Genomic DNA, 57,671 nt, shown 5'->3' with positions numbered 1-57,671 from the left:
TGATGCTCGCTTTCATGTGGGGCATGTACAGGAACCGCACGGCGAACGTCGCCATTCTGGCCGCCAGCGCCGTCGTGTTTGCGGTTTCGCTCTGGCTCGTTCGAAGCCAGCAGACCGTGACCGACGTCGCCTATATGGAGGCGATGATCCCGCATCATTCCATCGCGGTTCTCACCAGCGAGCGCGCGCACATCAGGGATCCCCGCGTCCGCAAGCTGGCCGACGACATCATCGAAGCCCAAGTGCGGGAGATCGGCGAGATGGAACGGTTGATCGCCGACCTCAAGGAGAAGCCCGCGCCCGCGGATGCGAAGGATCTGCCGCCGCGGCCGCCGACCTGACGGAGCGGCCCTCGTATCACTTTGCCGGGGCGGCCGGATTGGTTGAGCCCGTGGTGACGCTCGGCGCGTTGTTCGGGCTGGTGGTCGTGGTCTGGGGACCGACATCGCGTCCATTGTAGAAGAAGACCGCCGCGACGACGGCGATCACGAAGATCGCGCCGATCGCCCAGCCCACCGGGCTGTTGAGGCGTGCTCTGTCTACTCTGCGGTCGTCATCCTGATAGGTCATCGTGCTCTCCATCCTAGAGCAGGAAAAACCTTGCGCGGGCGAAGCTGTTCCTACCGTGACGCGGTTTGCAGGCCGGCGCCTATCTCGTCCCGTAGGCGCGGTCGCCGGCGTCGCCGATGCCCGGCAGGATAAAGCCGTTCTCGTCGAGACCTTCGTCGACCGCAGCCGTCCAGATCGGGACGTCCGGATGCAGTCCGCGCAGCCGTTCGAGCCCTTCGGGGGCGGCGATCAGGCAGGCGAGGCGAATGTCCTTGGCGCCGCGCTCCTTCAGCCGGTCGATTGCGGCCACAGCCGTATTGGCGGTCGCAACCACCGGCGTTACCACGATCGCCAGGCGTTCGCCGAGATCGGACGGCGATTTGAAGAAGTACTCGACCGCCGCAAAACTGTGCGGCTCACGATAGAGGCCGATATGCGCGACGCGCGCGGTCGGCACCAAATCCATCATGCCGTCGACGAAGGTCGTGCCGGCCCGCAGCATCGGCACGAAGACCAGCTTCTTGCCGGCAATCTTGGCCGAATGCATCGTCGCCAGCGGCGTGTCGATAACGGTATCGGCGAGCGGCAGATCGCGCGTCACCTCGTAGCACAGCAGCATGCCGATCTCCTTGATCAGCTCCCGAAACGATTTGGTCGAGATCGATTTGTCCCGCACCAGGGTCAGCTTGTGCTGCACCAGCGGATGATCGACGATCGTGACGCCTTGCATGACGGGATGCTCTTGCTTTTGCCCTTCTCCCCTTGTGGGCGAAGGTGGCGCGAAGCGCCGGATGAGGGGTCTGTTTCCGCGAACTCGAACGAGAGACTAGAACACCGTGCCGTCGCTGATCACCTTGAGCGGCGGCGAACCGTCGGGCCGGCGCGCGAAGGCGATGGCGCGGCCCGCGGCCCAGGTGCCGCCTTCCAGAATGCTGGCGAGCGGCAATGTCTCAGGCGTGCGGCCGAGTTTTGCGCGGACCAGTTCGGCCAGGCGATCGAGCAGCGCCACGGTCAGCGCGCGCCACTCGACGACAAGCAGGGAGTCCACCGCATGCGCACGTTCGGCGTCGGCGGCGTCGCGCAGGCGCAGCACCTCGTGATCGACGAACAGGCCGCCATTGCGATACTCGGCAAGCCCGGTCAGGCCGTCGATGTCGGTCACGTCAATTCCGGCGCGCTGGAGCGGTTCGATCAGCGAATAGCTCAGCCATTGCGACAGCTTGTGCAGGGGCACGAGGCCCGAGGTCGCATCGCTGGCCTTGATCGCCGGATGGCGCCAGCAATCGCCGAGCGGAATTCCGGCAAGCTCCAGTCGAGACGGCCAGATCGGTCCGAGCTGGTTCAGCACTGCGGATAGGATCGCGGGCGCGGGAACCGCGCCGCCATTCGCCTGTGCCGCGATGTGATCGAACAGGCCGCCCGGCCGCGGCGTGTCGTGCGAGCCGAACACGTCGGCGCGCTCCGCCACCAGCTTGCCCAAGCGCCGCAGCAGATCGGTCCGCCCCTCGAGCCCGAGCAGCGGATTGGTGTCGCTCACTTGAAACGCCGAGCTGAGCGCGGCGAGCGGCAGTTGCGCGAGCACGTCGGCATCGGCCCTGAAGGGCGCGCGGGCATCGCGGGAGAAAAGACCGCTCGCATACATGTCGAGACTTGCAATCGCGAGTCCCTCCGACCGGCCGATCTCTTGTCGCGTCACAGCGTCGCGGTATCGCCACGCCGCACCCGCGCCGGCATCGAGCAGCACGCTGACGATGGCAAGGTCGAACTCCGCGCGCGCCCGCGCCGCGCGATCGGGCCACGACGCCGCGTCTGCAAGCCGCGCCCAACGGTCGACGCCGCCAAGCACAAAATGGCGCCACCGCGCATGGAACGGAATCTCCAGCGTCGGATAGGCCTTTCGCGTCACCGCGAGCACGGCATCAGCAACGCCGTCCATGCGATCGAGATCAACAGTGAAATGGGTGAGTCCGCCGGCAAGGCCGATGTCAAGTATCTCCCCGGCACGCGCGCGAACCGCTGCTGCGCTGAGCAGCGAACGGGCCTGCAATTCCAAAGCGTCTGCCATCAATCGATCAGTATTTTTCCAGCGAACGCCCGACAACGCCGTCGACGTCCTTCTCCGGCGCGATGTCGGTGGAGTAATAGCCGGCGGCCTTCTTCGCGGCGATCTCGACATAGGCGTCGGCGGGAATGAGCTCGGGCGGGATCGGCACGCGCTCGACGATGTCGATGCCCTGCGATGTCAGCGCGTCGTGCTTCATGTCGCTCATCGAGAGGAAGCGGTCGATGCGCTTCAGGCCGAGCCAGTGGATGGTATCGGGCATCAATTGTTGGAAGCGGGCATCCTGGACGCCGGCGACGCATTCGGTGCGCTCGAAATAGGCGGCGGCCGCATCGCCGTCCTCCTGGCGCTTGCGCGCATTGTAGACCAGGAATTTCGTGACCTCGCCGAGCGCGCGGCCTTCCTTGCGGTTGTAGATCACGAGCCCGAGCCCGCCCTCCTGCGCGCCGCGCGCGGATTCCTCGATGCCGTGGATGAGGTAGGGACGGCAGGTGCAGATGTCGGAGCCGAACACGTCGGAGCCGTTGCACTCGTCATGCACCCGGCAGGTGATCTTGGTGCGATGGTCCGGCAGCTTTGTCACATCGCCGAACATGTACACTGTGGTGCCCCCGATCGGCGGCAAGAACACCTTCATGTCCGGCCGGGTCACCAGCTCGGGGAACATGCCGGCGGTCTGCTCGAACAGCGTGCGCCGCAGCTCGGTCTCGTTGGTCGCAAAGCGTTCCGCAAGGCCCGGCAGATACCAGACCGGATCGATCGCGATCTTCACCACCGACACACTGCCATTGGCATGCACGACGTCGCCGTCGGCGCGCAGGCGCTTGGCGGCGAGCGCCTCGCGGATCTCCGGCAGGTCGAGCCGCGCGCGCGTTACCGCGATGCTCGGCCTGATGTCGATGCCCTCAGCAATGTCCTTGCCGAAATTCTCGGCGACGAGATGCCCCCAGGGATCGAGCGCGACGATTTTTGCGGGATCGCGCCATTGCTCGAACGGCCCGATGGTCGCGGCCGGAAAGGTGTTGGTGAGATCGGGCCTGCGAATCGGATCGAGCGCGCCGGCGGACACCGCGAGCGCGCGGTACATCGCATAGGAGCCGCCATGGCTGCCGATCACGTTGCGATCGGCGGCGCGCGATACCGTGCCGATGATCGGCCCGCGGATACGCGCGTCGGCTGCGCCCCAGTGGATCGGGAAGGCGGCTGTCCTGCCCGGCTCCGGATGGGAGGTGAGGCGGATGTGGTCGGTACGGTTCGCGCGGCTCATGACCAAACTCCCAAAAAGCCAACGGCCCGCCGCTCGGACGGGCCTGGCTCTGCGGCGTTGCCGATGCGGTCACCGGCGACGCAATCCAACATATTGTAGCGGCCAGCCACGACAGACAAGTTAATCGTGCTGCGCAGGGCAGGCGGCTTGCGGCCAAATCCCCATCATCACCGAGCCAGCAGGGGCTGCGTGAGAGCCACGCTACCGCACGGGCCGACCCCGGTGAGATCGCTGTAAGCCGATGAAGTAATTATCTTTTTCGTGCTTTCAAGGGGGCGTGCACGGATGGTGCGGCGGGCGTCGAGTTTCCGGACAAAACGTGTCATCAAACCAAACCTACAGATCGCCTTTGCCTCTGCCTTGGAGACCGCCATGCCCGCCGCCGCCTACATCGACCCTCGCAACGGAAAGCTCTATCCGCTGGACCAGCCGCGCTGGTGTTCGGACGAGCGCACGCCGCTGCTGGTGACGCCGGGGACGGGGATCTCGCGCGAGGACATTGACAGCCGGGCGCGCTCACTCTGGCGCTACCGGGCGGCGCTCCCGGTCGAGATCAAAACTCCGATCACGCTCGGCGAAGGCTGCACACCACTGGTGCAGCAGGCCTGGGGCGAACTGCGCCCGTTCTTCAAGCTCGAATGGTTCAACCCGACCGGCAGCTTCAAGGACCGCGGCTCCGCCGTGATGCTGTCCTTTCTTCGGCAGATTGGCGTCGACGCCATTCTGGAGGACTCGTCCGGCAATGGCGGCTCGTCGATGGCGGGGTTAGGTGCCGCCGGCGGCATGCGCGTGAAGATTCTCGCGCCTGCATCGACGTCACCGGCCAAGATCGCGCAGGTCCGCGCTTATGGCGCGGCGGTGCAGCTCGTCGAGGGCCCGCGCGAGGAATCGGAGGCCGAGGCCATCCAGCAGTCGAGCCAAACCTTCTATGCCAGCCACAATTGGCAGCCGTTCTTTCTCGAAGGCACCAAGTCGCTCGCCTACGAGATCTGGGAAGATCTCGGCTTTCGCGCCCCCGACAACGTCATCGTTCCCGTCGGCGCCGGCAGCAGCCTTTTGGGTTGCGCCTTTGGTTTCCGCGAGTTGCTCAAGGCGGGCCAGATCGCCAGGCTGCCGCGCCTGTTCGCGGCGCAGCCGCTCAATTGCTCGCCGATCGATGCAAGCTTCAAGGCCGGCGTCGACACCCCTGTCGCGCGTGAGGTCAGCAAGACCATCGCCGAAGGTACCGCGATCAAGCATCCGCTGCGCCTGCGCGAGATCATCGCCGTGTTGCGCGAGAGCGGCGGCGGCACGGTAGCGCTCACCGAGGACGAGATCGTCGCCGCGCTGCGGCGTCTTGCGCGGCAGGGCCTGTTCGCCGAGCCGACCAGCGCCAGCGCTGCCGCCGCGCTGGACAAACTATCCGTCGCCGGTGCCATCAAGGCGAACGAGACCACGGTCGCGGTCCTCACCGGCACCGGCCTCAAGGCCGCGACCATCGTTGCCGATCTTGTGCAATAAGGCGGTCTCTTCCGTTCTCCCCTTGCGGGAGAAGGTGGCGCGAAGCGCCGGATGAGGGGTTGCTTCTGCGGATTCGAAAGCCAAAGGTTCGCGCGTGGAGAGAGACCCCTCACCCGTCTCGCCGCTTCGCATCGAGCCACCCTCTCCCGCAAGGGGAGAGGGAAAGCGTCGCCTCATTCCTTCAGATCGTTGACACGCCTCACCCACACGCGCACATCGGCGAGCACGTCGGGCAGCGCCGCCTTGACCTCCTGTACGGTCATGCCGGCCTTGATGCGGGGATCGTAGAGCAGGTTGAGGATGTACTGGTCGTAGACGTCGAAATAGCCCATCGAGACGTTGTCGTTGAACATGGTCCAGGGCACGCTCGCGGTGTCGTTGATCGGGCCGAGCGATTGCAGCAGCTCCTCATAGGCGCAGTCGAGGAAGGTGAAATCGCCGTTGTCGACCGTGAGAATGACGTCGGAATGCTCGATCTCGAAATTGTCGTTCTTGCGGAAGCCGGACAGGCATTGCGGATCGAGCGAGGTGCGGATCTCGCGGGCCTTCTCCGCACCGTAGAAGCTCGAGATGGTGCGGAACAGATCGCGGTCGCGCACGAGCTTCACCCGCACATTCGCCGCCTCGCTGCTGTCGATCATGGCGATGTCGAGATGCTGCACGTGCTTGCCGATGTCGGCCACGACTTTTGCGAGCTGCGCCTTGCGGTCGGCGCGGTCGCTCTCGGCGAACACGCGCACCGGCCCGTCAAACTTGCGGATGCGGTCGACACGACCGGCAAGGTGATATTCGGCGCCGAACGCCGTCTTCAGAAAGCCATCGACGATCTCGCCGTCGGTAAAGCTCTTCTTCTCGGCGCGCTGACGCGAGACGATCGCGGGCAATTCCCCCGCGACGGCGATGGTAGCGGTGTCAGGGGCAAACGCGACGGTGGCGAGCGCCAGCAGGGCGATGCGAAAGCCGGACGAAGGCGGGGCTAATGCGCTCATTGCCAAGCGACGCTGCCGTATTCGCGTCGCGCGCACAAGACCGCATATCCACGCGCCCGTCGGTTCCTGCTAGTTGTTCAGCACGACCACGGTGGTGCCGACTCCGACGCGGCCGTAGAGGTCGGTGACGTCGTCGTTGGTCATGCGGAAGCAGCCCGAGGACACCGCCTGGCCGATCGTCTCCGGCTCGTTGGAGCCGTGGATGCGGTAGAGCGTCGAGCCCAGATACATTGCGCGCGCGCCGAGCGGATTCTCGACACCGCCCTTCATGTGGCGCGGCAGGTCCGGCCGGCGGGCCAGCATCTGCGACGGCGGCGTCCAGTCCGGCCATTCCTTCTTGGCGGTGATCCTGTGCACGCCGCCCCAGCGGAAGCCGTCGCGGCCGACGCCGATGCCGTAGCGCAGGGCCTGGCCGTTCTGGAGCACCAGATAGAGCCGGCGCTCCGAGGTGTTCACCACGATCGTGCCGGGGGCGTAATTGCCGTTGTACATGACGGTGGTGCGGGGGACCGGGCTCGAGCCGCCGCGGAAGAAATTCGGGCCGCCGCCCATGATGTCGCGCGAGTCGAACTCCTCGGCGAAGGCGCCGCCGGCGGTGGCCGACAGCAGTGCGATGGCGGCAATCGGCGCGGCAAAATACCGGATCATTGTTCCCCCAGCAAAAAATCGATTCAACTGAAGTTACAGGCCATATTTGCGGGCTTTCCGCAAGCCACGGCCCCGTGAGGGAGGCATCCTTAATGAAGGAAGTTACCAAATCGGCAACCGCGCCAGTTGGAAGAAAACGTTAGTCAAACCGGCGCATCGCTGCGCGGGGCAGGGCGGCGATGCCGGCTATTGCTTTGACGAGACGAGCGAACAATGATTGATCGGACGGATTGTTGGAACATTGCCGGTTGCGGGAGCTGATGGATGAACGGTGCGGAAAGTCTGGTGCGGACGATGGTCAAGGGCGGGGTCGACGTCTGCTTCTCCAACCCCGGCACCTCCGAGATGCATTTTGTCGCAGCGCTCGACCGCGTGCCCGGCATGCGTTGCGTGCTCGGCCTGTTCGAAGGCGTGGTGACCGGCGCCGCCGACGGCTATTTCCGCATGAAGGGCACGCCGGCCTCGACGCTGCTGCATCTCGGTCCCGGCCTCGCCAACGGCCTTGCCAATCTGCATAACGCCAAGAAGGCGAATTCCGGCATCGTCAACATCGTCGGCCAGCATGCCGTCTACCACATCGGCTACAACGCGCCGCTGACCTCCGACATCGAGGGCCTGGCCCGGCCGATGTCGTCCTGGGTCCGCACCTCGCCGGACTCCAAATCGGTCGCCGCCGACGGCGCCGCGGCGATCGCCGCCGCCAAGAGCGCGCCGCCGCAGATCGCGACCCTGATCCTGCCCGCCGACACCGCCTGGAACGAAGCGGATGGCATCGCGGAGGTTCCGGCCGAGCAGCAGCGCGCGAGCTATTCGCCGCAGGCGGTCGAGCAGGCCGCAAAAATCCTGCACGGCGACGGCGAGGGCACGCTGCTGCTGATGACCGGCAGTGCGCTGAGCGAGCAGGGCCTGGCGCTGGCCGAGCGCATCGCCGCCAGGACCGGCTGCACCGTGATGGGCCCGACCTTCCGTCCGAGAATGGCGCGCGGCCGCGGCCGCTTCTCGATCGATCGCATCCACTACGTGATCGACAACGCGCTGCAGATGCTGGCGAGGTTCCGTCACATCGTGCTGGTCGAGTCCGACGATCCCGTGGCGTTCTTCGCCTATCCGAACAAGCCGAGCATCCTCAAGCCCGAGGGCTGCGACGTGCATCGCATGACCTCCTGGGGTGAGAATTCGGTCGCAGCGCTGGAAGCGCTCGCCGGCGCGGTGAAGGCCAGCGCGAAGGACGTCAAGCCGCAGGCTTCGGCCGAACTGCTCAAGCCGACCGGCGCACTGACCCACGCCTCGATCGCCCAGTCGATCGCCTATGCGATTCCCGAGAACGCAATCCTGGTCGACGAATCCCTCACCACCGGCCGCGCCTTCTTCCCGCCGACGGCGGCGGCTGCTCCGCACGACTGGCTCCAGAACATGGGCGGCTCGATCGGCTTCTCGACGCCGCTCTCGATCGGTGCCGCGATCGCCTGCCCGGACCGCAAGGTGATCTGCATGGTCGGCGACGGCAGCGCGATGTACACGATCCAGTCGCTGTGGACGCAGGCGCGCGAAAACCTCAACATCGTCACCATCGTGTTCGCCAACCGCATCTACCAGATCCTGCGCGGCGAGTTCGACAATGTCGGCGCCGGCGAGCCCGGCCAGCGCGCCAACGACATGCTTCGCCTCGACCGGCCGACGCTGGATTTCGTGGCGCTGGCCAAGGGCATGGGCGTGCCCGGCCGCGCCGTCACCAACGCGGACGAGTTCAACAAGGCGCTGGCCGAAGCCGTCGCCGAGCCCGGGCCGCGGCTAATCGAAGTCCAGATGTAGGTCTGGTCGATCGCGCCGCGAATTCCGGCCTCATCCTGAGGAGCCCGCGTACGCGGGCGTCTCGAAGGATGGTGACAGGCGGGATACGGGCCTTCATGGTTCGAGACGCGCGTTCCGCGCTCCTCACCATGAGGGTCCGGTGACGGCGCATCGGAATGCGGGTGATGAGCCGGGGGCAAGATGCAGACCGAGCTGAACAAGGTGATAGCGGCGCTCCGGGACTTCTACGCCCACGAAGCATTCCTGTTCGAGAAGGACATAGGGGAGCGTGCCATCACGCACCGCTTCGCCGTGCATCTGGAGAAGCAATTCTCCGGCTGGTCGGTCGACTGCAACTACGACCGGCTCGGCGAGCGTACGCTGCATCTGCCGCACGGCACCATCGTCTCGACCGACGATCATCTGGGCAAGTCGATCTACCCTGACGTCGTGGTGCATCAGCGCGAGATCCCGAACAACCTACTCACCGTGGAGATCCGCAAGGCGAGCAATCACACCGCGCTCGACCACGACCAGCACAAGCTGATGGCGCTGACCGATGCGCATGTCTGGTTCGCCTATTGGATCGGCGTGCTGCTGGTGCTGGACAAGCACCATGTGACGATCTCGGAGGTCTATGTCGGCGGCGTCCTCGATCAGCCGCTGTCGCGCTGGTTCGCGACGCGGCTGGAGGAGGTTGGCCTCGGGACGGCGCGGTAAGGCTCGTGCCGAGATTGTCGCCTTCAATTCGGCTATTGGGTCGGGTCATAACCCAAGCGCGATCTCGGCCCATTTCAGCATGCGGTCGCTATTGAGGAATGACAGCACCGCCGGCTCCAGTGACGCGGTCGCGCCCGGTGCGAGCAAGGCCGTCGCGGCGACCATGTCGCAGCGTTGATTGAAGGCGAGTGAGAGCGCGGCCTTGGGGGTCCCCTCGACGCGATAGGCCCTGCTGCGGCCGCGCATCGGACCGACGACGATCTCTCGGCCGGCAGCCGTCGGCGTTGCCTTCCCAATCAGCGCCAGGTCGCCCATCTGTTCGAGGTCGCCGTCGTCGGCAACGCCGGTGGCGCAATTGCAAAAGCCGAGCTTGGGGCGAACGTAGAGCAGGACCTCGCCGCCGCAATCTTCGGCCTTGCAGCGAAACGCCTTTCCTTTCCCCCAGGGATCCGCGCCGAAAGGCCAGTCGATTTCCGTCCACACCGGGCGGACCTCGCCGGAGGCCGCTGTTGCGCGTGCCGGTTCGCCGGATCGCGATATCCAGAGCGCTGCGGCTGCGCAGAGCAGCGCAGTGGCTGCGCTGATTGCAACGAATTTGCTTGTCAGGCGCATGGAAGCTGACGCGGCACCTTTGCTAATTCTGAGCCATCAACTTTCGAGCGGCCGCGAGGTCTTCTCGCGACGAGTCGCCATTTCTCGCCGTTTCGACGATCTTCGCGTAGTACTGGCGGGCCTTCACAGTATCCCCCGCTTTCTCGGCCGCGTGAGCGGCGCCGATCGTCGCGCCAAAGCGGTTCGGCTCCTTGCGCATGGTGCTTTCGAACGCGACCAATGCCTCCGTCGCCATGCCGCGTTCGAGCAGCATGGTCCCGTAAAGCTCGCGTGCGGGGGCGAGCGGACCCGGCGTCACGATGGATTTTTCGGTCTTGTCTTCGGCATCGGCGGCAAGGCGCATCGCTTCCAACGCATCCGCCTGTTTCCCCAAGGCGTTGAGCTGCCAGGCTGTAGCGACCTGCCGCTGAATGTCCACGATTTCGGCCCAATAGGCGTCCTTGTCCTGCTGCAGCTTGTCCCGCAACTCCGCCAGCTTGGCGATGTCCGCCGCTGCAGCGTCTGCATTGCCGGAGCGCGCGGCGCCAAGGGCGCGAGCGAAATAGGTGATCGCATCGACATAGGCAAACCGGCTCGGCTCGACTTTCAGCGCGGCAGCGCCCTGCCAATCACCGCGTTCGACCATATAGCGCGCCTGGCTGGCCGCTATCGCGTAGGGTCCGGCGCGGACAGCCGGCGCATAGCCCGTGGTCGCAATCATATCCGCGATGACCTCGCTGGCTCGGCTGTCCTGCGCAAGCTGGAGCAGGGCGTAGACCATATAGTCGTCGGCATGCAGCTGCTCGCTCGGGTCCTTGCCCTCCTTGGCAGCCTTGGCGGAACGGCTATTGGCGTCGATGGATTCGTTCCAGTAGCCGACGCGCGTGAAAATGTGCGACGGCATATGCAAGGCGTGCGGTGCCGCCGGCGCGATCTCGGAATAACGCTTGGCAGCGTCGAGTCCTTGCTCTGCGATCGCCGGATAGTCATAGAGATGGATCAGGTAATGTGCGACGCCGGGATGCCGCGGCTGGCGCTTGAAGATCGGCTCCAGGATAGCAGCGCCCTTGAGCTGGTTGGCATAGGTCTTGTCGTTTGGCGACGCCGTGACGTTCAGCGTGATGGCGTAGGCGATCTGTGCCTCGTCATCATCGGGATAGCGCGCGGCGACGGCTTCGGTTGCCTTGAGATAGGACTGCGCGCGCTGGCCAAACGTCGTCTTTTCGTCGCCCGAATAGAAGGCCCACAGCGCGTCGATATAGTCACGTTCGCGTTCGCTCTTAACGCCGAGTGCCTTGGCCTTCTGCAGCGCGGCGAGACCTGCGGTGAGGTTTTCCTTCGGCGCGGCAAAATGCGGATTGTACAGCAGGCTCAGGGCAATGCCCCAATAGGCGATCGCGCATTCCGGATCGGCCTGCAGCGTCTCCTCGAAAATTTCCTTTGCGGGCCGGTACCAGAACGAGTGCTGATAACGCATCCCGCGATCGAAGCGGCGCTGCGCCACCTCGTTGCAGGAGGTCTGGAAGTGCACCTTGCCAAATTGCTCATCGGTCCCGTCCTCCGCGCGTGCGGCAGGCGTGCCGGAAATCGAGCCTAGGGCAGCGAGGGCGAGAAGTGAGACGGTTCTCAAGGCGAGCGCGCGCATCGGCCCCTCCGTTTTCTGTTCAGAATAAATCTGGTCAGATGGCGCCGATAAAACCGAGGGCGCCGAAGTTCGTATTGCTGAGATTGGCAATGGCAATTGTTGCTAAAGGATTTCTCCATTCGAGATGCGAGTCAACAGGAAGCGGACAGATTTGCGTTAGGGAAGCACGCCTGCCAGGATCCATCCGCCCGCCCGTCGAGGCGAGTGGGCCACAAGGCCGCTCGCACGACGAGCGGCCTTGCATCATCGTCCGTCACCCGCTCAATGCAGCGGATCGCCCTGGCCGAGCGCGTAGGCGACGAGGTCCTTCAACGCGAAGCCGGAGCCGGTCACCGGCGTCCATTGCGGGTCGAGCGACAGCACGGAGGAATTGTCTCCGAACATCATGCCGAGGAAGACCTCGGCGACGATGCGACCGCCGACCGGTCCGAGCTGCGGTGTCCTGACCGTGGCGGGCCCGCCGGTAGCGGGGATCGCCATGTCCGTCGCGTTTTGCCGCGCCTCGGCCAGGATGTAAGCCCACAGCGGGCAGTTGCCGGCGAACACGCCGTTCGCGATGCTCGCGATCTTGACTTGCGGATCGCCCGTCCCGGGCTCGTCGACGGCCTTGCCGATGATGATCTCGTCGTCGGTCAGCGGCGTCAGGTTCATCGCCCTGGCGACGGCCTGGCCCGACGGCAGTCCGAGCCGCCAGCTGCGCTCGAGATTGCGCAGCGCCAGCGACGCCGGATTGGAGGCGACTTCCGGGGGCAGCTTGCGCAGCGGGTCCACCAGCGAGGCATCGATGCGATAGGCGAACTGCAGACGCCTCTTGTTGTCGGGATTGGTGTCGTCGTCCTCGATGCCGTAGGGGCGCGTGTCGAGATCGATGAAGCGGCCCCAATCCATGGCGCGTCCCGGTCCCATCGCACGGAAGCCGGTCAGTGCGTTTTGGTCGGGATTGTTGGGGTCGGGGAAGATCTGCAGCAGCATGTTGGCCGCGTCGTTCAGCCGGTAGCCGGGGCGGATCATGGAGTGCCCGAGCCGGTAGGCCGCGACCGAGAACTCGACCGGCATGAACGGATAGGTCTTCCAATGGTAGTAAGCGAGCTTGCTGCGGTCGTAGTGACCCGCGGTCTTCAGCTCGTCCAGCACGCTGGCGTGGACGATGCGCGGCAGGAAGTCGTTCAGCACGACATACTGATAGTGGAATCGAACGCGCTGCTGCACGTCTTCGAACGACAGGCTGTCATTGTCGTCGACCATGCGGTTGTGAAAGCGCAGCATCAAGGCCTGGAATTGCGAGACGATGCTGTTCTCGTCGTTGCGGGGATCGCCGATCAGCGCGCGGCCCTTGAAGCGCGGCAGGTCGACGGCATCCGGCACGCCCGCGCCGGTGACCTTCTCGCCGAGCCGGAATTTGATGCCGTCATACATGTAGGGCTGGTCGTTCGGACCGCGGCCGTAGACATTGTCCATGTCGAGCGACGGCGTGCGGAAGTCGACGAGCCCGTCGGGATCCTGCTGCTTGGTCAGAGAGCTGACCGGATCGAAAGTGATGTCGTGATCGACGAACTGGCCGAAATAAGTGTAGAGCGAAGGAATGCCGCTCTCTTCCGCGTCCGGCCCGTCCTTCGGCCCGTCGAAGCCGGCGATCATCTTGTCGGCGAGCGCCGACAGGTTTGCGATCGTGCCGGAATCGTTCGGGCCGAATTTGGCCGGTGCGAGCTTGCGGAACATGCGGCCGAAGCGGCCTTGCGAAAGCGGCGAACGCGTTGCGTTCAGACCGCGCGGAACAATTGCGTGGCGGCTGCTCATTGAAACACCTTCCTGAAAAGTCGAATGAAACAGATCGGGCTAAAGTTTCTCGCGCTGGGGTTTGCAGCCTAGGCGCGATCACGCCTGCCACGAGCGAGATGGATCACAATTGCCCGGCATCGAAATTTTCGGAAGGTGCGCCTTGCCCGCAAGCCGCGGCTGCGCATCGTGAATTTCTCCGTGGCGATGACGGATAACATTCTCGTCATCGACGGACGCAGGCGGCTTCGCACCGTTTCAATTCGCCGGGGCGTCGGCGAAGCGGATCGGCTTCACGTAGAAATTGTGGCGGCGCGCGCGTCATGCGCGCACGCCGCCAATTCGTCAGTAGTCGCGCTGCTGCGAGAACGCGTAGCGCGGGTTGATGCCGCAATAAGACGATGTGCCGGAGGCGGTGGCGAGGCACTGCTGATAGCTGGCGAACTGGCAATTGCCGGGGTAACCCCACGAGCGGCCCTGGATGCAATATCGATCGTTCGCAGGATGTGCCTGGGCGGCCGGGGATGCTACGGCGAGCAGGGCCGCGAGCGATGCGAGAGTGAGGATGGTGCGACGCATGTCAGTCTCCTTCGAGAGCGAGTGGGTGGGAATGTCAGCGAGCCTGGCTCGTCTGTTGCGCAGTCATGCCTGTGTTGGTGTCGCCAGAATGCCTTGCGTTCGCGACAAGGCACATCATGACGCAGCCTGCCGCCGGCAATGTGATCTCGGCCACAGTTCACGGTGGGGTTCGAGCCTATCGTGAACGGACTTGCACGCGTCGATCCCGGAGAACTACGCTTGCCTTATTCGGATCAGGTATTTTGGAGGTTCTAATGCAGAAATCATACTTGCTGGCTGCGACAGCAGCGCTGGCGCTTCTCATGCAGACACCGCTCGCGTTGGCGCAGGGCGCACCAGCCGCCGCCGGAACCGCGGCGCCTGCGACGACAACCGCCGCGCCGGCAGCGACGACGACCGCGCCGGGCGCAACCAATGACGCTTCCAGCCAGCCGACCGACTCCAAAAAGAGTGCGTCGAAAAAGCCGGCGAAGAAGAAGATGACGCGGCAGCAGGAGATCGATCACTCGGTCGACAGCGGCACGGTGCCCGCGCGCTACCGCAGCTCGGTGCCCAAGCAGTACCAGCAATACATTCCGTTCGATAAGCAGTGACGGATCGCACGGCGGCGCGGCGTGATCGGGCATCGCACCGCCGGTGCCATCGCGTCAAAATAGGACCTTGGCCGGGCGGAATCCGGCCATACATCCCCAGTGGCGGTCCGCGCGAGCGGTGCTAGAGTAGGCCGAAGCCTAGGGGGAGTAATGAGTGACGACGTGAAGGATGCTGGCCTCGTGGCCATGATCAGCAGCATCCTGGGAGGCAACAGGCGCGCCGCAGACAGTATTGTGCCGCCGCCGCTCATCGAGGTTCCGCCGCCGACAGCGCCGACGAACGGATTTGAGCTGGCCGAGCCGCCCGCCGCCGATACGCCGCCGGCCAAGGCCGAGAACAACCCAGAGAACAATTCCGAGAACGCGCCCGGTGCGGCGGCGGCTGCCGCGAAGCCGGTCGAGCCGCCCGCGAAGATCGCTACGACGCCTGATGGCAAGCAGTTGCTGCCTGCTGAAGCGATCGCCGATCTCGTCCTGGGCGAGCTGCGCAAGCTGGAGAATTTTCCGGCGACCGGTGCCTCCGTCACGGTCTACGGTTACAGGCACTGGAATGCGATGATCACCTTCGCGCCGTTCTCGACCACATTCCGGGATGCCACGCGGTTCCGCCAGGCCATGCCGGACATCGTCTTCAAGCTGCGCCGTTTCGTCGAACTTGAGATATGATCCTGGCCATGAGCCCGAACAGTTCGACAGGAATTTCGACTTGAGCGTTGCCTTTACCAAAGAAGAGAGCGCGGAAACCGCCGCCGAGACGCTGTTGCCGGATCGGCCGATCTCGCCGCATCCAAACCTCGTGACGGAAGCAGGCTTGCAGGCGCTGCAAAGGCAGCTTCAGGACGCACGCGAAGCCTATGAAGCTGCGCAGGCGATCGAGGACGTCAACGAAAAGCGACGGCAATCGGCGGTGCCCTTGCGTGACGCCCGCTATCTCACCGAACGGCTGCGCACGGCGCAGGTCATTCCCGCCCCGGCCTCGACTGATGTCGTCGCCTTCGGCAGCACGGTGACCTTCAGCCGCGCCGATGGCCGCGTGCAAACCTATCGCATCGTCGGCGAGGACGAAGCCGATCCCAAGGCCGGCACGATCTCGTTCGTGGCGCCGGTGGCAAAGTCGTTGATGGGGAAGGCGGTCGGAGATGTCGTGGGATCGGGTGCGCAGGAGATCGAGATTTTGTCGATTGGGTAGGGGGCGTTTATCGATGGTTTCCGCTGTGTCCGCGCAACAAGGCGCGATAGCTGGATGAGGCGGTTTCTGTCGGGGGCGTTGCCGTTTTACGCGCTGGCCGGATTGGCCATGTGCATGTACCTCGTCCTGTACAAGACTGATCTGTTCGACTTGAACGCCGTCGTCCAGGATGCAACCGGTTCGTCGTGGTTTCCGGTCTTCATATTCGTCTGCGTGCTACTCGAGTCGGTCTTCCCGTATTTTGGCTATTTTCCCGGAACCGCTCTTATCCTGATGTCCGTAGCGCTCAATCCGAAGCCCGCGGACGTCCCCGTCTTCATCGTGGCGTGGTTGGCCATCATCGCGGGCGCCGTCCTGAGTTACGGACAGGCTCGCTTTTTCAGACCGCTGTTGCAGCGGGTTGCCTCAAAGGCGGCACTGAACCGCTGTGAGTCCCTCCTCGACGCCTACGGCCCTTACGCGCGCATTGCCCTGTTCGTTCATCCCAACGCCTGCGCGATGTATTTCACGGCGCTCGGACTCCTCGGCCGCAACCTGACGCGCGAACTCGCTTATCTCGGCGTGGGGGCAGCAGCCTCCGTGGGCGTTCTGTTCGTCGTCGTGAGCAGACTTGTGTCGTCCGTAGGCACCACCGACGACGGGGAATTGCAGCTGCTGCTGGCCGCAGCACTGGTTGCCATCGGAACCCTGGTCGGTCTTTACGCGGCTTGGCGGCCGGCGCGGGCGGCTTGAAGCTCGAGGAGGCGTGCGCGTCAGCCGGCGCGGTCTCACCCCTTGCTCCGTCATTGCGAGCGCAGCGAAGCAATCCAGTCTGTCTCCGCGGAAAGACTCTGGATTGCTTCGCTACGCTCGCAATGACGAGGGGAGATCATGCGCAAAACAAAGAGCTAGTGCCCCAAGGGCGATGGCCCAATACTCCCGCTCAGGCCACCGCGACGATGCCATCATGCCGGTGTTTTGCCCGACGAGTCAAATCCGATTTCGGAAAAATAGCATGGTTGTAACCCATTGATCCGACTGATGCCGGCTACTGTGCATGGGGTTGTTTTCGACATTTTGTGATTGAGACGGTCCCGACACGCCACTGTGTGTCGACGATAGGTCCACAATCAGCAGGGTTCAGGAAGGTGGATGGTGGGCGCACAAGGGATCGAACCTTGGACCTCTCCCGTGTGAACCACAATATGTAGTCCCTAGCCAACCCGAGCCAGCCATAGTAAAAAGTAGATAAGTGTGTGCGTTACGAAGGATTTCGCCATATGCGGCCATAATAGGCCACAACTGACCAAACTACATTTTGTATGCCCCCGCTGTGCCCCCGTGCCATCTTCCCTTGGGGCACACAAATCGGGGAGGGTCTGTGCCCCATCTGTTCTTCTAGGGCCGTCCTTCCACGCTGGTGTGCCCCGAGGCGGAAAAAGCGAAGGAAAGTCAATGATCACTTTCCCTCGCTTCGATGGTCCCGGCGGCTGCGGGGCACACGGCGACAGGGAGCACAGGGAAAATGCCGGAGACGAGCAACCAGCTGACACTCACCGATGCCGTAATCCGCAACGCGACGTTGCCGCCGGGTAAGGCGCAGCATTATCTCCACGACGACAAGTTGCCCGGCCTCGCGCTGCGCATGCGCGCTACCGGTGGCCGGACCTGGGTCTACCTTTTCACCAAGCCGGGGGTGAGGGGAACCCAGCGCAAGACCCTCGGCCCCTGGCCCAAATATAATGAGAAGGCAGCGCGCAAGGCCGCCACCATCGCCGCAGGCGAGGTCTTCAAGGGCGTGGATCCGAACGACGCCAAGCGCGAGGCGAGGCGGCAACAGGCAGCCGAGAAGCTGCGCACCACGCTAACCACCCTCATTGTTGAAGATGGTCCCTACCAGGCGTCCTTGACCGGACGCCAAGTCGTCAACTGGAAGCCAGCAATGTCGGCGCTGCGGCGCGGGCTCAAGCAACACGCCGAGAGCGCCGTCGGAGACCTGACGCGGCGGCAGATCATGGCGGCCGTCGACAAGATTGCCAAGACCGGCAAGCGTGGGGCTGCCAAGGACCTGCGCAAGCACACCCACACCTTCCTCGAATGGTGCGTCGGCGAGGGTTATGTCGACCACAATGTGCTGGCTGGTTATCGCGAGCCGAAGGAAACCCGGGCGCAGCGGATCTTGCGCCGCACCAAGGGACGCGCGCTGAGCGATGACGAGATCATCAAGGTCTGGCAGGCATCCGGCAAGCTCGGGACTTTCGGGCTTCTGGTACGGATGTGCCTACTAGGCGGCCCGCGCCGCAGCGAGCCAACCATGATCGAGTGGTCGAAGCACGTCATGGACGACCGCATCACCTTCGATGCCACATGGACCAAGATGGGCCTGCACCACGACCTGCCGCGCACCCATCTCGTTGACGAGGTGCTCGCGGCCGCGAAATATTTCCAGCGGGCAACTTCCGACTATGTCTTCCCGTCACCAAAGACCGGCGGCCTGATGTCCGGCTTCACCAAGATGGTCGACCGACTGGTCAAGGAAGCGAGCGTCGCCAAGTTCACCATGCATGACTTACGGCGGAGCTTGCGCACCATCATGTCGCGCTGTGGCTACGACAACGAAATCCAGCGGTTGTGTGTTGGGCAAAAGCCAAGCGGAATCGATCAGGTCTACAATCACGACGAACAGTGGATCATCCGCAAGATGGCATTCGAAGCAGCTCACGACTACATTGCGGAGTTGGTCGGCGCGAAAAGGGTCGGCAAAATCGTGCGCCTGCAGCGGACGAATCCGCTTGACCCGATCAAGGCCGAGCTCCTCGGGCGTCTGCGTGAGCATTATGCGGCTGAGGGGCCCTAGTGGTTTTGCCGCACTTGGCCAGATAGTCCCGCACTGCATCGACACGATAGAGTGGCCGGCCATCGACGTAGCGCCATTTCAGGGGGTGGTTCGGATCGCGCCGCCACTGCTCCAGTGCGCCGGGCGTGCGCCGGATAACCGCGGCCGCCTCTAGTGCCGTCAAATTAGAGCTGTTCGGCAATGTATCGACATCGAAGGTCGCGGGCGGCGGCATGCCACGGTTCTTGCGAGGGCGCTTCGTGGCAGGCGGCATCTTGCTGGAATCTGCCGGCCCAAATACCTCGGTCCGTGTCTGTTCGTTCTTGCCCGGCATGCCTCCTCCCCGAACCATGATCGGTCTCTGATGCGATAAGACCGTGGGCTGCTCCAGCAAGAAAGGAATCAAGTGCACAGGTATGGCCGCTGGATAGCTGTGGCGTACAAAAAGGACGCCAATCTTTGCCGAGACCCTGACTGTGAATCGGGGACCGAACGATATCCTAAATGTTCGCTGGAGCTCGCATCTGTGGCATTCCGATCGGAGCACGATTGATTTAGCTGCAGATTCGGAAGGCGCACGACCAGCAACCGGGCCGTTCTGAGCGGCACGATATCGATCAGGTTTGTTGATTGTATAGAGTTTTCGTTTGATTTCGTCGCGTTTTGTTGCGGTTCGTTCAGGTTGTTTCTGGTGCGAAACTGGTGCGGCTCGTCTGCAATCGATACTTGGACTTAGGGCATTGCGTTCTGTTGGTGATAACGTGAGAACGCAAATTAGTCCCGGCGACCGACGGCAAACGAATTCCGTACGCCATCGTGCCGGCTGATCCCCGCGGCCTGTCAAGGTCAGCGTCCCGGTGCTTGCGCTATGGATTGTGCTTTTGGCTTCGCGTGCTCCATTCTTTGACGGCGCGACCATTGTCGATTTCTGAATTTTTCCACTAGGCTTATCGCGATTTTGTTGCAGCCCCTAGTGGCGCCATCGGAGCCGTGCAGCAATTTCAAAGCGGAGGCTTTCATAAAACGTCGTGAATTTCTGGCGCGATCCGCAACGGCCGCACGCGCGAGCTTCCTTCTGGAAAACGGGTCCGACGGTTCTCGCCTCGTTGGATCAGCGATTGCCGCTGACGAGGAGGATCGGCAGAAAGTGACGCTTGAGCAGAAATTTTCCGAATTCGCACTTTCGCTCAAGTATGAAGCTCTGCCCGCCGATGTTATCACCTCTGCCAAGCGCGTGCTTCTCGACACCCTAGGATGCGCATTCGGAGGTAGGATCCGAGCCTTCGAATATTGCTCAAACTACTATTCGCAAGACTTTCGGAGACGGCGATACAGCCGCAGTGATCGGCTATCCGCGGTCAGCTACCATAGAAGGCGCGATATTCGTCAATGGCGTCCTCGTTCGATCCCTCGATCTGAACGATACCTATATTGGCACCGAACCACTTCATCCGAGCGAGGTGCTGCCGACGGCGATTGCTCTATGCGAGGAGAATGGACGATCTGGCCGCGAGCTCATCGAAGCGATAGTCGCAGGCTATGAGGTCAGCATGCGCGTTAATGACGCCATCTCCTTTATTGAGCGCGGCTCCACCCCCTTTGCGCGGCCTCCTACGGCATCCCTCTGATTGCGGGCAAGATCTGGGGGCTTCCAAAAGAGGCCATCGCCAACGCAGTTGGAATTTCCGCCGCCCGCGGCTTCACGAGCTTCGTCATCAACAGCGGCGCGATCAGCATGATGAAAGCCATGGGACTTGCCGCCACAGCCGCAGACGGCGTTTTCGCAGCGCGGCTCGCCGCCCAAGGCTTCACCGGGCCTTCCGGCACGCTGGAATGGCTGACGTCGAAGATGAAGCCGGTCAAGGAGGGGCTTGCCGTCGATCTTGAGCTTGCGCGATACCGGCTGCCGGAGGTGGCCTTCAAACGCTTTCCCATTCAAGTCGAGTTACAGGCCGTAGCGGAGGCCGGCGCATCGCTTTCCTCGAAGGTCAGGGATCGCATACAAGATATCTGGCCCGGAGCAACGCTGCCCGTCTCATCGACCCGCTTCATCCAGCCTATCGCTGTGCTGATCGCCACTCCAAACTGCTTGGCGGCCCGATTGCGGGACATTCCGCCCTCAATCGCCGCCACCACTCGCTTGCGAAGATCCAAAGAATAAGGCTTGCCCATCCATGCTGCCCTCCGCCCAGCCAGCATGGTGAATCAGAAACAGACTGATTTGAGATCTCCAAATCGATTCAGCCTAACCCATCCCGCTTTAGGGTCGAAGCAGACATGATGAGCGTGTGATGGGCTACGCGGCTAGTAGAAATCTTGAACCCGCTCGAATTTACGGCGGCTTTGCCGGAGGCGGCGGAACTGGTGCTGGGCTGGGCGCGACGCCTGTAGCGGGGCTCGAAGATGAGGGCGTTACATCGTGTAGAGTGTGGACACCGGCGGAAACGAGAGCTCCGATCAATAGTCCATAGACAACAAGCAGTACGGCGCGGGTCTCCCGATAGTTCTTCATCGCTTGTTCGATGGGCGTTTCAGCGATTTCTTCCCGCTCGCGAACGGAGATGTAACTAAAAAGACTTTGCATCCAGCTCCGTCGGGACGAGGCTTGGCTTTGGAAGAACGCGCCATTGATCCGCCACTGCAAGGCGAACGACAGGCCGATGAATGCGGCGGCCGCAAAGTAGAATAAGGAAGAGATGAGAGGACCCGGTGTCTTGGCCGCATCACCCAGGATTTTCAGTATGAAAGGCGCTGCCGAGACGGCCAGGTCGCGCCAGAGCGTAGCCGCAAGATCCTGCGCCCGTTGCGCTACCTTCTGAGTTTCATCAATCACGATCTTGCGGAGATCGGCGAGCGCCTTCAGAGTCTCGCGGCTCGATGATTGGACGTGAGCTTCATAGGCAGCTTTGGCCGCCTCAAGCGCCTGCTCCAATGTCGTAGCGAGATCTTGCTGAGGACGGCTCGCCCGAGCCAACTCACCGGAAAAGAGCAGGTGGCGTGCCTCGACATCTGTCCCCGAAAGAAAAACCCAGTTGGCGGATTCAGTCAATCGAGAACGAGCGCCGGGCAGGGCAGGATCATCGGCTCTAATGCGATAGATCGGAGGCGTCGCCGCCGCTTGCAGCCAGACCTGGCCATCCTCGAGCCAGGCGCGGGAGACGAGACCGCCCAACAATCTGCGGGCAGAAACCGTTTCCCAAGCTTGATACGCCGGCGATGAAACCGCTGGCGCGGCCAATAACAGCCAGGGATTGAGATCGGTAACGATTTCACGTTCGGGGATAAAGTCACGAACATAGCGAGTCGGGTCGATAGACCCAAGCAAAGGCTCCGCTGGCGGTGGCGTTTGCGCGAAATCCCATGAAGCGAATTCCAATCCTCGTGCGCGAAATGCCTGATTGGAATTCAAGTCGGCGATCGCGACGCGCGGGAGCAGAGTTCGTTGCACCAAATAATGTGGGATGTCGGACTGGAAGATAAAGAAGGCGCAGCCGTCGGCAGTCGGCTTTCCGAGCGTGATCACGATCTCGCGCGTCGAATCAAAAATATCACCCGTAACGAGATCGCCACCGAGAGCTGGATTATAGACTTGCAATGACGAGAACGGCGTTGGGACGTCGTCGACGAACCCGAGCCAGGCGATCTGCGCATCGACAGACGGCAGCCGCCCTCGCAACACAAGGGCGTCAATACGTTCGTCCGCCACGGCGCCGTTCGCGACAAGCTCACGTACGCGTTCGACCAGATGTGTTGAGCTCGAAGTCATCGAGTGTGATCTTGTCCCTAATGATGATCTCGCCCTTGTCGCGGTTTACCGAAATGACTGAAGACATCAAACCGACAGGGAAGGTCAATTTGACCCCGCTTGCCGTCTCGACGCGACGGTTCTTGGGCGCCTGAATTGCGTTCTTTTGGAGCACGAACGATTCGCCCGCCATTCCTTCGCGCTTCAGCTTTGCCTTGAAGTCTGTCAGCACGGGGCTATCATCAGGCAGCGGCCCGAAAATGCTCTTCAGCCAATTTTCAGCACTTTCGCCGTCGATAGAACCGCCGGACTGGCTGGCGTCGTAGAGGCGTTGCGCCATATTTTTCATCGCGTCCCGCGGAAGTATGTCTTTGTGCTTGTGCGCAATGTTGCGCGTGACCTCGACGATTGTCCTTGTCAACTCCTCTTCCGTTCGCTGGCGTCGTACGAGCAAGAACTGTTCGAAATAGGCTGCAGGCCGCTGCGGATTTTGACGATCGACAACGCAGATTTCGTCGCGCTCTTTGCCCAGCTTGATGAGCGCGGCTTTCTGCAGGGCGTTGCGGTTCTGGACAAAAGTCCGCTCAATCTCGCCGAAGGTCGGCTTCGGCTTCCCCGAACGCCCGCGACTGACGTCGTAGTCGTAACTGAGAACCTTTTCGTCCTCGAATTTCAGAAGCGCAAATACCCGGCCACCTGAACAAGACAGCGAGAAGATCAAGAAGGCACCGACAGCCGTGCTGCCTCCGTGAGCTTCATTGAACGCTGTTGCGAGTTTCTCGCTCTCTTCCTGGAAAGTCGCCCTGTCCCGGCTGATACGAGCCAGTTGCGCCCGCACCGCCGCGTCCGCGAGGAATTCGTATCGGTTTCCGCTGTTGACCGATCGGACGCGGCCCAGGAAAAAGGATGCGTGTCGACCGGCGTCGAACGCCGTTAGTAGCTGAAAATGTTCCTCTCCCGGGCCGACAATATGAAAAACGCTCTGATCAATGCGCAGGCTTTCGAGTTCCTGCTCAGTAAGGAAGGCCATACACCACCATAGAACATAAAGAGAACATTTTCAATCGCGCCGATTTTTATTCCAAAATCTACGTCGTGTTCCGCTAAGAATCCTGCATCTTGTTAAGAATTCCACCCGACTTGTAGTCGTGGGGCCTGCGTATGGACGGTTGAAAGAGGGCCGGTCATGCCACTTGGATTGGTGGTTATCCCCGAGGGTTGCTTTAGACCGACTAGGCGATGTGCGTGAAGACTTTTCATGTTTATCGTATGACGCGAAGGTTTTTCGCTATATATGAGGTGTTTTCGGCTCGAAGGCTAAATTGAGAGTGAAATTCACGACCGAGAACGTTTTTCACGGATTTGGCACAATGGAGACGGATTTTTCAGGGCCCGTGAGTGTTTTTCATGACCGGAGGCTGCCGGAGGTGGCAACTCCTGTTGGCTATGCGGCGCTGATTGACGCCTACAACCTATCCGCCCCGGTCCCGCGCATGCTTTCGGCCATCGGAACAAAGCACCGTATCATTGAGCAAGGGGGATGGCGCATCTATACGCCGCGGCATGCGCCGGACGCGACGCTTGAGGGACATCTCACCTTCGCTCTCAAGAATGAAGGACTCGATCTTGCAATCCTGAAGCGGCTTTTCCTCGCCGTGAACGAGGATCAGATTGCGGACCTTGTAAGACAGAAGCCGACCGGTCTGTACACGCGTCGTATCTGGTTTCTCCATGAATGGCTGTTGGAGCGCCAACTCAATCTGCCTGCGGCAGATAAGGTCTCTTACGTCGATGCCGTCGATACCGAACTCCAATACGCTACCTCCGGGCGGAATTCGGCACGGCACCGCGTCCGCAACAATCTGCCAGGAACCCTGGAGTTCTGCCCGCTTGTTTTCAAGACTGCAGCACTGAGCGAATTTATTGCGCAGGATCTCAAGGAGCGCGCGCGTGTCGTCGTGAGCCAAGTGCCGAAGGATCTGCTCGCGCGAACTGCCGCCTTCCTTCTCCTCAAGGATTCAAAGTCAAGCTACGTCATTGAAGGAGAGAGACCGCCACAGGACCGTATCCAGCGATGGGGCAGGGTCATCGGTGAAGCGGGACGGGCACCGCTCGATGAGGCGGAGTTTCTGCGCCTGCAGCGCATTGTGATTGGCGATGAGCGCTTCGTGAAACTTGGTTTCCGTAACGAAGGTGGTTTCGTCGGCGAGCATGAACGCGAAACGCAAAGACCTATCCCAGATCATATCAGCGCGCGTCACGAAGATATCCCCTCCCTCGTGCGGGGACTGATCGCGTTCGATCATGCGGCGGAAAACGAGCTTGATCCCGTCGTCGCTGCCGCCGTGCTCGCCTTCGGGTTCGTTTACATCCACCCGTTCGAGGACGGCAACGGACGCATTCACCGATACCTGATGCACCATGTTCTGGCACGGCGCGGATTCAATCCCGCGGGGATCCACTTTCCGGTTTCTGCCGCGATTCTCGACAAGATCAGCGAATACAAGAGTGTGTTGGAAAGCTATTCGACTAGATTGCTTCCATGTGTTGAATGGGAGTCGACCCCACAGGGCAACGTCAAGGTCTTGAACGATACAGGTGATTTTTATCGTTTCTTCGACGCGACGCCCCACGCCGAGTTTCTGTACGAATGCGTGCAGAGGACCATCGAACAAGATCTTCCAAAGGAAACGCAATTTCTGCGGAGCTTCGATACCTTCCGCGCGGGCATCGAGAACATGATCGAAATGCCGGAGCGGACGCTCAATAACCTCTTCGGATTCCTGCAACAGAATGGAGGGCAACTCTCAAAGCGCGCTCGCGACAACGAGTTCTCCGAACTAACGCCGGATGAAGTCACGAGGATTGAGGAGCTTTATCAAGCGGCGTTCTCGAAAGACTCTGGAACGGCGAGTTGACTTGTCAGAGTGCCACCTGAATTGGGGCCTGTCGGATCAGATGCTGGTCGAGCCCTTGATAAAAAATAGCGCTCTTTATCGGCGTGGTCGCAGCTAAGACGCGCCGCATCGGTGAGTTTTGACCCTGGGAGGTTATCTTCTTTTTCTTCTTTATCCGCATCCCGCCAGAGTTTCCCCGCAGAGGACTGTACGCGCGCGTCTCGCGCGTGGATTCATTGAGCACGAGCCCTCATCGCCGTGCATCCTTCGAATTTGATTGCATCGATGCCGACTATGTTGATGGCGCCGGACCGCGGCTCTTGGACGGTTTTCGTGCTGAACGGACCAAACCATTCGCGCTCCTGCGCGTAGTGACGACACCAGCCCGATTTGGCCACTTTGCGGGCGCGACACCGGCGCCAGCCGATTGGTTTTATCTCGAGATCGAGCCGGATGCCTCCGGCCTGCCGGCATGGCACGCTCAACTTGAAGGCAACGGCTACTCGGCGCACGCACGCGGAGTCCTCACCTACGCGCGGCAGCTTGATACACCGGACAAGACCCGGGGGCCGCGATCGAGACCCCAGACTCTCGGTGCCGCTGCCACCCCACGGCTAGGGCTGCCGAGTTCGCTCGTCAGTGCCTGTGCGCCATTGCCGAAGCCGGCAACGCGCGCCGCAATATCGACTGTTCTCAAAAGGGTCCCACAAGCGGCATCTGTCCTGGTCAGGGATGTCGGGCAGGCAAACTTTGTCTCCCTATGCGATGATCGCGGCCGCGCCATTCTGCACTTCGATGTCGGATTTCCGATCTCCTTCAATCGCCATACATTCCCCTCCAATTTCGACATCAATCGCAGCGAGACGCCGCCGATCGTTCTCTCGCATTGGGATTGGGATCATCTTCACGGTGCCTTCCACCTTCCGCATCTGCTTGAATGTCGCTGGATTGTTCCCAATCAGCGGCTGGGGCCTGGCGCGGCGCGACTGGCGCGAATACTCGCCGAAAAGGGCAATCTGCTCGTGCGCCCCCCCAACGCAAGAATCCGCTTTCCGTTTGGTGAATTGGTAAGGAGTCAAGGCCCGGCCCGTGATCTCAATAATAGCGGATTGACCATCCTTGCCACGCTCACTAGCGGACGGTCGGCCTTGCTGACCGGAGACGCGGACTATGCGCACCTCATGCATGCCAATGCCACGAAGGTAGATCACCTCGTCGCAACTCATCATGGTGCGCGCTTCAATGCGGACGCGGCGTCGGTGCCGATGCCGAATAACAGGCATGGCCAACTGGTGATTTCCTACGGGTATCGCAACGTCTACCGGCATCCACACGCGGAAGCGCTATCTAAGCACGCAAACTCGGGTTGGACGACGTGTCTGACCACCGCCGGGCGAAGAGGTGTCGCAAGCCGAGGCGATCGCATCATGAATTGACATTGGAAAGCCAAGGTTCTGGCGCTGCACCTTTCAGTGCGGCCGGCACTTCGATGCCTCGTGATCGACGCCGAAGTTCATATTGCGTAATTTGCCGCATTGCGACGGACGCTCTCCAAGCAACATAGACGCCAGGTTAGAAGGTTAGACGGCATTGCACCACCTGTGTCCGCCCGACCAACAGTCAAAAGAAGTATCACCGCCGATCGGCGTTAGAGCGCGAACGTCGCATTTGGAGAGCCTCTTTAGGTGTGGGGCGACTGTTCGGCTGAACTCGAGGGCGTTGATTGCGACTGCGTCACAAGACGAGTCACAAAGCCTATCGCCTGTTGCTCCAATTCGGGCTCTAACGAGGTTGTCTTGATTCTCTCGACAATCAATTCGAGATCAAGCGGGCGTACGGCGTGGTAGGCTTCGACGACTCCTTGTCTTTATCCGCCAATCGGGCGAGTTTCGAAACGACCACGTCTTCAGGGCAGGGCGCGACAGCTAGAACCGGGCGGCCATCCACATCCACCGACTTGTAAATTGCCCTCGTGTTCCAATCAGCAGGAAGACGCGCTGTGTTTTCGTCGACACCATCGATGTAGAAGCCGTGTTTCCGATGGAAGTCTGAGCCTTCGCCAAAGAACGCATTGATCTCTTCCGAAGCTTCAGGAGGACAATCGGGATCCAGCTCCTTATGTGTTATCTCCCATAGCCTGGCATTCTCGGGGTAGGCGTCGATTTCGCCAGACGTCCTCAAAATGATCGGAGCGTCCGGCCAGGAGAGCAGGATGCTTTGGCTGCCAATAATGAAGACCTTGTCCGTTTCAAACAGCCGGGCTATCGCCCTGACCGTCTCGACAAGGTCTTCAAAGGTTCGGACAAACGATTGCTGTGTCACGCGGCGATCCGCGCACCCGCGGATTCGAGCGCAGCCGATTTCACGGCAAGACGTTTTGCCGCCTGCCAGATACGACGCCTTAGCGCAACGTCGCTGAAGTCGATCCGATCGGCAACGACGAACGGAGACGACAGACGCAAACGGGTCATTTCCTGGTCGCGACTTGTCAAACGACGACGTACCGTCGACGCCGGAAGGCGAAGCAAATCAGACCATTCGCCGACAAATGAATAGCCTTCGTAATGCTGGCAAACACTACGATCGAGCGAAATCTTCGCTCTATTGATCAACGAAGGGTCGCGACCGATCGCCCGCGCAATAAGCCGATGAATCATCAGCTTCGCAGTATCGTTCACTTGCTCCTGGTTGACCCGAATGGTCATGTCATGACCTTCCACTGCCTCAGAAGGAGAGATTAAGCATCCGCAGGTAAAAATCCAACTACCGGAGGCTGATCCATTTGCGTTCTTTGTCAATTCTTACTCTACGCCACAACAACCCTAAAGGACCAGCCGCAGCCCCCTTTTAAGCTTTACTTTTTGGTCACGCCGCCCCCTTGAACGGTTCCTTTGGTGTCCTGGCGGTACCGCACCTCTGGTGATTGACGACACCAACTTGTCGCGCGCCTGGGCGTGACTGCTGCTCAAGGTACTCGATGGCGCCGGGACGGAAGTCGCGCCCCTGATCTTGAGCCTTGGCGGCTTCGGCGAGGACGGCGCCATTTTGGTGAGGACCCCGCCATTCGACAAGCGCTTGATCGGCTACTTCAGCGCAAAGGCAAGCTGGTGGTCGACGACGTCGCCTTCACCATCTTCCCGCAGCGCCTGTGGCAGATGTCGCGCGGCGACCGGTCGCGTCTTTTTGCGCTCTATCGCGCGACATTCCCGCGCTGGCAGGCAATGAACCGTGAAGCCAATGGCCGCAGACTGTATTTCGAGCGCATGGTCATGTATGGCCGTGGGCCCTGCAATGGGAATCAACTGGAGTGGATCTTGTCACAATATAATTCGCGGTCCGGCGTACGGCGATCGATGCTGCAGGCCACGACCTTCGATCCCGAACGCGACCACGTCGCCAGCGCCCAGCTCGGATTTCCCTGCCTGCAACAGGTCAGTTTCGAGCTGACGCCGGTTGGTTTGGTCACCAACGCCTTTTAGGCTACACAGTAGATCTTTGATAAGGCCTACGGCAATTATCTCGGCCTTTACTCGGCTCGGCGCATTCATGGCTCATGAGATGGCATGCCATTGGCCGCCTGAATGTGATGGTTGGCGTCGCCAAGCTCGAGCGCATTAAAAAGACAGATCACGAGGTCCGCGCGCAAATGCCCTCTTTCGCAAGGACGTCGTGCTGAAAGCCGATCGCCATCTCGAGCCAGTGATAGTCGCTGACGATTTTCCACCGAAATGGCGATTTATGCTGTTCTGCATCCAGGTGGTCGAGGCGTTTGAAGGATAGCCGACAAGGCCGAGGAAGCGCGGAATGTACTCGGCCAGGGCAGCCAGATTGGAGGGAACGGTGACTTTCATATTAGTTTTGTCCGAGGCGGAAAAAGCGAAGGAAAGTCAATGATCACTTTCCCTCGCTTCGATGGTCCCGGCGGCTGCGGGGCACACCGCGACAGGGAGCACAGGGAAAATGCCGGAGCCGAGCAACCAGCTGACACTCACCGATGCCGTAATCCGCAACGCGACGTTGCCGCCGGGTAAGGCGCAGCATTATTTCCACGACGACAAGTTGCCCGGCCTCGCGCTACGCATGCGCGCTACCGGTGGCCGGACCTGGGTCTACCTTTTCACCAAGCGGGGGTGAGGGGAATCCAGCGCAAGACCCTCGGCCCCTGGCCCAAATATAATGAGAAGGCGGCGCGCAAGGCCGCCACCATCGCCGCAGGCGAGGTCTTTAAGGGCGTGGATCCGAACGACGCCAAGCGCGAGGCGAGGCGGCAACAGGCAGCCGAGAAGCAGCGCACCACGCTAACCACCCTCATTGTTGAAGATGGTCCCTACCAGGCGTCCTTGACCGGACGCCAAGTCGTCAACTGGAAGCCAGCAATGTCGGCGCTGCGGCGCGGGCTCAAGCAACACGCCGAGAGCGCCGTCGGAGACCGATCGACGTCAAACGACGTCGTCGCGAAGCTGGTAGGCCAGCGGCTCGCTCCCTACCCGGAGCAGGAGCGAAGCTATCCTTGGGCACGGTCGCTCTCTCCCCGCCTGCCCGAACCGTCGATCTGCCCGCGAGGACGTCGATTTACTGTCCGAAACGACAATCTGTTCGGATGGTCCGAGGATCTTCCCGAGGCTCTCTCCTTTTTCACGCAATCCGCACTATCGAGCCGGGCAGAAATCGCCGGCGCTTTGGCGGAGACTGGCTTTGCCACATTGAGCGAGGATGGAAGGGGGCAGTCTTAAATATTCCTGTTCTGTACTCACGAGGCGGCCGTCAATTTGGTTTCTTAATCTGATGGCCGTCGGACCGGGCCCCCAATCAGCGAGCCCATGTTGAGGCGCAAGGTTGCACTCGTTAGCCGTGCGGATTTTAAGCTTTCTGAGAAACCTTGTGGCATCTTCAGGCGCCAATATAAGAATTTACGGTAGCTTAAGGCGCCAAACGATTGACACCGCAAGGGAGGAGCGGCTATACCTTTGGGAACCATAAGGCGCCAACAAGCCTTTTTAGGGAGCCTTAAGACTCCATGCCTCCACGTAGCCAATTAATCAGCGCGCCACCCTCAGCCGTTCAGGAGGCGATCAAGCGCTTGGGCAACAATCTCCGGACCGCGCGCCTGCGCCGCAACCTGAGCCATGCAGAGCTGGCAGCTAAGCTGGGCGTAGATCGTCACGTCATTGCTGACGCTGAGAACGGGAAATTGAGCACCAGTGCCGGCGTATATGTCGGCATGCTGTGGTCAATGAATCTGCTCCCGTCGCTTGCCGACGTTGCCAACCCGAAGAACGATGAGGAGGGGCTCGCTCTAAGCGGCGTCGATGAGCGCGAGCGTGCGCGACAGCGGAGAGGACCAAGCAATGCCTTCTGAGGAGTGTTTGGTCTACATCACGCTGCCAGGCCAGACAGAACCGGTTACGGCGGGGCGGTATCAACTCGACACGACACGCCAAGGGGCCGCCGTTGGACAACTCGTCTATGGCCGCAGCTACCTCGAGCGAAAGGATCGCGTCGAGTTCGATCCAGTCGAGCTCAAGATTCAAGTCCCTCCGTTCCGGACAACGAAGCTGCGGGGCAATTTTGGCGCGTTGCGGGACAGCTCTCCGGACGCCAGGGGACGCAAGCTGATCGAAACTCGTCTGGGCAATCCGTCGCCGAGCGAAATTCAATTTCTGCTCAATTCACCCGACGATCGCGCCGGCGCCTTGGGTATTGGACTTTAACGTGCAACCGCCGGCACCTGTTCGTACGTTCAACAACACGCTGGACTTGGCGCGTTTGCTCGAAGTGGCCGTCCAGATCGTCGCCGCTGAAAGGGATCCAGCAGCACGAGTACCAGCAGTGCTGACGCTGAACAGGCTGAGGCGTTGATGCGTGCGGGCACCTCGATGGGGGGCGCGCGGCCGAAGGCTACTGTCGAGGACGAGGATGCGCTTTGGCTCGCAAAATTCCCCCATCGCGACGATCGATGGAACAACCCGCGGGTCGAGCACGCCATGCTGACCCTTGCTCGCGAGTGCGGGATCTCGTGCGCGGAGAGCCGGATGACCACGATCGGCGACAAGGATGTCATCCTGATCAAGCGGTTCGATCGGAATAAGGCCGAGAAGGGTTACCACCGCAGCAGGATGGTGAGCGCCTTGACGCTGCTCGATGCGGATGACACGCCCGACACTGTCGATAAGCGTCAAAAATGGTCATATCTTCTGTTGGCTGACGAAATACGGCGAGCCGCGTCCGGAAGTCAGTCGAAGGATCTGCCAGAGCTGTTTCGGCGGGTGTGCTTTAACGCCCTCATCTCCAATACCGACGATCATCCACGTAACCATGCCATCTTGGCAAAGGACCAGGCGTGGTCTCTGTCGCCGGCATAGGACCTCACACCGAACCCGATGATTGCAATGGAGCGCAGGGACCTGGCGATGGCATTCGGCAACTGGGACGATACGCCAACCGGGTCAACTTGCGGTCGCAGTGCGAACGTTTTCTCTTGTCCAGAGAAGACGCCACGGCAATCGTTGACGGCATGAAAGCTACCATAGATGAGGCCTGGTATCGAGTCTGCCGGCACGTTGGCGTCAGCGAGCGGGATTGCGAACTGATCCGCAGCGCGTTCGTTTACGAAGAGTTTGGTTACAATTTGGAGGATCCGACGATCGCAACCGACGACGTCGAAGAGCTGCCGACCATCCGTCCACGCTAGGCAAGCGGGAAACGAGCGAAAATCGCAGGTGCATAGCCCGAAGGCGATGCCGAATGTCCTCAGGCAAGCGAGCGCGCCGGCGCAGCATGTCAACTATTTTGATATCGCCGAGCTGCCTGCCTCGCGCCTGCACGAGCTGCTTCCTTGGGAATGGAAAAGGCTATGCGCGGTCGAAAAACCTCTGATCCAACCTCTGATCAGCGGTCCGTCGCAACCTGAACGTCTCAACAAGCTAACGACCATCATAGCCCAGACCCGTCTATGCGCGCGCGTAATCGTTGCGCGGCACTCGTCGGATGCGTAACGACTAACTGAAATGACGGGCTCTCGTGAGGCCGCCCCTTGATGTAGGCAGGTCGGACGTCGGCCAAATCACGGCTATAGGACAGCTTGTCCTTAACGCGCGCCGAATGTCACCTCACGAACACAAAGGTCAATTGGTGTTGCCGGCGTTGCGGGTGATGGCGCGGCAGCCGGCTGGGGCTGTGGACAGCGGCGTTGCGGCCCGTGGCGCGGTGGTCGACTGGGCTGCGGCAGCGGGGAGCGGCCGACGATGACGGTGAGCAGGCCCCGGCCCCACAGCCGCTGTGCGACCTTCTTGGCGTCCTCTAGCGTCACCGCGTCGACGAGAGCGCTATGCTTCTCGATATAGTCGATCGGCAGCTTGTCGATCTGGTCTTGCAGCAGCGCCTGCGCGAGTGTTGACGCTGTACCCCGCGCCAGCATCTGCGAGCCCTTCAGGTACGACTTGGCCTCGTCAAGCTCCTGCTGGGTCGGGCCTTCCTCGGCCATGCAGCGGACCTGCTTGTCGATCTCCTCCACGTCTCGCCGGCGCGATCACGCCGCCGAGGATCTGGTTGACGACGTCGGCCGCCATGAAATCCGGCTCGCTGCGGCGGACGCCCGGGACCGCCGAAGCTCACGACCGTCTGCGGCACATCGATCAGAGAGTAGACGCGCTGCGGCGGCTTTGGCGCAACCACATCGGGGACCTCTGTCAACTGCGCCTTTGCCGGCAGGCTGCCAAAGGTCTTGTCGAGCAGATTGCCAAGCGTCTCTCGATCGACGTCGCCGACCACCGCGATTTTGAGCGTGTCCTTGGCGATCAGCCGGCGGACATAGTCCTTCATATCGGCAACGTCGATCTTCGCCACGCTCTCGAACGTTCCTCCGGCCTGGCGGCCATAAGGATGATCGTTCAAGGCGACTTCGAAGAACTTGCGATCGGCGAGCGTTGAAGGATTGGTGGAGTCACGCCGAAGGTTCGCGAGCACCGCCGCACGGATCCGTTCGGCATCGGGCGCATCGAAACGCGGCGAGGTCAGCGCCATCCGCAGCAGGTCGAAAGCCTCATCCTTGTTGTCCTTGAGCATGCGCAAGGAGCCGCGAAACTGTTCGCAGGACGAGGTAAAGCCAGCTTAATGGCGCGGCTGTCGAGCCGCTCGTGAAAGCTCTTGGAATCGAGATCGCCGGAGCCTTCGTCGAGCAGGTCGGGGACCAGGTGGCCGACGCCGGGCTTCTCAGCCGGATCCTGGCTGGCGCCGCCGCCGAAGGGCATATTCCATCGCGATCAGCGGGACGGTGGCCTCCTGAACGAACCAGGCTTCGATGCCGCCCGGCGAGATCAGGCGCTGGATCTTGGTAGCGGCAAATGATGGTGCCGAGCCGAGCGTCGCGATCGCGAGCGAGAGCCAGGTCTGCGCGGCCTCGCGCACCTGCTCGGCGGTGACGGCGCGGATGCGGTCCGGCCAGCTTCGGATATCGTCGATGCTGAGCCCCGTGGTGAGCGCGCGGCCATACCACTCCGCAAGCCTCGCTTGGTCATCCTGGCCATAGATCGCTTGCGTAATCAATTGGGTCTTGACGCGCTCGAGATCTTCGGCGAGCGCGGGATTTTGCGCGAGGTCGGCGATCACCTTATCGATCGCGTCCTCGATCTGGGTGAATTCGACGCCAGGTTTCGGCGTCCCCGAAATCATGAATTGCGAGGCATCAAGCGAGTCACCACCGCCTGCAGGCCGTTGTGCAGCGGGAAGCTCGCAGGTCGCTCCGAGGCGACGGTGATCTGGGCAAGGACGCTCCTGTTTTCAGGAACGTGCCGGAGGCCGGGATTGCTGCTACTATTATCCTTTTTGTATTCGACCTTATATTCGACGGCCAGCGCGGTGCGCGGATCAAGGCCATCGCAACAGTGGCCGCGCCTAGCACGTTGGTTGTCACGGAGCTCCAATTCTTCATAGCATCGCCTTTGGTCGAATTAGAGATCCAGATTCTGCAGCGGTTGATCCCGACAAAACAGGGGAGCCGCACGCCGTGGCAAGCAGGGGAGCAAAAGCCGGGCCAATCGCCTGATGCTTCCGCGCACGGATCGATGGACGCAAAACCAGGCGTGGCGCGCGCTTTCTCTTCCGAAAGCCAACCCGCACTTGTTTGCTATCCGCCAACATGTTGCCAATACAACGTTGCAGACGAAAACGCACGACAACTCGCCGCCTCGCGCTTGCCTAAATCCTGCCACGCCACATACTGCAGCCTTGATCTCGCGCCGGAGGCAATGCTCGGCCGTTTCGCTGCCGCGCCGGCGCCCGCAAGGGAACAACCAAAGCTTGTCGCGGCGCGGCCGCTCTAGGAGTGCCCGGCCGCTTCGACGCCTGCCACCAGCACGGCCAAGCGATCATCGTTCGATCGATTAATAAGCCGAGAGAGCGTCTGGCAAGCGAAACTATTTCTTGGAGCCGCGACCATGTAGCTGGGTCCGCTCCGCCTCTTCCGTGGGGTCATGCAGAAAGCCGCGCTGGAGCAAGCGCGGGACATAAACTGGCGCTTACCAGCCATGAGGAGACCTATCCCAAGCCTAGGTTAGGTCTCGGACGACAAGTGAGCCGTTGTTGCAACCACTGCTGTCGTGTTTACGAGGTATGTCCCAATCGCTTCGACAGTCGATGGTGTTGCAGTTGGATCGGCAGCTGATCGGTGCTCCGAAACTTGTCTTGGCAGGAGAGTTTGCGATCGCCGTCGCGTGGTACGGCATTTGCTGATCTCGTTCCAGGCGTCTCGGCTCCAGGAGAAACACATGGTCGATGGGCAAACCGTTGTGCTGTCCGCACGAGAAAAGCAGTGCTTGCGGTGGGTAGAGGAGGGCAAATCATCCTGGGAAATAGGGGTGATATTGAGAGTCAGCGAGAACACCGTCAATTTTCACATCAAGAACGCTATGCGAAAGCTGGAAGTGACCACCCGAATCCAGGCTGCTATCAAGGCGCGCCGCCTCGGGCTTCTTTGAACTATTGGAGTGCTGCTGCTGTCAATTGTGCCCGGTGTTAGGACTGCTCCATGAGATGGGATCGCATCTGCCGTGAGTAGCGGCCCGTTGTGAGCGCAGCGCTATAGTTAAATATCCGCCGGCTCTTACGAGGAACGACGTGTATCTGTTTCGCACGAAAGTCGTGGGGCGCACCACTATAGGCGGGTTCTGATCGCAAGTAGCAAGTCTCGGGCTGAGGCGAGCAACCTTCATGCCAACCAGCGTCGCGGCGCGCAGCCAGATCTGCTTGGCCACAGAGGATCTGATCCATAATAGGATGCAGCGAAAGAGATTATGGAGATGCTTGTTGAAGCTATAATGAAGGTAACCAGCTTTGCTGTCGTCCCGCGGCAGCAGCGTCATTCTGCCGCGCACTTCCATCCTGTTTGCCGCGCCGCAGTGACTACATGATTGACGTGAAGGCGCGCCCGCTCTTGAGTTTTCGCCGCGGCGGCGCGCCCGACAAGCTCATCCTCGCTCGCCGCGGTGGCGAGTTCTTCGAGTTCCAATTCCAATTGTTCGATCAGCCGCGCCGTGCGCTCGGAGCGCGGCCCATACAGTTCGCGTTTGAGCTTCTCGATCCGCAGTTCGAGATGCGCGATCAGCGCCGCGTTATCCGACAGCTCCGCCTGCGCGCTGGCAGCCATCGCCTCGGCTCGCAGCCGGGCCTCACGCGCGGCCTGCAGCGCTGCCAGGGCACTGACAAGATCCGATGGAAGGTCCTCCGGCTTCGACATCATGAAGCGATTGAATCAGATCAAGCAGCAGATTCAAACCCAAAACAGCTATCCGACCCGCGTCGGACGCTGGGTTTCTTGCGGGTTGCGCCAATCGATTCCGGACAACGCGACTTAGCGCGTCTCCATCAACGTCGCCATCGACCCGGATGCGGTGCCCGCTACCAAGATCTATCTCGATGATGCCCAGGCTCTTCCGTCGACGCGCCGCCGTCGTCGTCAGTGGCGCTTCGGCCACCTCCCGCGGCGGCACAGACGGCCCAATCTCGACCGGCACGAACGGCGCTATACTCGCTTCACCGTGCTTGCAAAGCTCTTTGCGCCACCTGAACAGCTGGCTTACATGAAGGCCAGCCATGCGAGCCACCTCGGAAACACTGGCTCCGGGCTCGAGCGATGCTGCAACGAGCCGTTCCTTCTCATCCTGCGACCACCGGCGCTGGCCGCTCGACCGATGTGATAACTTCCGCCGTCTCCTAAGGAGTTGGTGTAGCGTCTTGTCGGCTCGTCGGACCCATCATGAGGTATGAGTCAGCCGATGCATCGGCCGGACAAAACTGCATGCACATGTACTACCAGGTGGCCGCTTTCGCAGGGGGACTTTTCGCCGGCAATCCCGCAGCCGTTCTCGTTCCTTGACGGATGGCGAAGCTGCTCATTGCTTGTCGGCTGTGGCGAGGCGTTGATATCGAAGCCGCCTGTAGGGGCAGGCCGGCATGGAACAGGAATTACGAGCGACGGTTGAGCGGGCGAGTTGTCGCGGCGGTTCGCGTTTACGAACCGCCTCGCTGCTCATCAATCATAGACGCGTCGTCGACACCCGGCGCATGCGGGAGTTGGCGCAGTCCTTGGCGGGTGATCCTCCCTTCGCCTTCATTCAGACCCCGCAACCATCGCTCCGGCCCCACCCAAGAGCTTCACGTTGAGGCGGCCGCCGGTGAACAGCATGTCGTCGAGCGCTTCCTCGATGTCAGCTGTGGTCACTGAGTTTCCGCCGTCACGAGCGATGCATGATTGCGCAATGCGTCGCATCAGCTCCTTAATGAAAGCGGCGCTGACGCCCTCAGTGCGGCGCACCGTCTCGGCTACGATCTCCGCCTCAAGCGGCAGGCCCGTGCCGTAAAGTCGGATCAGCTTGTCGCGGCCGGTCGTATCAGGCAGCGGCATCTCGATCGCCTGGTCGATGCGGCCGGGGCGACCGGCCAGGGCGCCCTCGAGTTGCTCGGGGCGGTTGGTGGTGAGCACGAAGAGGATGTCAGCGTCTTCCTTCAAGCCGTCCATTTCATTCAGGAGTTTGTTCAGCGCGACCTCCTCACATGTTGTCAAGTCGTCGCGCTTGCTGGCGATCAGATCGACATCCTCGATCACCACCATGGTAGGCTGCAGCAGGCGCGCGAGCGCCATATAGGCGCTCAGCTGACCGACCTCTTCGGCGGTGATGATTAGCGTGGTGTGTCCTGGTAGGTTGGTGGCGAGATAGCGGATGGTGTGGGTCTTACCGGTGCCGGGCGGGCCATAGAGCAGGATGCCCTTGCGGGTCGACTGGCCGAATCGGCGGAGTGCGCCACGCGTGGCGACAAAACTCAACACGTTGCGATCGAGCAATTTGATAGCCTGTTCCCGCAGGATCACGTCTTCGCGCCTCACTGGTGCCAATCGATGCACCATGATGCCTCTTGAGCGGCCGCTGTAGTTCGCACCTTTCTCGAATGAGAGAATCTTGCCGCGATAAGAACGTGCCGCGTGTACCGCCCGTTCCAGTTCGTCAAAGCTGCGCTGAACAAAGGCTTCGCCGCCAGTCCCCGCGGGGGCAACGATTTCAATCCGGATCCTCGGCTCTTGCTCGAACTCGAACTCAGTAGAGAGCACGACGGCATAGAAAAAGTCGCTCGCTCGGCAGAGCCACAGTCCATTGTACAGGCATTTGACCGGCGCCGTCTCGCCAGTATCAACCTGGTGATATTGCGGCGGCACCAGCGAAATCGCATTCTGTCCACGCGTTTTCATCCGAGCGAATGAAAGCGTCTCGTACCTATGTTCTGCATAGGCGCCGAAGAAGCGGACCGGATCGGCGAATAGCTTATCGACCGCGACCTGAACATCGGCCTGCATGTGGCCCGGGAATTGCCTCACAGTAGTGGCGAGTTCGCTCGGCGGTATATTGGTGAAGTGCCACTCAAGGGCTTCGTAGGCATATTCGAATTGCACGTCGGGCAGGTCGGGGCCGTCCGCTTCGCCCGCGGCTTCGCCCGTAATCAGCAGGGGACATCCTTCAGCTCGGATACGCTCTTGCGCCGCCTCGAGGAGCGCATTTGCGACCGAGGGAGGATAGCGTCCGCAGACGGCCTTGCCATGCTGCAGGACGAGTTTGGCGAGCGCAATGGCATCCCGCTCCTGTTTGTCGAATACCTCGCGCAGCAGGCGTACCACGAGACCGAGAGTCGTCTTGCCGTCATTGTGCAAAAGAAGCTGAATGGGCGCACCGCCTGCGCAGATCTTGTCCACAAAGACCCCCGGTGCGTGTTCTAGTTGTTCGGCAGTGTTCGCCATGTGGTTTCCGATCTAAGCTCATCACCGGACACTTCGGCCGGCTTAGACACGTTATGCAAATTGCTTGCCGCCGCGTTCCTTACGCTTCATCGGCGGAATCCATAAAGAAGACACGCAAAGCCGCCGCAATCCCTCGAAGACCTTTGTCAGCAACCCTACACGCGCCGCAAAGCCAACAGGCGCGATCTCGGACAATGTCAAGCTAGGGCGCGCTGGCATGCGACTTGCCAATTCTTATCCAAACGACCCAGGCAAAAAGGATCGCCATGATCAATCTGACGGATAGCGCAGTGAATGCGCTCAAGAGCGTGATCTCGGGTTCGGCGCAGCCGACGAGCGGCCTGCGCATCATGGTCGAGACCGGTGGCTGCGACGGGTTCAAATACCGGATGAGCCTGGCCGACGAGGCTAAGCCTGACGACATCGTGACAGAGCGCGACGGCGTCAAGGTGTTCGTCGTCGACAATAAGGGCCCGTCCATAAACAACTGAGTCACAGTTGCCACAGATCGCGAGGATTGTTTGCGAAGGATTCACAATGATGACTCGCGCGACGTGGCGTCGTGGGATGATTCGAGCCGCTCAGGCGCGCGCCGCGCGGAAGCGCTATCAGGAGATGGCCCCTGTTCTGAATGAACAGAGCCTCCGGCGCTTTGTCGCCCTGGGCGCGAAAGCGCTGGGACACGGCGGGGTCAGCTTGATGTCCGGATCAGCGGATTGGCGCGGTCGACGATTTTCACGGACTTTCTGACACTCGCGACAACGTGGCGGTTCCGGCTGGACGCGTCCGTAAGGCGGGCTGCGGGCACAAGAAGAAGTCATCCCGGGATCCAACCCTCGCGGCCAATCTCAAGCGCCTGGTCGAACCGGTGACGCGGGGCGATCCGATGCAGCCATTGTTGTGGACGACCCGCAGCCTGCGTAACCTCGTGACCGAGCTGGCGAAGGAGGGTCATAAGGTTTGCACGACGGTTGTCAGCGAGCTTCTGCGCGGCATAGGCTACAGCCTGCAAGCGAACAACAAGGCCCGAGAAGGCGGCCAGCACATCGATCGCGACGCGCAGTTTCAATACATCAACACGCAGGCCACGACTTCCTGGCGGCGAACGAACCGGTCATATCGGTCGACACGAAGAAGAAGGAATTGGTAGGCAATTTCAAGAACAACGGCCGGGAATGGCGTCGCCAAGCCAGGCCTGAGCTCGTCAACATTCAAGCCTTTATCGATCCCAAGCTAAGCCGCGCCGTGCCGTACCGCATGTACGACATCACCAATAATGTCGGCTGGGTCAGCGTCGGCACGGACCACGACACCGCCAGCTTCGCGGTCAATGCGATCCGCCGATGGTGGCGGACGATGGGGACGAAGCGTCATCCGACAGCCAAACGCCCGATGATCACGGCCGACGGCGGCGGCAGCAACGGGTCTCGTGTGCGCCTGTGGCAGGTCGAGCTTCAAAAACTGGCGGACGAGCTCAAGTTGCCGATCAGGGTTTGCCACCTGCCGCCCGGCACCAGCAAGTGGAACAAGATCAAGCATCGTCTCTTCTCCTTCATCACCATCAACTGGAGGGGAAAGCCACTGCGTAGCTATCGCACGATCGTCCAGCTGATCGCCGTGACGACAACAGATGCCGGCTTCAAGGCGCGCTCCGAGCTGGACGAAAGGAAATATCTCGCCGATTGGGGCTATCTTTATCCCACCGATGACCTGGGGAAGTCGCAGCGTACGTCGCTGCAGGGGCCAGAATACATGCGCCTGATGCGCAAGAGGACCAAGCAGGCTGGCGTCACCATTTTAAATCATAGTCCTGCGCTCGAACTGCTCGTGGACGACAATGGCGCCGTTGCTGGCGCCAGCGGCCTGCGCCGGCGCAAGCATGATCGCTGGACCGTGCGCGCCGAGGCGGTCGTAATTGCGACCGGCGGCTGTGCGCTCCTTAGCAAGATCCCGGGATCGAATGTTCTGACCGGCGATGGCTATCTGATGACCGCGCAGGTCGAGCGGATGATGCAACGACACGGTATCTGCGCCATCATGGCGCCGCCGCGCCGGGTGCGCACCACCGACAGCCGTCACGACCTGCCGATCGCACCGAACCTGATCGCACGCGACGTCACGGCGGATGCTCCGAACCGGGTCTGGCTCGCTGATATCACCTACATCCCGACCGCGGAGGGGTGGCTGTACCTCGCGGCCGTCATGGACCTGTTCGGCCGAACGATCGTCGGCTGGGCCATGCGGGATCATATGCAGGTCGAACTCGCATCCGCAGCCTTGACGATGGCGACCCAGCAGCAACGGCCCCAGGCCGGGTTTGATCCATCACTCCGATCGCGGCATCCAAGGCGGAGTCAAACGGTCGTCGCAACGATCGGAGGTTGGAGGTTGCGATGAACGTTGTAATGCGACGGCTGTCTGTTGCAGGACGCAATGAGCAGAATAGATTTTGGCGGGCGATTGCCGCGGGGCTGAGCAGCGAAGCTGCTGCACTCGAAGCCGGATCGACACAACCTGTCGGAAGCAGATTATTCCGAAAGGCAGGCGGCATGCCACCAGCGATGTTCAGAACTTCGGCAAAAGGCGCTCTCCGGGCGGTACTCTCGTTGATTGAGCGCGAGGAGATCGCACTTCTCAAGGTGCAGGGCCATTCCATACAGGAGATTGGACGTCGCTTGGGGCGCGCTGCTTCGACAGTCTTCTGTGAACTGCGGCGCATGCGGCGCGGCGGCGGGTTGGAGTATCGGGCAAGAACTGCCCAGTGGCATGCAGATCGATCCGCCCGCCGGTCCAAGCCGACCAAGGTTACGCTGAATGCAACCTTGCGCACTTATGTGGAGGAGAGACTTGCTGGCGGCGTCGTTGCCCCGACCGGCGCTCCCGTTCCTGGTCCCGCCGGTCCGCGGAAGGAGGGCCGGCATGGCCCGCGCAAGGATCGGCGGTGGGCGCAAAGCCTGGAGCCCTGAGCAGATTGCCCGACGCTTGCCGATCGACTTCCCGGACGACAAGACGATGCGCATCAGCCACGAAGCTATCTATCAAGCTCTCTTCGTTCAGGCCGCGGCGCGCTGCGCCGAGAGCTGACGGCGTGCTTGCAAACCGCGCGTGCGTTACGGATGCCTAGGGTACGCGTACGCAGGCGAGGCAAGGCAAGGCAAGGCAAGGCAAGGCAAGGCAAGGCAAGGCAAGGCAAGGCAAGGCAAGGCAAGGCAAGGCAAGGCAAGGCAAGGCAAGGGCTTTGTCTGCCCGGAGATCATGATCAGTGAGCGCCCGGCTGAAGCTGCCGATCGAGCAGTGCCGGGACATTGGGAGGGAGATCTCATCCTCGGTCTTGGCAGCTCGGCAATCGGCACGCTGGTCGAGCGCACGACGCGCTTCACGATGCTATTGCACCTTCCTCTGTTGGCGGGGCATGGCGAAGCTCCGCGCGCGAAGAACGGACCTGCGCTCGCGGGGCACGGGGCCGAAGCCGTGCGCGACGCGATCACGCGCACCGTCATCACCTTGCCCGAAGAACTGCGTCGTTCGCTGACCTGGGATCAGGGAGCCGAAATGGCTCAGCACGATCGTCTCAAGATCGATGCGGGTATCCCGCCGTAACGGTTCGGCCGTCATCGGCCGCCTCGGCGAATCTTCTGAGCAGCAAAAATGCATCCGATCAATCAGCCGCCGCGCCCGCCAGGGCAAGCGAGTCGGTATTGGCTCCGCCGATTGTGTCTGCAGTGCCGAGAAGCGACTCATGATCTTCTTCTACAGGTCCTCTCAATTCATGGGCTCTCTTTTGTCCCGTTCTTGGTCTTTTCGATCATGCCGCGCCGGCTGTTGAAGGTCCGGTGTTAGAAGCGAAGCGAACGTTAGGATTCCGATTCCGTTGTAAATATATGACTATTGGTAAGTCCCGGCAGGACTGCGACCCAACGGTCATGAGCCCCGGAAAGTATCTTCGTTCGCCTGGTAAAATCCCTTATATTGAGGGCTTCCCCGGTCTTCACAGTTCCAGTTTGCGCGTTACAGTTGCATCACGCCGTCGACTACATTTATAGCTTCTTTTTCCAACATTCGCCTTGATTCGGGGTTGACAGAATATAAGGAATTCCATATATGCTTGTTTCATTCGAGGATCCCGGATTGGGAGACGCGGCTGATGAGTTGGAGCAGCTTGGGCACAATTTCGCTTGCGAGATCCTGCTCTACCTGCAGAAAGTCCACAGCGGATCGGTGGATAGCAGGGATCTGTTGCCCTTCTATACGTATAGGGGCGTCGAGATGTTCCATGCTTCCGCGGCGGCTAAGTTTGCGATCTTTGCTGTCGAAATTGATGATGATGGCGATGTGACGGTAACGCTAATGCTCGCGGCTGAGCATGGCGTGCTGATGTACGCTGGAGGGTCTTCCTGGAATGGCGGCGATTATAACGCTTTGAAGGCCGGAATACTGAATGCGCGAGCTTCAGTTTGGTTCGTATGAAGAGTGGAGGCTGCAATGGTCAAACTCAAAGTCGACAAAAGTCACAAACGTAGAGTGCGAGCCGTTGCTGAGGTTAGCAGTAAGGGGCGTGGTCGTTCGCTTGCTGATCTGGTCGAAAGAATCGAAAGAGCTGATGCAAGCCTTGCAGCTGAAAAGGAACTGTCGAGTGCGGCAATGCGTGCTGGCGAACTAGTTCGGGCCATGCGCAAGGATGCCAGATTCTCTCAGTCACAATTGGCGGATAAGTTGGGTATTAGCCAGGCTCGAATTAGCGAAATCGAATCGGGAGTCGGGACCCAGGGGCCAACTTGGGATCTGATGGAACGAATTTCGGTTGCATGCGGCAAGACGCTTGGCGTTGCTGCCTCTAGCGATGACCTAGAACTCGCGGCGCACATGCCAATGGCTGTGTAGTCTGATCCGTCGATGAGAGCCTGAGATACATGGCGTACTCTTGGTGGGACGCTCTCAAAGACGTGCTCGGCGCCGCGAGTCCGGTATGTATCGCCGTGCCGTGGTTCAGAGATTTTTGGCTGCGCGCTCGCAGATCGAAACTCGAGCGAGTCGAGGCAACAGGACGGCTTGGCAGGCTGAAGGTGTCTGTCGAAGGTTCAATCCGTCAGAAAATTGAGTCCCCCAAGCTGGCCGACATAGTGTGGACCACACTTGGGCTAGTGTTAATGTTCATAAGCTTCTTGATTGCCATTATTCAAGGCCTCGCTGATCTCTTGGGCGGAACTTAATGCGGCGTTCCCCAATGAAGCGTGCGTTCAGAACACTGGTCGGCATCTGCGCGCGGTAGTTGTTGCGGCATGTTTCTCACCAAAGCCAGAACGCGCTAAGCCGATGATAGCTCCGTGGGCCAGGCTGACGCGAACCTGCAACCAGAAGGCCGTGTGGTGTAGATCGCCAATCAGATGCGCCAGGAAGAACAGCGCTTCAGCTTTGGTGGCGACATTGAAGGCCGACGGGGAGGGGCGGTTTAACAGCACGGCGACCGCAGCATTAATTGCGGCTACGATGTCATGCTAGTTGGTGCCTTGATAGTTACGGTCGAAACGGCCGCGCTGGATCGCGACGTCATCAAAATGATGGGTGGTTGTGACATCCCATCTCTTCATCAAACTCATGACCGTGATCGTTGCGGTGCGTCGTATAGCTGCACTGCACGAAATCCGCGAAACGCACGCTTCCATCAGGCCATGATGGTCCTCGAAGGCTTTGCAAGGCGCCTCAAACGCGTCCTCGACAATGTATTTAAAACTGATGTCCGCCCGTTTGTGGACGCTCTTCACGCAATCTAGCCAGGGCCTGCCGTCCGCAGGTCAGCGCCCAAGATCGAGGCGACCTGAGCTTTGGCGTTAGTCAGCAGCATCTCGTCCGCAATAGCGCCCACGATCTGGTGACCGTCGGCATTCCAGGCCTGTGCCGCAACGTAGGTGTCAGCAACTACCGATCCGATCTTCCTGCGGTTGGATGCCCCGATGGCCTCGAAGTAACGCCCCACGACCCGGGGGCGAACGCAAGGTCTGTCCAAGGAGCTGGGCAAATCCCGAGGACGGCCAGCATGCCCGGCTTTGCGGTCTGCCGGAATGCATAAGACCGTTTATGGTTCCTGTACATGAGACCAACAGGTCAAAAAAAACGGCCCAATGGCCGGGGCTTTCGATCCGTCGTTTGAACGATAGATCAGTATTTGAGAAGAATCGGACCGCCGGACTTATAGTTGAGCCGCGCAGTCATAACATCGAAATCCTGGCGGATGCGATCGCCGCCCAGTGAACCACCAGCAACGGTGAAGTTCACGTCGGCATCCGCATAAACAAGTGGTCGTATTCGACGCTCACCGACCAGTTCGGCGCGAAGCCGAATAGAGGCGCCGATCGCCAGCGAAGCGGTACGTCGTATCGAAATGCTCTTCGAGATCGAGCGCATTAACAGCCAAACGCCGGAGCAACGGCTTGCCGCGCGCCGTGAACAATCGCGGCCGCTCATTGCCGAGCTTGAAATCTGGATGCGCCAGCAGCGAGCGTTACTCTCCGCCAAGAACGATACCGCCAACTGCACTTATCTATGTGAATGGAAACGGCCACGTGGCCCCAGCGGACTTCGCCTTGCGAGCGCCAGGGCCACGCCCTCCAATCCAGTGGCAAACAGGGTACCACAAAGCAGTCGGGACTGTGCCGGGCCAGCTTATTGGCGATTGATGCCTCAGTGTCTATCTTGCCTCTCACAGTTGCATGGCGCGTGACCGTGGTACGTTTGGTCGCAAGGCCGCGCCATTGTGGGTCTACCAATGCGACTCTAGAGGGACCGATTTGCCCGACCTTGACGGCGAAATCCGGGACGGCGGGCACCACACGCAAGTCCGCGTTTATTTCGAGGACACAGATTTCAGCCAGATCGTATATCACGCGAACTATCTACGCTTCATGGAGCGCAGCCGAACGAACTACCTTCGGCTTCTGGGACAGATCATCGCAGATTGTTCGAGGCTAGCGGCGAGGAGCTGAGCGGCTTCGCCTTCGTGGTGCGTTCTATGAAACTGGACTTCTTCAAACCTGGCTATATGGATGACGTGATTGATGTGATCGCGGCTCCTGAGGTGAAGCGGGCTTCGATCGCGCTGCACCAACAGTGCAGGCGTGGAGCCGACTTGCTAGTCGAGACGCGTGTGCGTGTGGCCTTCGTCTCGGCTGGCAAAGCTCAACGCATCCCCGAGGGATGCCACGGAAGCAAGCGTTAAGGGTGCTTCTCAGGCAGGCTGATTCTTGGCTGTGGTAAGACGCCCCCAAGGATCGGCGCAGCCAGCTGGAAAACGGCTTTTCGCGTCCGTCGCCTGTGCAATAAGGCGCGCAATTCCGTCCAGCGTTTGCCGGACGTTGATTTGGCGTGACAGCCGTTGATAGCGGGCGATCTTGGCGCCGTAAGGGATGCACTGCTCACACATGGCTTCCGCGCAGAGTCCAATTCCCGCAACCACCGATGCTTGGGATGGCAAGCCATACAGAGCCCCGGCCTCCGATGTTGGGATCTCGGTCGAGACCTTGGTCGTTCGAACTGCTTCATCAAAGTCGAGCGGCGGGATCGGAATTCCGTGGCTCGACAACTTGCTAGCTGTCGCGAACACGATCTCGCGGAGCAATCCTAGCCTGCCATCCGCGGTGCGGGTTGAGGCCCCGCTTATTGTTGCGCGTGCCGAACGACCAGACTCTAGATTCCCGACTTGACCTGATATCCCTACATCTGGTTGGCCTAAACCGTCGACGGAAAATTAGGTTCGGACCTGCTCGATGGACTGCCACATCGCAGGACGGACACTAGCCGACATGCAACGGCGCAGGTAGGTATGTCGCCCCTGGCCGAGTATGTGGATATCGCGCGTTGCCTTTGTCCAAACATGCCAGGCCTGGAAAGAAGATGGCCACTCGCCGGGAGACCATGCCTGAGGAAAACTCGAAACAGCCTGTAAACCAGCACTACGTGTCTACCTGCGCCAGTTCGCCAATGATCATGGGAAGGCTCACCACATCTTCGATCGGCATCCAGCTCGGGACTGTATGGATCCCGACGCGCTCGAGGCGGCATTGCGCAAGATTTCGGTGAGTCGATCCTCGACGTTTCCTGGCTGACTCAGCTTGATGTTGTTATCGTTGGACATGGCATATCGCTCCTTCGGTGGAGAAGTGGAGGCCTCAAGCACCCCCACATGCCGCCTTCCCGATTCCCACCGTCACCAACTTTCAGCGATAGCGCGCGGGCGGAAACATGACCGGCTATTCCAAGGAGATCGATCATCTGCTTCAATGCGTTGGCATGATCGACGCACCTCTCCGGAAGCTGCGAACGTCAGACCGTTCGGGCTGAAAGGCCTCAACTAGAATTGGCACGGCGCCCGCAGGATCGCTGTCGCCACATACGAAAACATCAGCGGCCGCGTAGGACCTCTCAGGCCAAGTATGCAAGGTAATGTGCGATTCAGCCAACAAGGCTATTGCGGAGACGCCGTGACCCGGACAAAACTTATGAACGTGAAGGTGGAGTAATGTCGCACTCGCCGCACGGATGGCTTTTCGAATTGCGTCTTCCGCAATGGCCGGGTCGTCGAGGTTCTTCGCTCCCCATAGTTCGATGAGTATATGCGTCGCACCGGTAGACAGAGCCGGTGGGGCGTCCTTCTCGTCATCAATAGTCATTAAGAAATCTCCATTGAATTATCGGCCCAATGAGCTGAGCTATTCGGGATTTAGGTGACGAGGTGATCAGGCGCTTGGCTTGCCGGCACTTGCATGCTCTCAATGACGCGTTGAATCCGAATTGCGACGACCTTGGGCCGATTTGTGCCTTTGAGCCGCCGCCAGGTCCTTGATGCGGCGATCACCAGCTTGAATACCATCAGCTTAGCGGTGGTTGGCGACAAGGAGGCCTTCGGCCGCACGGTCCTGTATCGCCCGCTGGCGAACACGCGCTCGATGAGTTTGGTGGTGCGCAAGTGATCCCAGTGTTCGGCAAGAAAATCGTAGAAGGCCGGCAGCGCTTCGCGATCCTTGACCAGGCATTCGACCGCCCGGCCGTACTTGGCGCAATCGGCGAAAACGTCGGTCGCCGCTTCGGCGGACGCTCGGTTCGCGCCCAGTAGACCTCGCGCAAATCCTTCCTCATGGGGGCCTGCACCGAGACTGAGAGCTTGTCCAGGACGTTCACGGTCTTGTGCACCCAGCCGCGGCATCGCCGACATTGGCCAAACTCGTTGTCATTGATGACGGCGCCCTCAATTGTTTTGCCAAGCCACACCTCCCTTGAGGGCGTGTGGCGCTGCGCGCCAAAGGCGTAACCGAGGCGACCGGCTCCGGTGACAAAGACGTTTGGACTCGCCTTGGGCTCAGTACTATGCCGGACGCGGCGAGGCGGGTATTTGTGCCGTCGGAGATAGCACTGCTGGCTTCGAGTTTGAGGCCAAGTACCCAGCTATTCTTCTGCCAGTCGTAGCCGATCTGGTCGCCTGCCAGAAAAACAGGAGTATCGCCGCCGCCATAGACTGACGGACCGCAGGGATTAGTGAAGGATTTTTGGCCGTAAGCACGGCCGGCGTGCCCGCCAATGTGTCCTCCGGACCAGCTCCACAGAGCCGATGGCAGTTGTACGTCCGCCGAATTGGCTGTGCCGCTTGCGGTGATCGTCGTCGCTCCCCAAAAACGAACTCCAGATCGCATCAAACACTCCGCGGCGCTTTCCCGATCCACTACCGATCGAGCTGGCACCGGTGATGGCACCACGAATGAAGCAAGCAGCGTGCCGCTTGGAAGTGCGCGGTCTCCAGTTGCTTCGTACCGGGTGGGTACGTCACGTTGTGGACAATGGTCTTAAAGCTGACCGTCCGACAGTATGCTGCGCAGCAGGAAGCCCCTTTCCCGCTGCGGCAGCAGAAGGACACTTTTGTTGCCTTGGACGGATTTTCGATCAATCGAGACACATGCCGTAACGGCGAAAGCCAATGGATATCGTCGGCGAGCGGAGCCGGTTTGGAGCTGGACAGTTCTACCCACACAGGATCGCACGGCTACGCCGCGGTCATCGAAATCCGGCTCGTGGGAAAAACCGTCACGAGGGATCATCACGCAACGCGGCAGGCGCAGGAAAGGCTCATCATCAGCGTCTTCCAGCTTACCACGAATACGAGGACGGTAATAACAGTCTGGCTCCGGCTTCGCCGTAGTGCTAAGCGGCTTGGTCGCAACATTATTCGTATCGGTTCTGCTGTAGGCGCCGAGACGAAGCTTCTGTGACGCGCGAAGAGAACTGCCGAGCATGCATGTCGTGGAGGGTAAGCGAAGGCGCTACGCGCAATTCGATTCCGGTTCGGAAAGCCGTATCGGAACGCCCTTTGGCCTAGACTGGACGTCGCCTGCGGGTCCGCAGCAAACGTTTCTGAGTGAATTTTCGTTTGCACCAAGGCGGACGACTGCGAACATCAACGGATTAAGGAGCTCGCGGCGGATGGTTCTGCACGCCTACGAGTCGTTAGGCTGCCCCTAGCTATCTTGTGATAGCCACGAGCATCAAAATGTTTGAACGCTTAACGACTGTCCTTCAACGGCTATGGCAAACAACGCCGGCCTCGTTGAAAACGGTAACACACCTCTGTGTTCGTTCTTGCACAATCGATGTCATCGCTTAGGCGCCGCAGGCGATCTGCAGCCTGGCGAGCGCCAAGTCCAATTTCATGAGGAAAGCGCAAATGCAAGAAACCACAAGCCGGAACGAGTCTCTGAGCGCGTTGGTTGCGAGTGCCATGCAGGCTATCGCGTGTCTACTACAAGAACCGGGAGATGCCAACGCCAACTTGAGGCGCTAGCGTCCGGTCGTGTTCCCTGCCGATCATCGAGGAAATCGAAGCGAACGCAAAGGACGAGAAGCTGAGAATGGGAGAAACGACACACTATGACTGGCAGAACCAGGGCGGCTACGCAATGCACACCTCAATCAGGATCCCCGGTGTTCTGATTTGAGGGCCGCAGACGGCGACGAATGGCGAGACGCGTATGCCCACGGAAGATCGATCAGGCAAAAATCGGCTTGTGGAACGTCAGCCGGTCGACGCGATCACGGCGATCGATCGCCTTGCAAGATCGGATCCGGAGAGGGTTGCGCTGAGGTACGGCGCAGACGAACTTACGTACAAGGCGCTGCGAGTAAGATCGGAATCCCTCGCGAGGACGTTACGAGAGCGGTGCGCTCGCGGCACAGTGATTGGCTATTGGGGTGAGCGGGACCTCGACTGGGCGACGGCGGTGGTCGCAATTTTGAAGGCTGGATCAACGTACCTGCCGCTCGATCCATCGTTACCGGCTCCGCGTACATCATTCATGATCGAGCAGAGTCGCTGTGCTCTGATTATGGGGCCAGGCCAGCTGGATTCGGCCAGCCCAATCCGGGCGAGCAGCAAAGGCGCCACGCAATTCATGACGATAGAGGCGGCGCTGCGCGAGGGCCAGACTTCGTCTGTTGTGCCATCATGGAGCAAGGATGGACTCGCTTACATTCTGTTTACCTCTGGTTCAACGGGCCGTCCTAAGGGGGCAATGATCGAACGTGCAGCCCTAAACAATCATCTGGCGGCAAAGATTGATGCCCTGACCCTCACTCGGACGGATTGCATCGCGCAGACGGCATCGCACTGCTTTGACATCTCGTTATGGCAGCTTTTGGCGGGGCTTTGCGTCGGAGGCTGTACCGCGCTCATTGATGATGCGACACTGAAATCGCCAGTGTCGCTTCTCAAAGCGATTCAGGGACACGGCGTGACGGTAGTTCAACTCGTTCCGTCGATGCTTGCAGTATTTGTTGAATATTTGCAGCCGCTTGCGGCGGCTGATCGAGCTCTGGACGGTTTGCGGATTATTTCGACGGTCGGAGAACCTTTGACACCCGCACTGGCGCGCGCGTGGCTTGCCTTATATCCGCGGGTCCCTATTCTCAACCACTACGGGCCGACCGAGTGCGCGGACGGCGTCACGCATCATCTGGTTTCCGCGCCGCCTGCGCTGGCTGACGCTTATGTGCCGATCGGCAAGCCGATTTCTAATCTTGAGGTTTATATCGCCGACGGGCCCCGGCTGTGCAAGGCGGGAGAGGTCGGTGAAATCTGCGTTAGCGGCGTTGGCGTCGCTGCTGGTTACGTCAATGACGACGTCCGCACCAAGGATGCCTTTGGGCCAAACTGGTTCTCAAACGTTCCGTCCTTCCAGCGCCTATACAGGACGGGCGATCTCGGGCGCGTTCGTTCCGATGGTCTTTTGGAATGTCTCGGTCGACGGGACCGTCAGGTCAAAATCCGCGGACACAGAATTGAGCTAGGAGAAATCGAGGCTCGCCTCTCCGCTCATCATTCGGTGCGTGGCGCCGTCGCGGTCGCGTCCGTCTGCGCAGGCGTAAAGCTTATGGCGAGAGACATAACCAGGGCCGAGGGGGAAAGCGGGACGAGACGACTCATCTCGTATGTGTCCGCTCCAGCTGAGGTAACGGAAGGCGAGCTTCAGCACTTCCTTGCTGAAGCGCTGCCTATCTACATGCTCCCAGACAGAATCATCCACGTCGACGGTATTCCACTGACCAGTAATGGAAAGGTCGATTTTGGAGCTTTGCCCGACCCGACCAGTCTTCGCCCTCCATTGCCGACGCCATTCGAGGAGCCGCAAACCGACCTCGAAGCCCAGCTGTGCCAAATTTGGTCCGGTGTTCTGCGCATTGAGAACATTGGTGTGAATGATCAGTTCATAAGCCTGGGCGGAGACTCGCTCCGGGCAATGCTCATATTAGGCCGTTTGCAGACCCAGCTCGGAGTGAGAACGGATTTCAGGCTGGTCCTGAATGGAACGATCCGATCTCTTGCGGCTTCGATCTCGGCGCGAGCCGAATCTAGGCCGTGCACAGCACCGGCCGGCGGAAAGCTTACACGATCGCCTCTGACGCGAGTTCAAGAGCACCTGTGGTTTCTTTCGCAGCTCGATCCGTCTGCCAGGAACTACGTCATTCAGGGCGGCCTGCGAATGCGGGGCATCATCGATCTGGCCGCGTTCAATCGCGCCTGGATTGATGTCGTTCATTCCCATCAGGCACTTTCGGCACGCTTTATCGACGAGGACGGTCCGGTTCAGCTTTTTGATGCTCCGCATTGCGCAAGTCTCGAATTGACTGATGCATCTCATCTCACGTCGCAGGGGGCTGAGAAGCTGATCGCAGAGCTAAGGCGAACAGAGCTGAACGGCAGCTTTGATCTCAGCCAAGGTCATCTCTTTCGCGCGCGTATGATCAGTTTTGGCCCTGACAACCATCTCATACTGATCACCGCTCACGAAATTATCATCGATGCCTGGTCGATCTCTGTTCTGCTCAGGGACCTTCGACAAAGGTACGTCGATGCCGCGGCGTTTCTGCCAGAGAACCGAGTGTCACTCTCGACCTACGCGGTCTGGGAAACACAACACGCTACTCCGGAGGCGCTTGCCAACCAATGTAGCTATTGGCGTCGTCAGATTGGTGATGATCCGCCGGTGCTTTCGCTTGGAACGGCACGGGCGCGGCCGCAGACAAATTCGTCTCGCGGCGCATCGCATGCGGTGCTACTTGGCAGCGATCTATCCCATCAGATAAGGGAGTTTGCGCGCCGACATAGGTGCACCACGTCGACAGCACTCCTCGCATGTTTTAAGCTTCTGCTGCGGATGTATAGCGGTCAGGATGATATCATCGTTGGCATACCGCACGTCGTACGGGATCAACCTGGCAGTGCCGAAATTGTTGGTTTCTTCCTGAACATGCTGCCCATCCGCACCGCGATCGATGTGGGCCAGTCCTTTGCGGTTCATGCCTTGCGCATCCAGGCTGTGGTCAGCGATGCCATCGCAAATTCGGCATATCCGTTCGGCTGGATAGTAAGGGATACCAGGCTACATCGCGAAGCGGGACAATCACCGATCTTCCAGGTTATGTTCAACATGTACTCCGAGGCGGCGGAGCCACGTGGCCAACATGAGTTGGATCTGACATTCCGCGAATACGAGACCGGCTACGTAAAATTCGATCTGACATTGTACGCACAAGATCAGGGCGAGGAAATTGCCCTCCAGCTAGCGTACGCGGAAGACATATTTTCCAGTGATCTGATTATCCGCATGGCCGACAATCTGCGCCGTCTGATTGCAGCGTGCATTGAGAAGCCGCTTACGCCCATTCAAGATCTGAGCTGCCTCAGTGAGTCAGACGTCACTATGCTGGACGCGCTAGAGGGCTCGGCGCAGTCATATGAGACCGAATGTCCGCTTGTCCGAGCGTTCGAGCAAATCAGCGTCTCTAATCGCAGCGAGGTGGCGTATTGTGGTGATTTTGGTGAGATCACATTCGGCCAGTTGCGTGAGCGCGTAACAGCTATCAGGTCGTTACTGCAGACTTCTGACGTGGGGGCTGGCGACATGGTCGCCATGCTGGTCGACCGGTCGCCTGACGTTGCCGCTGTTATTCTTGCCGCACGAGCTTTGCAGTCCATTGTTGTCCCTATATCGCCGGATTATCCGCGTGATCGGATCGAACATATCCTGCGAGATAGTCAAGCAAAGCTTTTGGTTCACGCAAATACCTCCGAGCCTGCTTTTGGAGTGACGTCGAGATCTTTATTGACTCTAGAAGCGTGCGGCGCGCCCGCGCGCGATTTTGAGTGCAGCGACAAACCACCAGATCAGGGAATTGCGAGCCTTATATACACTTCGTCCTCAACCGGGAAGGCGAAGGGAGTTCTTATACCGGAATCGGCAATTCTCAATCGACTGAACTGGATGTGGCGACGCTTTCCGTTCGATAGTACCGACGTGATGGTTGTCCAGAAGTCCGCATCAATTGTTGCGTCCGCTTGGGAGTACTTTGGGGGCCTTTTGAGAGGCGTGCCCGCGCTGATCCTAACCCAAGAGCAGTTGCTGGATCCAGATCTGTTGTTGTGTACGTTGGCGAGACATCGCGTGACACACTTGTTTGCCTCGCCGCCACTCCTGTCCGGGCTCATTGCTTCCCAAGAACGGCGCTCGCGACCGACCGCCTTGCGCTTGGTCACAAGCAGCGCCGAACCGATGCCGTCCTCGCTCCCTGTTCGCTGGCGTGAGTATTTCCCGGACGTGCCGTTGTGGAACTTCTATGGTGCTACGGAATGTGCATCCAATGCGGCAGTCTACGAAACATCGAATGCCTGCGACGGCACGTCGCACGTCCCCGTTGGACGCCCAATCGATAACGTCAAACTCTACGTGCTCGATGCCCAGTTGAAGAGAGTCCCGGTCGGAGCCGCCGGCGAACTCTGCATCGCGGGACGCTGCGTGAGCGCTGGGTACTGGCGGGATCAAGATCGGACCAACCGCTGTTTCGTGCCGAATCCGTACGACGGCGGGCAATACGGCGTTCTTTATCGAAGTGGCGATATCGCGCGCATCTCAACAAACGGCCTTCTCGAGATTTGCGGCCGATCGGACAACCAGATCAAAGTACGGGGCTTTCGCATCGAGCTGGAGGAGGTCGAAGCGGCCCTTGAGTCTCATCCGGCAATCGCAAAGGCCGCGGTCGTCGCAGAAGACATCGATGACCATCGTCGCTTGACGGCCAGCTTGGTTCCGGCTCGCGACGGTCTAAGCTCTGCAGATATTGTCACCTATTTGCGCCACACATTGCCATCCTACATGATTCCAGCCGCCTTTCGTTTGGTTGATAGTATCCCCCTTACGGCGAGCGGAAAGATAGATCGTGCTCGCCTGTCGTCCGTTCCTTACTGCGAGGTCGGGCCTGTTCCATCTGCTGAGCTCTGCACGAGGAAGGAGCGTATTCTTGCTGGGATCTGGCAGGATCTATTAGGCGCCAAGTGGGTCGGACTCGATCAAAACTTCTTTGATATCGGCGGCGACTCTCTTCTGAGTGTGCGCTGCGTCACGCTGGCGCGCAAAGCCGGGCTGAATCTCACTGTCGACCAACTCTATCGAACACCGACCATCAGGGAATTGGCGACAGACGGAGCGGCAGTTACACTCGATACCTTCCTTTCCGGGGATGGCTCATTGCCAGTTACCCCCGCAATCTCATCTTGGAACCGTCTTGTCGGCTTCGATGAGCATTTCAACATCGGCGATCTGTTCTTCTTGCCCGGCGCCATCCTGAATATCCGAACGCTGGAACGCGCTCTTGCCCATGTCATGGATAGGCACGAAGGCCTCAGACTCCGTATTGCGCGAACCGGCGATGGTCTACGTCTGACAATCGGGCCTTCCGTGGCCGAACGCCTCGTGGAGGAGATCGATCTTGTCGGAATGACCGACCCACAGCAGCGTAAGGCAATCGAGAGCATCTCAGCAAGACGTCAGCACATGTTTCGGTTTGACGGCCAGACGCCTCTTGTTAACGTCACGGTGTTCCGCACATCGGAAAGCGGCGATTACTATCTGCTGGTCCTGATGCATCATTTTGTAGCGGACGGGATAGGCTATCGACTGTTCCTGGAAGCATTGGATGCGGCGTACGCCCTTGCCTCAGGCCACGCCGTGAGTGTTCCCGAGAACATACAAATGCTCTCTGCATGGTTGAAGCGCCTTGAGCACTACGCGAACAGCGAAGCGCCAGCCGAACTCAACTACTGGGAGAGGATTGACTACCATCAGTTCAATTTGCACGTCAGCGCCACCTCATCGGGCGGCGCGAGCGTTTCGAAAGTGACCGCGAGAGAGCTTCACTATGCACGCCTTGAAGGTCGCATGGATGAAGCGAATCGCCGATCCCTTTGGGAAGATCAGGGCAATTACCATCTTGAGATTGACGAAGAAGCGACAGCTGATCTCCTCAATATTTCAGCCAGATTGGCGCATTGTCAGGACTTTGATGTGTTTCTTGCCGCCATTTCTGGCGCCTTTGGACGCGTTTTCGGCAACTATTCGCTCTGGATTGATAGCCTTACCTCAACCCGAGGTCGGCTGTTTGACGATCTCGATCCATCTCAGATCATCGGCCATATCAGCGAGCTCGTTCCGCTTCCCTTGAGTCTCACCGGAACGGAGCCCCGTCCCGATCGTGCTCGTTCAATATACCGCCAGCGCAATGCCCTGCCGCGCGGAGGAATAGGCTTTCGGGCCATGAAATTCCTAAACCGAGATCCAGCCGTGCGGAGCCGGATCGATCGCCTGCCCTTACCCAGGCTTGGATTGAATTATCGAGCGGGTTTGCAGCGCCATTTTCCACGCCGTCTCCTAGCCAAGAATCCTTCTCCACTTTGGATCGGCGAAGACATGGATGAAGGGGCCGTGATTCACCTCTTCTGGTTCGATGTCGGATATCAAGCCGGCCATCTACAGATCGAAACGAGGTATGATCCAACCCAGGTCGGTTATGAGGTGACCCGTAATCTTTGCATGGTGTTGCAACAGGAGCTGTTGCAGACGATCAGCGAATTCGGAAGAGCTGGGGACACGTTCATCCATGAATGAGCCGGATGCGAAATTGGCCGTCGAGAGCGATCGCGATGTGATGCCAAAGAAAAAGCAGCACATCGATCTATCGGATCCCAATCTCTCGAGCCTTATCCTGCGGCTCGCCATTCCGTCTGTTGTTGGCTTATCGATCCACGCGTTACAGCAGGTCGTCAACGCGATCTTTGTTGGCGCACTTGGCGCGCAGGCGATCGCAGCTGTCAGCATGACCTTGCCGATCGTGGTCCTGCTCGCGGCAGCCGGACAGGGGATCGGTGTTGGAACAGCGTCGTTCATATCTCGTCATCTTGGCGCTGGTGAGTACCTGGAGGCGAGTCGAGGCGCGAGTACTGCACTCGCGCTCGCCGCCCCGATCGGTATCATTGTTACCGTCGCTCTGCTTCTAAACCTGCGAGGGATCTTCGTAACGCTCGGGGCAAGTCCAACCATCATGCCCGTGGCGCTCGACTACGCGGCGACGCTTTTGTTCGGGTACACCCTGATGCTTCTAAACATTGTCAACGGCTTCATCGTCAGAGCCGAAGGCAACACACGATTCAGCATGTGGACGATGATTACAGCCTTCATACTGAACGCTGTGCTTGATCCCGTCTTCATATTCTTGCTGGACTTCGGTGTGCGAGGCGCAGCCCTCGCGACGCTGGTATCTCAAATCGCTGCTATTAGCCTCTATATCGCGTATTTTGCGAAGCTTCGCGGGATAGTCCTCATCGGGATAACTCACATCTCGTTGCGAGCAGATCGCATCAGACAGCTCGCGTTCATAGGGGCGCCGTCGACCATGACCAGTATTTTATCTGCTATTGCCGTTATGCTCTTGTACGGAGCTGCTGCGCCGTTCGGCGACGATTCCATCGCGGCCGTGGGAATAGCAGTGCGAATCTTGACGATGGGTGCACTGCCTATCACCGGCTTCTGCATAGGCTCTCAAGCTGTCCTGGGTTTCGCTTGGGGCGCACGCGACTTTGCTCGTGTATTGAAGGCTGCGAAGTTCATGCTCTCCATGACTGTCGCTCTTTCCGTTGCGTATTCTGTGGCCGTTGTGACTTTTGCGCGGCCTTTGGTCAGACTGTTCAGCGATAGCGATAAGGTCACGGAAATTGCCGTCTCGACCTGCATCGTCTTCCATCTCTTTTTTGGATTTTTTGGTGTTGAGAGTTTCGTTGCGACGATGCTTCAGTCGTTCGGGAGAGCGCGCCTCAGTGCGGTTGTGTCCTTGGCAAGGCAGGGCTATCTCTTCATACCGGCCGTACTGTTATTCCCGGTCATATCGGGTTTCAACGGACTGTTGGCCAGTCAAGCAATCGCTGAGCTGGGCGCCGGAATGATCGCGCTGTTTGTCACGTTCCACCAGTTCGCTGAGTTCAGACGAGCGCTCAGGCATCCTACTTCAAGAGCGATCGAGATCGCGGGTTGACCTGACAAGGGACATCATCGGAGCTCAGAGCATTAGGCCTACATAGTCGTCCGTGAAGAGCGGCTAAGCGATTGAGCTAGGATCGCATTTGACTTTGTGGACTGTTTTTGGAATGCAGGATTTTGATGCTTGGGGCATC

The 57,671-nt window shown here is 60.1% G+C and carries 43 protein-coding genes and 14 pseudogenes (1 of these 57 running past the window's edge); 32 read left to right on the top strand and 25 right to left on the bottom strand.

The window, feature by feature from the left end; genetic code table 11:
• A protein-coding gene (locus ABIB80_RS33075) for a DUF305 domain-containing protein (protein ID WP_007596484.1) crosses the window boundary here: on the top strand, positions 1 to 341 show its 3' portion. Its footprint begins 151 nt before the window's first position; the window shows 341 of its 492 coding nt (coding positions 152-492); the start codon falls outside the window, past its left edge; its stop codon occupies positions 339 to 341.
• Between the two features lie 16 nt (positions 342 to 357).
• On the opposite strand, the gene ABIB80_RS33070 is transcribed toward ABIB80_RS33075, so the two are convergent.
• The 4 genes from ABIB80_RS33070 to ABIB80_RS33055 form a co-directional block, all read right to left on the bottom strand.
• Complete coding sequence (locus tag ABIB80_RS33070; RefSeq protein ID WP_007596483.1) at positions 358 to 570, bottom strand: hypothetical protein; 213 nt, start codon at positions 568 to 570, stop codon at positions 358 to 360.
• Between the two features lie 79 nt (positions 571 to 649).
• A complete protein-coding gene (gene upp / locus ABIB80_RS33065) occupies positions 650 to 1,279 on the bottom strand; it encodes a uracil phosphoribosyltransferase (protein ID WP_007596482.1) in 630 nt (209 codons plus the stop codon).
• A gap of 96 nt (positions 1,280 to 1,375) precedes the next feature.
• Positions 1,376 to 2,614 carry a URC4/urg3 family protein gene (locus tag ABIB80_RS33060; RefSeq protein WP_007596480.1) on the bottom strand — a complete coding sequence of 413 codons (1,239 nt, stop codon included), beginning with the start codon at positions 2,612 to 2,614 and terminating at the stop codon, positions 1,376 to 1,378.
• 7 nt (positions 2,615 to 2,621) lie between these two features.
• A complete protein-coding gene (locus ABIB80_RS33055) occupies positions 2,622 to 3,878 on the bottom strand; it encodes a GTP cyclohydrolase II (RefSeq protein ID WP_007596478.1) in 1,257 nt (418 codons plus the stop codon).
• Between the two features lie 372 nt (positions 3,879 to 4,250).
• Here ABIB80_RS33055 and ABIB80_RS33050 point away from each other — a divergent pair, with 372 nt between their 5' ends.
• Positions 4,251 to 5,378, top strand: coding sequence for a threonine synthase (locus ABIB80_RS33050; protein WP_035993571.1), 1,128 nt, complete (start codon positions 4,251 to 4,253; stop codon positions 5,376 to 5,378).
• A gap of 173 nt (positions 5,379 to 5,551) precedes the next feature.
• Here the strand turns inward: ABIB80_RS33050 and ABIB80_RS33045 are convergent, their stop codons facing one another.
• Together ABIB80_RS33045 and ABIB80_RS33040 are read right to left on the bottom strand one after the other, a co-directional pair.
• Entirely contained in the window at positions 5,552 to 6,367 is an 816-nt protein-coding gene (locus ABIB80_RS33045) for a DUF2927 domain-containing protein (RefSeq protein ID WP_007596475.1), read from the bottom strand.
• Between the two features lie 69 nt (positions 6,368 to 6,436).
• Complete coding sequence (locus ABIB80_RS33040; protein WP_007596474.1) at positions 6,437 to 7,015, bottom strand: L,D-transpeptidase; 579 nt, start codon at positions 7,013 to 7,015, stop codon at positions 6,437 to 6,439.
• 264 nt (positions 7,016 to 7,279) lie between these two features.
• Here ABIB80_RS33040 and ABIB80_RS33035 point away from each other — a divergent pair, with 264 nt between their 5' ends.
• Complete coding sequence (locus ABIB80_RS33035; RefSeq protein WP_007596473.1) at positions 7,280 to 8,827, top strand: acetolactate synthase large subunit; 1,548 nt, start codon at positions 7,280 to 7,282, stop codon at positions 8,825 to 8,827.
• A gap of 180 nt (positions 8,828 to 9,007) precedes the next feature.
• Positions 9,008 to 9,526 (top strand): hypothetical protein, encoded by a 519-nt coding sequence (locus ABIB80_RS33030; protein WP_007596472.1) that lies wholly within the window; start codon positions 9,008 to 9,010, stop codon positions 9,524 to 9,526.
• 45 nt (positions 9,527 to 9,571) lie between these two features.
• Here ABIB80_RS33030 and ABIB80_RS33025 read toward each other — a convergent pair whose 3' ends face one another.
• The 4 genes from ABIB80_RS33025 to ABIB80_RS33010 all read right to left on the bottom strand — a co-directional run bounded on the left by ABIB80_RS33025 (position 9,572) and on the right by ABIB80_RS33010 (position 14,117).
• The gene (locus ABIB80_RS33025) at positions 9,572 to 10,138 is read right to left on the bottom strand and encodes a hypothetical protein (RefSeq protein ID WP_007596470.1); all 567 of its coding nucleotides are present in this window, start codon (positions 10,136 to 10,138) and stop codon (positions 9,572 to 9,574) included.
• Positions 10,139 to 10,160: 22 nt separating this feature from the next.
• Positions 10,161 to 11,762, bottom strand: a complete 1,602-nt coding sequence (locus ABIB80_RS33020; RefSeq protein ID WP_007596468.1) for a tetratricopeptide repeat protein — start codon at positions 11,760 to 11,762, stop codon at positions 10,161 to 10,163.
• A 261-nt stretch (positions 11,763 to 12,023) separates the two neighbouring features.
• A complete protein-coding gene (locus tag ABIB80_RS33015) occupies positions 12,024 to 13,559 on the bottom strand; it encodes a peroxidase family protein (protein ID WP_007596466.1) in 1,536 nt (511 codons plus the stop codon).
• Positions 13,560 to 13,883: 324 nt separating this feature from the next.
• Positions 13,884 to 14,117 carry a DUF3551 domain-containing protein gene (locus ABIB80_RS33010; RefSeq protein ID WP_007596464.1) on the bottom strand — a complete coding sequence of 78 codons (234 nt, stop codon included), beginning with the start codon at positions 14,115 to 14,117 and terminating at the stop codon, positions 13,884 to 13,886.
• Positions 14,118 to 14,371: 254 nt separating this feature from the next.
• Here ABIB80_RS33010 and ABIB80_RS33005 point away from each other — a divergent pair, with 254 nt between their 5' ends.
• The 7 genes and pseudogenes from ABIB80_RS33005 to ABIB80_RS32975 form a co-directional block, all read left to right on the top strand.
• A complete protein-coding gene (locus ABIB80_RS33005; protein ID WP_007596462.1) occupies positions 14,372 to 14,710 on the top strand; it encodes a hypothetical protein in 339 nt (112 codons plus the stop codon).
• A gap of 150 nt (positions 14,711 to 14,860) precedes the next feature.
• Entirely contained in the window at positions 14,861 to 15,376 is a 516-nt protein-coding gene (locus ABIB80_RS33000) for a hypothetical protein (RefSeq protein ID WP_007596461.1), read from the top strand.
• Positions 15,377 to 15,416: 40 nt separating this feature from the next.
• Positions 15,417 to 15,899 carry a transcription elongation factor GreA gene (gene greA / locus ABIB80_RS32995; RefSeq protein WP_007596453.1) on the top strand — a complete coding sequence of 161 codons (483 nt, stop codon included), beginning with the start codon at positions 15,417 to 15,419 and terminating at the stop codon, positions 15,897 to 15,899.
• A gap of 54 nt (positions 15,900 to 15,953) precedes the next feature.
• Complete coding sequence (locus ABIB80_RS32990) at positions 15,954 to 16,631, top strand: SNARE-associated domain-containing protein (protein ID WP_007596452.1); 678 nt, start codon at positions 15,954 to 15,956, stop codon at positions 16,629 to 16,631.
• Positions 16,632 to 17,403: 772 nt separating this feature from the next.
• The gene (locus ABIB80_RS32985) at positions 17,404 to 18,735 is read left to right on the top strand and encodes a tyrosine-type recombinase/integrase (protein ID WP_354129009.1); all 1,332 of its coding nucleotides are present in this window, start codon (positions 17,404 to 17,406) and stop codon (positions 18,733 to 18,735) included.
• Between the two features lie 1,265 nt (positions 18,736 to 20,000).
• A pseudogene (locus ABIB80_RS32980) lies at positions 20,001 to 20,342 on the top strand (MmgE/PrpD family protein); the annotation flags it as partial.
• Positions 20,333 to 20,488 (top strand): annotated as a pseudogene (locus ABIB80_RS32975) (hypothetical protein); the annotation flags it as partial. The pseudogenes ABIB80_RS32980 and ABIB80_RS32975, both read left to right, overlap by 10 nt.
• Before the next feature lie 161 nt (positions 20,489 to 20,649).
• Here the strand turns inward: ABIB80_RS32975 and ABIB80_RS39480 are convergent.
• From ABIB80_RS39480 to ABIB80_RS32960, 3 genes are all read right to left on the bottom strand, one after another.
• Entirely contained in the window at positions 20,650 to 20,826 is a 177-nt protein-coding gene (locus tag ABIB80_RS39480) for a hypothetical protein (protein ID WP_502918758.1), read from the bottom strand.
• 220 nt (positions 20,827 to 21,046) lie between these two features.
• The gene (locus ABIB80_RS32965) at positions 21,047 to 22,480 is read right to left on the bottom strand and encodes a hypothetical protein (protein ID WP_354129008.1); all 1,434 of its coding nucleotides are present in this window, start codon (positions 22,478 to 22,480) and stop codon (positions 21,047 to 21,049) included.
• Positions 22,440 to 23,489: a nucleoid-associated protein gene (locus ABIB80_RS32960; protein WP_354129007.1), complete on the bottom strand. Its 1,050-nt coding sequence runs from the start codon at positions 23,487 to 23,489 to the stop codon at positions 22,440 to 22,442. The genes ABIB80_RS32965 and ABIB80_RS32960 overlap by 41 nt, the downstream gene beginning before the upstream one ends.
• Positions 23,490 to 23,829: 340 nt before the next feature.
• On the opposite strand from ABIB80_RS32960, the gene ABIB80_RS32955 reads away from it, so the two are divergent.
• Together ABIB80_RS32955 and ABIB80_RS32950 are read left to right on the top strand one after the other, a co-directional pair.
• Complete coding sequence (locus tag ABIB80_RS32955) at positions 23,830 to 25,377, top strand: Fic family protein (protein WP_354129012.1); 1,548 nt, start codon at positions 23,830 to 23,832, stop codon at positions 25,375 to 25,377.
• A gap of 206 nt (positions 25,378 to 25,583) precedes the next feature.
• Positions 25,584 to 26,792, top strand: a complete 1,209-nt coding sequence (locus ABIB80_RS32950) for a ComEC/Rec2 family competence protein (protein ID WP_354129006.1) — start codon at positions 25,584 to 25,586, stop codon at positions 26,790 to 26,792.
• 376 nt (positions 26,793 to 27,168) lie between these two features.
• On the opposite strand, the gene ABIB80_RS32945 is transcribed toward ABIB80_RS32950, so the two are convergent.
• Both ABIB80_RS32945 and ABIB80_RS32940 read right to left on the bottom strand, forming a co-directional pair.
• Positions 27,169 to 27,678 (bottom strand): DUF6036 family nucleotidyltransferase, encoded by a 510-nt coding sequence (locus ABIB80_RS32945; protein WP_354129005.1) that lies wholly within the window; start codon positions 27,676 to 27,678, stop codon positions 27,169 to 27,171.
• Positions 27,675 to 28,061 (bottom strand): hypothetical protein, encoded by a 387-nt coding sequence (locus tag ABIB80_RS32940; RefSeq protein WP_354129004.1) that lies wholly within the window; start codon positions 28,059 to 28,061, stop codon positions 27,675 to 27,677. Before ABIB80_RS32940 ends, ABIB80_RS32945 begins: the two co-directional genes overlap by 4 nt.
• Before the next feature lie 402 nt (positions 28,062 to 28,463).
• Here ABIB80_RS32940 and ABIB80_RS32935 point away from each other — a divergent pair, with 402 nt between their 5' ends.
• The 6 genes and pseudogenes from ABIB80_RS32935 (at position 28,464) to ABIB80_RS32910 (ending at position 32,047) form a co-directional block, all read left to right on the top strand.
• A complete protein-coding gene (locus tag ABIB80_RS32935; protein WP_354129003.1) occupies positions 28,464 to 28,835 on the top strand; it encodes a hypothetical protein in 372 nt (123 codons plus the stop codon).
• A 481-nt stretch (positions 28,836 to 29,316) separates the two neighbouring features.
• A pseudogene (locus ABIB80_RS32930) lies at positions 29,317 to 29,786 on the top strand (Arm DNA-binding domain-containing protein); the annotation flags it as partial.
• 650 nt (positions 29,787 to 30,436) lie between these two features.
• Entirely contained in the window at positions 30,437 to 30,715 is a 279-nt protein-coding gene (locus ABIB80_RS32925) for a helix-turn-helix transcriptional regulator (RefSeq protein ID WP_354129002.1), read from the top strand.
• Between the two features lie 7 nt (positions 30,716 to 30,722).
• Positions 30,723 to 31,067: a hypothetical protein gene (locus ABIB80_RS32920; RefSeq protein WP_354129001.1), complete on the top strand. Its 345-nt coding sequence runs from the start codon at positions 30,723 to 30,725 to the stop codon at positions 31,065 to 31,067.
• A 147-nt stretch (positions 31,068 to 31,214) separates the two neighbouring features.
• A complete protein-coding gene (locus tag ABIB80_RS32915) occupies positions 31,215 to 31,718 on the top strand; it encodes a HipA domain-containing protein (protein ID WP_354129000.1) in 504 nt (167 codons plus the stop codon).
• 116 nt (positions 31,719 to 31,834) lie between these two features.
• On the top strand, positions 31,835 to 32,047 hold the full coding sequence (locus ABIB80_RS32910) for a hypothetical protein (protein WP_354128999.1): 213 nt from the start codon (positions 31,835 to 31,837) through the stop codon (positions 32,045 to 32,047).
• Positions 32,048 to 32,480: 433 nt separating this feature from the next.
• Here the strand turns inward: ABIB80_RS32910 and ABIB80_RS32905 are convergent.
• Positions 32,481 to 33,762 (bottom strand): annotated as a pseudogene (locus ABIB80_RS32905) (M16 family metallopeptidase).
• Positions 33,736 to 34,047: pseudogene (locus ABIB80_RS32900) on the bottom strand (M16 family metallopeptidase); the annotation flags it as partial. The pseudogenes ABIB80_RS32905 and ABIB80_RS32900, both read right to left, overlap by 27 nt.
• Positions 34,048 to 34,070: 23 nt before the next feature.
• On the opposite strand from ABIB80_RS32900, the gene ABIB80_RS32895 reads away from it, so the two are divergent.
• Positions 34,071 to 34,676, top strand: a complete 606-nt coding sequence (locus ABIB80_RS32895; protein ID WP_354128998.1) for a hypothetical protein — start codon at positions 34,071 to 34,073, stop codon at positions 34,674 to 34,676.
• A 444-nt stretch (positions 34,677 to 35,120) separates the two neighbouring features.
• Positions 35,121 to 35,330, top strand: coding sequence for a response regulator transcription factor (locus ABIB80_RS32890; RefSeq protein ID WP_280096189.1), 210 nt, complete (start codon positions 35,121 to 35,123; stop codon positions 35,328 to 35,330).
• A 458-nt stretch (positions 35,331 to 35,788) separates the two neighbouring features.
• Here the strand turns inward: ABIB80_RS32890 and ABIB80_RS32885 are convergent.
• From ABIB80_RS32885 to ABIB80_RS32875, 3 genes and pseudogenes are all read right to left on the bottom strand, one after another.
• A pseudogene (locus ABIB80_RS32885) lies at positions 35,789 to 36,091 on the bottom strand (IS66 family transposase); the annotation flags it as partial.
• A pseudogene (gene tnpA, locus ABIB80_RS32880) lies at positions 36,021 to 36,518 on the bottom strand (IS66-like element accessory protein TnpA); the annotation flags it as partial. The pseudogenes ABIB80_RS32885 and tnpA, both read right to left, overlap by 71 nt.
• Before the next feature lie 443 nt (positions 36,519 to 36,961).
• Complete coding sequence (locus ABIB80_RS32875) at positions 36,962 to 38,638, bottom strand: ATP-dependent Clp protease adaptor ClpS (protein ID WP_354128997.1); 1,677 nt, start codon at positions 38,636 to 38,638, stop codon at positions 36,962 to 36,964.
• Between the two features lie 266 nt (positions 38,639 to 38,904).
• Between ABIB80_RS32875 and ABIB80_RS32870 the strand changes: the two are divergent.
• From ABIB80_RS32870 to ABIB80_RS32845, 6 genes and pseudogenes are all read left to right on the top strand, one after another.
• Positions 38,905 to 39,096, top strand: a pseudogene (locus ABIB80_RS32870) (HesB/IscA family protein); the annotation flags it as partial.
• Positions 39,097 to 39,205: 109 nt separating this feature from the next.
• Positions 39,206 to 40,642 (top strand): annotated as a pseudogene (locus ABIB80_RS32865) (ISAzo13 family transposase); the annotation flags it as partial.
• Entirely contained in the window at positions 40,625 to 41,035 is a 411-nt protein-coding gene (locus ABIB80_RS39475) for a DDE-type integrase/transposase/recombinase (RefSeq protein WP_502918757.1), read from the top strand. The pseudogene ABIB80_RS32865 and the gene ABIB80_RS39475, both read left to right, overlap by 18 nt.
• Positions 41,032 to 42,229, top strand: a pseudogene (locus ABIB80_RS32855) (transposase); the annotation flags it as partial. The gene ABIB80_RS39475 and the pseudogene ABIB80_RS32855, both read left to right, overlap by 4 nt.
• Positions 42,230 to 42,739: 510 nt before the next feature.
• Positions 42,740 to 43,105, top strand: a complete 366-nt coding sequence (locus ABIB80_RS32850) for a hypothetical protein (RefSeq protein WP_354128996.1) — start codon at positions 42,740 to 42,742, stop codon at positions 43,103 to 43,105.
• 15 nt (positions 43,106 to 43,120) lie between these two features.
• Positions 43,121 to 43,519, top strand: a complete 399-nt coding sequence (locus ABIB80_RS32845) for a helix-turn-helix domain-containing protein (RefSeq protein ID WP_279692399.1) — start codon at positions 43,121 to 43,123, stop codon at positions 43,517 to 43,519.
• A 614-nt stretch (positions 43,520 to 44,133) separates the two neighbouring features.
• Here the strand turns inward: ABIB80_RS32845 and ABIB80_RS32840 are convergent.
• Both ABIB80_RS32840 and ABIB80_RS39470 read right to left on the bottom strand, forming a co-directional pair.
• On the bottom strand, positions 44,134 to 44,400 hold the full coding sequence (locus ABIB80_RS32840; protein ID WP_354128995.1) for a protein-tyrosine phosphatase family protein: 267 nt from the start codon (positions 44,398 to 44,400) through the stop codon (positions 44,134 to 44,136).
• A gap of 394 nt (positions 44,401 to 44,794) precedes the next feature.
• Positions 44,795 to 44,973: pseudogene (locus ABIB80_RS39470) on the bottom strand (outer membrane protein); the annotation flags it as partial.
• A gap of 11 nt (positions 44,974 to 44,984) precedes the next feature.
• Here ABIB80_RS39470 and ABIB80_RS32835 point away from each other — a divergent pair.
• Positions 44,985 to 45,164, top strand: a pseudogene (locus ABIB80_RS32835) (IS66 family transposase); the annotation flags it as partial.
• Positions 45,165 to 45,423: 259 nt separating this feature from the next.
• A pseudogene (locus ABIB80_RS32830) lies at positions 45,424 to 45,851 on the top strand (YbgC/FadM family acyl-CoA thioesterase).
• Between the two features lie 9 nt (positions 45,852 to 45,860).
• Here the strand turns inward: ABIB80_RS32830 and ABIB80_RS32825 are convergent.
• The 3 genes and pseudogenes from ABIB80_RS32825 to ABIB80_RS32815 form a co-directional block, all read right to left on the bottom strand.
• Positions 45,861 to 46,250: a hypothetical protein gene (locus tag ABIB80_RS32825; RefSeq protein WP_354128994.1), complete on the bottom strand. Its 390-nt coding sequence runs from the start codon at positions 46,248 to 46,250 to the stop codon at positions 45,861 to 45,863.
• 658 nt (positions 46,251 to 46,908) lie between these two features.
• Positions 46,909 to 47,301 (bottom strand): adenosylmethionine decarboxylase, encoded by a 393-nt coding sequence (speD, locus tag ABIB80_RS32820; protein ID WP_354128993.1) that lies wholly within the window; start codon positions 47,299 to 47,301, stop codon positions 46,909 to 46,911.
• 50 nt (positions 47,302 to 47,351) lie between these two features.
• Positions 47,352 to 47,830 (bottom strand): annotated as a pseudogene (locus tag ABIB80_RS32815) (transposase); the annotation flags it as partial.
• Positions 47,831 to 48,462: 632 nt separating this feature from the next.
• Here ABIB80_RS32815 and ABIB80_RS32810 point away from each other — a divergent pair.
• The 3 genes from ABIB80_RS32810 to ABIB80_RS32800 all read left to right on the top strand — a co-directional run bounded on the left by ABIB80_RS32810 (position 48,463) and on the right by ABIB80_RS32800 (position 57,532).
• The gene (locus ABIB80_RS32810) at positions 48,463 to 48,891 is read left to right on the top strand and encodes a hypothetical protein (protein ID WP_354128992.1); all 429 of its coding nucleotides are present in this window, start codon (positions 48,463 to 48,465) and stop codon (positions 48,889 to 48,891) included.
• A gap of 756 nt (positions 48,892 to 49,647) precedes the next feature.
• Positions 49,648 to 56,112 carry a non-ribosomal peptide synthetase gene (locus ABIB80_RS32805; protein WP_354128991.1) on the top strand — a complete coding sequence of 2,155 codons (6,465 nt, stop codon included), beginning with the start codon at positions 49,648 to 49,650 and terminating at the stop codon, positions 56,110 to 56,112.
• The gene (locus tag ABIB80_RS32800; protein ID WP_354128990.1) at positions 56,105 to 57,532 is read left to right on the top strand and encodes an MATE family efflux transporter; all 1,428 of its coding nucleotides are present in this window, start codon (positions 56,105 to 56,107) and stop codon (positions 57,530 to 57,532) included. The genes ABIB80_RS32805 and ABIB80_RS32800 overlap by 8 nt, the downstream gene beginning before the upstream one ends.
• Positions 57,533 to 57,671: the final 139 nt, after the last annotated feature.

It is taken from the genome of Bradyrhizobium sp. i1.15.2, assembly GCF_040548425.1.
Lineage (GTDB): Bacteria > Pseudomonadota > Alphaproteobacteria > Rhizobiales > Xanthobacteraceae > Bradyrhizobium > Bradyrhizobium canariense.
This window is presented reverse-complemented; position numbering and strand designations above follow the sequence as displayed.

What these genes read in the sequence shown, in the direction of transcription:
- ABIB80_RS33070 (WP_007596483.1), bottom strand. Translation starts at nt 570, where the DNA reads ATGACCTATCAGGATGACGACCGCAGAGTAGACAGAGCACGCCTCAAC.
- upp (WP_007596482.1), bottom strand. Translation starts at nt 1,279, where the DNA reads ATGCAAGGCGTCACGATCGTCGATCATCCGCTGGTGCAGCACAAGCTG.
- ABIB80_RS33060 (WP_007596480.1), bottom strand. Translation starts at nt 2,614, where the DNA reads ATGGCAGACGCTTTGGAATTGCAGGCCCGTTCGCTGCTCAGCGCAGCA.
- ABIB80_RS33055 (WP_007596478.1), bottom strand. Translation starts at nt 3,878, where the DNA reads ATGAGCCGCGCGAACCGTACCGACCACATCCGCCTCACCTCCCATCCG.
- ABIB80_RS33050 (WP_035993571.1), top strand. Translation starts at nt 4,251, where the DNA reads ATGCCCGCCGCCGCCTACATCGACCCTCGCAACGGAAAGCTCTATCCG.
- ABIB80_RS33045 (WP_007596475.1), bottom strand. Translation starts at nt 6,367, where the DNA reads ATGAGCGCATTAGCCCCGCCTTCGTCCGGCTTTCGCATCGCCCTGCTG.
- ABIB80_RS33040 (WP_007596474.1), bottom strand. Translation starts at nt 7,015, where the DNA reads ATGATCCGGTATTTTGCCGCGCCGATTGCCGCCATCGCACTGCTGTCG.
- ABIB80_RS33035 (WP_007596473.1), top strand. Translation starts at nt 7,280, where the DNA reads ATGAACGGTGCGGAAAGTCTGGTGCGGACGATGGTCAAGGGCGGGGTC.
- ABIB80_RS33030 (WP_007596472.1), top strand. Translation starts at nt 9,008, where the DNA reads ATGCAGACCGAGCTGAACAAGGTGATAGCGGCGCTCCGGGACTTCTAC.
- ABIB80_RS33025 (WP_007596470.1), bottom strand. Translation starts at nt 10,138, where the DNA reads ATGCGCCTGACAAGCAAATTCGTTGCAATCAGCGCAGCCACTGCGCTG.
- ABIB80_RS33020 (WP_007596468.1), bottom strand. Translation starts at nt 11,762, where the DNA reads ATGCGCGCGCTCGCCTTGAGAACCGTCTCACTTCTCGCCCTCGCTGCC.
- ABIB80_RS33015 (WP_007596466.1), bottom strand. Translation starts at nt 13,559, where the DNA reads ATGAGCAGCCGCCACGCAATTGTTCCGCGCGGTCTGAACGCAACGCGT.
- ABIB80_RS33010 (WP_007596464.1), bottom strand. Translation starts at nt 14,117, where the DNA reads ATGCGTCGCACCATCCTCACTCTCGCATCGCTCGCGGCCCTGCTCGCC.
- ABIB80_RS33005 (WP_007596462.1), top strand. Translation starts at nt 14,372, where the DNA reads ATGCAGAAATCATACTTGCTGGCTGCGACAGCAGCGCTGGCGCTTCTC.
- ABIB80_RS33000 (WP_007596461.1), top strand. Translation starts at nt 14,861, where the DNA reads ATGAGTGACGACGTGAAGGATGCTGGCCTCGTGGCCATGATCAGCAGC.
- ABIB80_RS32990 (WP_007596452.1), top strand. Translation starts at nt 15,954, where the DNA reads ATGAGGCGGTTTCTGTCGGGGGCGTTGCCGTTTTACGCGCTGGCCGGA.
- ABIB80_RS32985 (WP_354129009.1), top strand. Translation starts at nt 17,404, where the DNA reads ATGCCGGAGACGAGCAACCAGCTGACACTCACCGATGCCGTAATCCGC.
- ABIB80_RS39480 (WP_502918758.1), bottom strand. Translation starts at nt 20,826, where the DNA reads ATGTCCCGCAATCGGGCCGCCAAGCAGTTTGGAGTGGCGATCAGCACA.
- ABIB80_RS32965 (WP_354129008.1), bottom strand. Translation starts at nt 22,480, where the DNA reads ATGACTTCGAGCTCAACACATCTGGTCGAACGCGTACGTGAGCTTGTC.
- ABIB80_RS32960 (WP_354129007.1), bottom strand. Translation starts at nt 23,489, where the DNA reads ATGGCCTTCCTTACTGAGCAGGAACTCGAAAGCCTGCGCATTGATCAG.
- ABIB80_RS32955 (WP_354129012.1), top strand. Translation starts at nt 23,830, where the DNA reads ATGGAGACGGATTTTTCAGGGCCCGTGAGTGTTTTTCATGACCGGAGG.
- ABIB80_RS32940 (WP_354129004.1), bottom strand. Translation starts at nt 28,061, where the DNA reads ATGACCATTCGGGTCAACCAGGAGCAAGTGAACGATACTGCGAAGCTG.
- ABIB80_RS32915 (WP_354129000.1), top strand. Translation starts at nt 31,215, where the DNA reads ATGCGTGCGGGCACCTCGATGGGGGGCGCGCGGCCGAAGGCTACTGTC.
- ABIB80_RS32890 (WP_280096189.1), top strand. Translation starts at nt 35,121, where the DNA reads ATGGTCGATGGGCAAACCGTTGTGCTGTCCGCACGAGAAAAGCAGTGC.
- ABIB80_RS32875 (WP_354128997.1), bottom strand. Translation starts at nt 38,638, where the DNA reads ATGGCGAACACTGCCGAACAACTAGAACACGCACCGGGGGTCTTTGTG.
- ABIB80_RS39475 (WP_502918757.1), top strand. Translation starts at nt 40,625, where the DNA reads ATGACCGCGCAGGTCGAGCGGATGATGCAACGACACGGTATCTGCGCC.
- ABIB80_RS32850 (WP_354128996.1), top strand. Translation starts at nt 42,740, where the DNA reads ATGCTTGTTTCATTCGAGGATCCCGGATTGGGAGACGCGGCTGATGAG.
- ABIB80_RS32845 (WP_279692399.1), top strand. Translation starts at nt 43,121, where the DNA reads ATGGTCAAACTCAAAGTCGACAAAAGTCACAAACGTAGAGTGCGAGCC.
- speD (WP_354128993.1), bottom strand. Translation starts at nt 47,301, where the DNA reads ATGACTATTGATGACGAGAAGGACGCCCCACCGGCTCTGTCTACCGGT.
- ABIB80_RS32810 (WP_354128992.1), top strand. Translation starts at nt 48,463, where the DNA reads ATGGTCTTAAAGCTGACCGTCCGACAGTATGCTGCGCAGCAGGAAGCC.
- ABIB80_RS32805 (WP_354128991.1), top strand. Translation starts at nt 49,648, where the DNA reads ATGCCCACGGAAGATCGATCAGGCAAAAATCGGCTTGTGGAACGTCAG.
- ABIB80_RS32800 (WP_354128990.1), top strand. Translation starts at nt 56,105, where the DNA reads ATGAATGAGCCGGATGCGAAATTGGCCGTCGAGAGCGATCGCGATGTG.